Below are 56,428 nucleotides of genomic sequence, written 5' to 3' on the forward strand. Positions count from 1 at the left end.
TGCTAAGGTGTGGCATGGGCTATTTTTTAGCCTTGACCGTTTGGAATTTACTCCTGAAGGGGTGAAAATTGGCGATGAGGAAGCTCGCTCCCTGCGCAATTGGATTATCAACCGCACCGCTACCCTGATTCAAGAGGAACTCCCCGGCATTGAGCACATTACCTATGTCCTGCAGGATGCGCCACCGCCCCTTTGGTGCTACTTAGAAGCCAGCCTTGCCTACTTGAGTCCCCTGAGCCGTCTCGTGCTAGTGACCACCCAAACCTTTCACTGGAGCCTTGAGCGCGTGCGCGCCTATTTAGAAGTTCAAGGGGAAACCTACAGCCTTGAGGAACTCAACCAGCATTTAGAAGAGGGGCTAGTACGCATCGCGGCGTATCTGCCGCCGGATATTCGCCAAATTTACTTAATGCCCGATCTCGCTTCAGAGGAATCCCCCACCGTTCAACCCACTCTCGAAGAACTCTTTCCCAATAGCGTTGAGGAAGTGGGCACCCACCTTGAGAGTAACCCGACGGACGCTAGTATTGATAACCTACTGGCAGAGTGGGAGCGGATTCTCTCCAGCTAAGATTATTTTTCCACAGATGAATCTCACAACGATCTGGGATGCCCCCAAGACCGTCCCTTGTATGCTAGACTCAATTTGTTGAGAAAAATTTCTAACAAGGTCTGACGTTCATGGGTCTGGGTGTTATTGATTTGCCGACATTTTGCCTTGAGGGCACTGTCGAAGAAGTCTTTTATAAGAAGGGACGACCCAAAGTCGTGATTCTAAAAACCGCCACAGGAACGGTCTGGATTAAGCTAGAAAAGTCCCTGCGCTGTGAGTTAGCGCAACCCCCCAAGGTGGGCGATCGCCTGCGGTTAGAGGGAATGATCAGCGATAAGTACGATGGCTGGGTCAAGCAATACAAGGCCAGTCATTTAGAATTTTTAGCAACGGCTCAACCCTCAGCGGCAAAGCGTTCTCAGCCCTGTAAGGTGCTCATTTGTCAAAAATCCTCCTGCTGTCGGCGGGGTGCCAAGGAACTCTGGCAAGAACTAGAGGCACAACAGCTCCCCATTGCCCTGAAGGCGACGGGCTGTATGGGGGAATGCAAACGGGGACCCGCAGTGGTTGTCCTGCCCCACAAGAAACGGCTGACCCGCGCCAATGCCCAACAGATTCGCGAGCTAGTTTGCTCGACTGAGGCTTAGGGAATTCAGGACAACGGCAATCGAACTCACAGCCATACAAGCGGCAGCAATTCCGGGGGTGAGACTAAGGCCCCATAGGGGTAATCCAACACCGGCTGCAAGGGGTAAACCGACGATATTGTAGGCCACTGCCCAAAGAAGATTCTGCTGAATTTTGCGGAAGGTGGCGCGGCTAAGGCTTAGCACAGCGAGCACATCCTCTAGATGATTGCGGGTGAGGATAATATCCGCTGCTTCAATGGCCACCTCTGTACCCGTACCAAGGCTAATCCCCACCTGAGCTGCCGTTAGAGCTGGCGCATCATTCATGCCATCCCCGACCATGGCCACGGTTTTGCCTTGGGCTTGCCAACCTTCAATAAGAGCCAGCTTTTGTTGCGGCTGAAGATCGGTGTGCAGATGCGTTGGCGGTAGGCCAAGAGGTTCTAGGAGTTGCTGTGCGGCTTTGGCCGTGTCTCCCGTCAGCACATGGATCGCATAGCCTTGGGCTTGCAGGGCTTGAACGGTGCTCACTGCCTCTGAGCGCAGGCGATCGCGAAAGGTCACAACGGCAATCAACTGGCGATCGCAGGCCAAGGCCACATGGGTTTCCACTTCTAGGGAAGGGCAGTCAACCCCCTGATCACGCAGCCAACTGAGGCGACCCGCCTGATAGTAATGCCCCTCAATCCAACCGCTGATCCCCAGTCCGAGGGCAGTTTCCACCTCTGTCACCGTTGCTAGCTCTGTTGTCTGGCCGGTCGCAGCCCACGCCTTCTGAATCGCCACTGCAAGGGGATGGCGACTCTCGCGCTCTAAACTGGCTAGCAGATACAGCACCTCTTGAGAGGAGTGATCGCCATAGAGGTTGATCTCGGCCACTGCCAGTTCACCGGTCGTCAGTGTGCCCGTCTTATCAAACACAATTGTGTCCAACTGCTGACTGCGCTCAAGAACATCACCACCTCGAATAATTAAGCCTTTGGCAGCGGCGTGACTGGTGCCCACAAGCAGCGCGATCGGGGTGGCAAGGCCAAGGGCACAGGGACAGGCAATCACCAGAACACTCAAGGCTAGCTTTAAGGGCAATAGGGGTGTGCTATTGGTCATTTCTGGGAAGAAATGGGGGGCGATCGCGCTCCAAAAGAGAGCCGTTGCTGCCGCCAAGGCTAGCACCCCATAGCCAAAATAGCCGGCCACCCCATCCGCCATTTGCTGCACCGGTGCTTTGCGATTTTGTGCCTGCACCACGAGATCTAGAATCTGCCCCAAAAATGAGGCACGACCACAGCGTTCCACCCGTAGGGTAACGGCAGCACCAACATTGCAACTGCCCGCCAGAACGGATGCCCCCACCCCCTTGGCCACCGGTAGAGATTCCCCTGTGAGCATGGATTCATCCACCAGGGTTTCCCCGGTCACAATCGTGCCATCGGCAGGAAAGGGTTCTCCAGCATCTACCCACAGCCAGTCCCCGACTTGGATACGACTGACGGGAATGGGCCAGCGATCGCTAGCGGTCAAACTGGGTTGCCATAGCGCCTGTTGTGGCTGAAGCGCAAGGAGGGATCGCAAGTCCCGTTGTGCCTGTTGACGTACCCGTTGCTCCAGCGATCGCCCCAGCAAAATAAAGCCAAGGATCATCACCGGTTCATCAAAGAAACACGCCCAGCCCAAGGCCGGCCAGAGCCACGCCACCGTACTCGTGAGGTAAGCCCCCAAGGCGCCAAGAGCCACCAGCGTATTCATATTCGGGCGACGTTGGAACAGGCCCATCATTCCTTCCCGCAGAATCTCCCACCCCGGTAGGACAAGGGCAATGGTTGCTAGCCCCCAATGCCAGATCATTGCCTCTAACATGGGCCAGTGCCCCGGCAGCAGATCAATCCCGTGGCCGACACTGGAGAGAACAAGGAGCACAAGGGCGATCGCCAACCTTGGCAAAGAGGTTTCCTCAGAGGCCGTGGGCAGTTCCAAAAGGGCATTGGCTTCTGCGAGGGTGGCTTGAAAGCGACCTTGGTTTAGGCTCTCGACAATGGCGCTGGGGGTCGTCTCAGCGGGGGAATAGGTGACAACGGCGGTTCCCGTGACCAGATTGACTGCCGCAGCATCTACGCCCGGCTGCTCTTTTAACTGATTTTCCAGCGATCGCACGCAGCCAGCACAACGCAAGCCGCTCACCCGCAGGATGGCTACCTCAGGGGCGTGAGAATCAACACTTGAACTTAGGGACACGTCGCACCCTCTCCAAAAAGGACTACGTTCAATCTCCTAACTGCGTCCCCACCGCCTATTGTGGCACGTTGGCTTTGCGATGTCAGGGAAAGGGCGAGCTATCCTAAAGAAGTGAGGTTTTCACGAGAAATACAGAGAATGGTGACTGCCAAGGAGACGGGCGATCGCTATTTCACACCAGAAGAATACTTCGCGTGGGAAGAGCAGCAGTTAGAAAAGCATGAGTTGATTGATGGTTACGTGTATGCGATGGCGGGTGGTACAAGAAACCACAGCGATATTGCTGGTAACTTTTTGTTAATTATTAAATCCCACTTACGGGGTAAAGGCTGCAAAACCTATACTTCTGATTGTCGCGTGAATATTTTTGAGACATCGAATTTTACCTATCCCGATCTGAGTGTCACCTGTGACGATCGCGATCGCCAGAGTCCCTTTTTCATCACTTATCCCTGTCTCATTGTGGAAGTGCTCTCACCCGCCACCGAAGCCTACGATCGCGGCAAAAAGTTTGATCTCTACCGTCGTAACCCCAACCTCGTGGATTATGTGCTCGCTAGCTCAGAGGAAATGGCGATCGACATTTACCAGAAAAATGAAGTGGGGGATTGGTTGCTGCGCTGCTACCGCGCGGGCGATCGCGTTGAGTTGAGGAGCATTGACCTCAAAGTGCCTATTGAACAGTTTTATGAAGACGTTGACCTCTCTGCCCCCGCCATAGATACCACTGCTCCGTGAAACAGCAAGCGGCTCTCCCTATGAACGCCGAGGCTATCGAAAAAGCAAAATTGGGTATTCTTTGAGAGGAGAGTAAATTCAAGGGGTACCAGACATGTTGCCGTTAACGGTGAGTCGCCTCTGGACAATTAGCCGTAATGTTTTCAATGAAACCCTGCGGGAGCGGGTTCTTTACGTCACTGCTGTTTTTGCCATTGGCCTAGCCTTAGCGGTTGTGATTTTGGGACAGGTGTCAGCAGGCACCCAAGACAAAATTAGCCTTGATGTGGGAATGGCCGGAATTTCTCTCTTTGGCTTGCTGATTGCGGCCTTTGTCGGGGGTGGTCTGCTCAATAAAGAGATAGAAAAGCGCACGATCTTAGTGATGTTGGCGAAACCCATCAGTCGCGCGGAATTTATTATTGGCAAACATTTGGGCCTATCGGCGGTTCTGCTGGTACTGGTGGCACTGATGACGCTGATTCTGTTTATTCTGATGAGCTTGAATCAGTTTGCCTATCCCGCTGGCCCTTTGATGGTGACCTCTTTCTATATTGCGCTGCAACTCGCCCTCTTGACGGCAGCCGCTTTGCTCTTTGGCAGTTTCACCAGTTCATTGATTGCCACGCTGTTAACGGTGGCACTGTACTTTATGGGGCACTTTAGCCAAAACTTGGTGATCCTCAGCCAAAAGATGGAGAGTGATGCCGTACGGCAACTGATGCAGTTTCTCTATCTGATCTTTCCCGATTTATCCCGCTTGGATTTTAAGAATACAGCGGTCTATGGCATGCTGCCCTCTGTACCGGAACTCGTGGCCAATGCCTTCTATGGCGTGATTTATACGGTAGCACTGCTGGCGATCGCCACTTGGATTTTCTCTCGTCGCAATTTTTAGCAAAAACTCGCAGCCAACTGTGCAATTGTTCCCCCAATGGGCTATGATAAAGCTCTGGGAATTTTTGCCCGTGTAGCTCAGTGGTAGAGCACACCCTTGGTAAGGGTGAGGCCACGAGTTCAATCCTCGTCACGGGCTTTGTTTGGCAAATCTCAGGGCATTTTCCATCTCTGGTGGGGTAGTTTATCGCTGTCGCAACCAGTACATGATCGCCAGCACAACGGCCAAAAGAACCACAATCCGACGGAACAGCAGCGGGTTAACCGCACGGGCAAATTTACCCCCCAAAAGTCCGCCAACAATGGTAGCGATCGCCATCCCCAAAGCAGCAGGCCACACCACCTCCCCAGACACAACAAAAAACGCCGCTGCGGCGACATTGATCCCAAAAGCCAACATTTGCTTCAAGCCATTGAGGCGCGTCAAGCTTTCCCCGAGAACAATGCCCAGCACGGCGAGTAGAATCACACTCACCCCCGCGCCAAAATAGCCGCCATAGACCGCCGCTAGAAACACAAGAGGAATGGCTCCCACTTCAGATACGGCTGGCGTACTGATCCGCTGCAGCAACCAAGCCCGCACCTGCTCCTGAACCCCCAAGAGGACGGCGGCCAAAAGCAGCAAATAGGGAATCAAGGCATTAAAGAGTGCCTCGTTGGTGTGCAACAGTAACATTGCCCCTGTGATGCCCCCGGCCACCGCACTGGGAAAGAGCCAACCAAGGCGCCGTTGCTGACCCTTCAGATCCTGCCGTTGCGCCACTGTCGCCCCCAAGTAACCGGGTACCAAAGCCACCGTGCTCGTGAGATTGGCAACCACTGGCGGCAAGCCGATCGCCACCAAGGCAGGAAAACTAATCAGTGTTCCCCCACCGGCAATGGCATTGACAAAGCCCGCCGCCAGACCTGCAACGGTCAGCAGTCCGATCCCGCTGATCATGCCCTTGACTAGCTAGAGCCTAAGCAAGGTAGCGTTGGATGGTCTCGCGGTACTGACTCTTGGGTTTCATCCCCACGATCACTTCTAGGAGTTCTTTGTTTTTGAAGAGTTGAATCGTGGGTGTACTGGTAACCCCTGCTTGCTCGGCGATCGCGCTATCTTCAGTAATGTCAATTTCAATCAGCTGCACCTTGCCGTCAAACTCCTCGACCAGTCGATCCAAAATCGGCTTGAGGGTGTGGCACGGGCCACAGGTGGGCGAGACATATTTCACCAGCAGCAGGCGATCGCTCTCGTGAAAGAGTTTGCGCAAGGCATAGCTACCCCGATGCTTAATGGCATTGGGATCAAACGCCTGTTCTGGAGATGTCGTAGGCTTCGCCGTTTCTGCGGGTTTGGTCTCGGTTTCCGTTTGGTGGAACTCCTGAATTAGCCCCCGCGCAGAGAGCCAGCGTTCGGCATCAAGGGCAGCCATACAACCACTGCCTGCCGCTGTTACTGCTTGGCGGTATTCATGGTCTTGAACATCCCCTGCGGCAAAGACCCCTTCCACATTCGTTTGTGTCCCGTGGTGGGTGACGATATAGCCCACACTATCCAATTCCAGAAAATCTTTGAAGAGTTGGGTGTTGGGGGTATGACCAATGGCGTAGAATAGGCCGCGCACCGGCAGGACGGATTCTTCCCCTGTGGCTTTATTGATAATCCGCAGACCCGTCATTAAATTGCCATCGCCAAGGATTTCCCGTGCTTCAGTTTGCCAGTGAACCGTAATTTTAGGATTGGCAAACACGCGATCCTGCATCGCCTTACTAGCGCGCATTTTGTCACTACGCACAAGAAGATGGACGTGGGAGCCATATTTAGTGAGATAGACTGCTTCCTCCGCCGCACTATCACCGCCGCCAATCACCGCCAACTCGACATCCTTGAAAATTGGCGTTGCCCCATCACAAATGGCACAGGCGGACACCCCCTTGGTCCAATACTGCTCTTCGCCGGGGAGATGGAGTCGTTTGGCCGTGGCACCCGTACAGATAATGACGCTGTGGGCATAGACCTGCCGCTCTGCTGAGCTAATGAGAAAGGGGCGTTGACTAAAATCCACCTGAATCACATCTTCAGTGACCATTTCTGTACCCCAGCGCTCTGCTTGCGCCTTCATCCGTGCCATCAGTTGCGGCCCTTGAATGCCTTCCGGAAAGCCGGGAAAGTTTTCCACTTCGGTGGTGGTCATGAGTTGTCCCCCCGGCAGCCCCCCAATTTGATAGCCTTCAAACATAAAGGGCTTGAGGTTGGCGCGAGCGGCATAGATGGCTGCTGTGTAGCCCGCAGGGCCAGAACCAATAATGACAAGGTTTTCAATCCGTGGCGGTGTCATGGCTAAAACAAACTCGAAACGACTATGAGTTATTTGATTTTAGCTTGATTTTCCGTGGCAAACAAGGGAAGCATCTTTGGGCATAATGAAACGGTTAGGCACGCTCCTTGGCTGTGTACATCAAGCAGTTGGAACTCACGAATTTTAAATCCTTTGGCGGCACAACCGTGATTCCGCTGCTGCCGGGGTTTACGGTCATTTCAGGCCCCAATGGTTCAGGGAAGTCGAACCTCTTGGATGCGTTGCTCTTTGCCCTTGGCCTTGCAGGGTCTAAGGGGATGCGGGCAGAACGATTGCCAGATTTGGTGAACCATAGCCAAACGCGGCGTGGCCATAGTGTGGTCGAAACGCGAGTCACGGTGACCTTTGCACTGGATGCTGAAACGGAATGGCGCGTGACGCGGCGACTGCGGGTAACCAAGCAGGGCACCTATACCTCGACCTACGCGGTGAATGATCAACCCTGCACGCTGAATGAACTGCACGACCAGTTGCAGGCGTTTTGTATCTATCCCCAAGGGTATAACGTGGTCTTGCAGGGGGATGTCACCAGTATCATTTCTATGAATGCCAAGGCACGGCGGGAAATTATTGACGAATTGGCGGGGGTGGCGGATTTTGACCGCAAGATTGCCCAAGCTCGCGAAAAATTAGATACAGTCAAGGAGCGCGAAGAACGCTTTCGCATTGTTGAGCAGGAATTGATTCAACAGCGCGATCGCCTGCAACGGGATCGCCTGCAAGCGGAAAAATATCAAGCCCTACGGCTAGAACTGCAAGAGCGAGAGCAATGGCTGCTGGTGCGCCAATGGCAAGCCCACGAACAGCAAAAAGGGCAACTACAAACACAGATTCAGACGCTACAAAAAGAACAAGCCCAACGCCAAGCCCAACTGCAACAAAAGGCACGGGAGATGGCAGCGGCAGCCGTTACCCTAGAACAACTCAATCAACAGGTGAAAGCCCTCGGCGAAGAAACGTACCTCCGCCTGCAAGCAGCGTTGGCGGATCTCCACGCCCAAGAGCGGCAGTGTCAACGCCAGCAAACAGCCTACCAACAGCAGCAGGCACAGTTGGCAGAACAACTCCAGCAACGGCAAGCCCAGTACCACAGTCAACGGTTGCAGCAACAGCAACTTACTCAAGAGTTAGAACAGCAACAGGGCGATCGCCCCCCCTTAGTGACAGCCGTTGCCACCAGCCAAGCCACCCTCGACGCCCTACGGCAGCAAGCTCAGGAGTTGAATACGGCAGCCCAAGCTTGGTTTCAGGAGCACAGTCAGCGACGGCAGCGGATTGATGCCCTGATCCACGAACTGGAACCGAGTCGCAGTGAACTCTCTCGCCTTCAGGAGCGATCGCAACAATTGCGGCAACGGCAGGGGGAATTGCACCAAGCGGCCACCAGCTTAGAAGCTCAACAATTGGAATTGCAAGACGCGCTCACAAAAGCTGCAGCAGCAGTCCAACAAGAGGAGCAGCAACTACAAAACCTCGCCCAACAACTGGCCACAGCGCAGCAACAATTGAGCTTAACAGAAGAAACCTATCAACGCCTTGAGCGAGAACAGCGCCAAAAGCAGCGAGAACTGGATCAACTGGAAGCACGGCAACAGGCGGTTCAGGAAAGCCAAGGGAGTTTTGCGGCGCGGCTCATTTTAAGTGCTGATCTCCCCGGCGTGTTTGGGCTGGTGGCACAGCTCGGTCAAGTGGAACCCCGCTATCAACTGGCCTTGGAAATTGCGGCCGGGGCACGCCTAGGCAATATCGTTGTGGCGGATGACAGTGTGGCGGCAGCAGCGATCGCCATCCTGAAGCGGGAACGGGCCGGTAGAGCGACATTTTTGCCCCTGAACAAGATGGCACGTCCCAAGACCCTACCCCTTATCTCCTTGGCAGGCTGTATTGACTATGCCTTGAATCTTGTGACCTTTGAGCCGCAATATGCCCCCATTTTTGCCTACGTGTTTGGCAGTACGCTGGTCTTTGAGAGCCTTGAGGCGGCGCGACCCTACCTAGGGCAATATCGGATGGTCACCCTAGAGGGAGACTTGCTAGAACCCTCAGGGGCAATGACCGGGGGTAGCTATAGTCGCACAAATACCCTCCGTTTTGGTCAGGGGGCCACCCCCCAAGAATCGGCAGAAGTCCAACAGGTGCGCGATCGCCTTGGGGAACTGGAACGCCTGTTAGATCGCCTCATTCAAGAGCGCACGCAAAAACAGGGGAGAGTGAATGAGCTGAGCCAAGCCCTGAGTGACGCCCGCCAAAGCCATCGCGATCGCCAGCGGCAATGGGAGCAACTTCAGCAGCAACAGCAGCACCTCAACCGCCAGCAAGCAGACTTAGCGCGCCAACAGCAGCACCTTAGCCAAGAGTTAACCGCCGCAGAGACTGAACTCGCGCACCTAGAGGCTCGTCTTCCTGAACTCGAAGCAGAACTCGCCGCCGAACGCCTTGCCCTCAATGCCCTTGAAGCCAATCCCAGCCATCAGCAGTGGCAGCAGCTTCAGGAACAGCTTCAGGCACAGGAAAAAATTCACGCCGACCATGTGGCCGCCCTGCAAGCGGTGGATCAAGCCTTGGGCGATCGCCACCGTCAACTCGAGCAACTAGCACGAGACCTAAAACAAACAGAACAGGAGATTCAGCGACTGCACCAAGCCCAACAGGAGACGCTTTGTCAGCAGCAAGCCCTCGATCAGACGCTTGGGGACTTAGCGACGCAAACTCAAAGCACGCAAACTGCCCTGAGGGAATTGGACGCCCGCCTTGGCCACCTCAAGGGCGATCGCGATCGCCAAGACTACCAACTACGACAGCAGCAAAAGGACTACCAACAACTGGAATGGCAATACCAAAAAGCCAGCGACACCCTCACCACGCTGCAAGCCCAACTTCAGGAATTCAGCACCATCGAGGCACCCCCTTTACCCCAGCCATGGCCGGAAGTGCCCGCCAATCTCTCCCTCAGCGACATTCAACAGCAGTGCCAAGCCCTCGAAAAACGGCTGCGTGCCATGGAACCCGTCAATATGTTGGCGATTCAGGAATTTGAGGAGACACAAGGGCGGCTTAATGAGCTACAGGAGAAGCTCGCCGTTCTAGAAGCGGAGCGCACGGAGATCCTACTGCGGATTGAGAACTTCACCACCCTGCGTCAGCAGTCCTTCCGTGAAGCTTTTGATGCCGTCAATGCCAACTTCCAAACCATTTTTGCCACCCTCTCCGAGGGTGATGGCTATCTGCAACTGGAAAGTCCTGAGGATCCCTTTGCCGGGGGTCTGAATCTGGTGGCACATCCCAAGGGGAAACCCGTACAACGCTTGGCCTCAATGTCGGGGGGAGAAAAATCCCTCACGGCCCTCAGTTTTATCTTTGCCCTACAACGCTATCGCCCTTCCCCCTTCTATGCCTTTGATGAGGTGGATATGTTTCTCGATGGTGCCAATGTTGAGCGCCTTGCCAAAATGATTCAGCAGCAGAGCCAAGAGGCGCAGTTTATTGTTGTCAGTCTGCGGCGACCAATGATTGAAGCGGCTCAGCGCACGATTGGCGTCACCCAAGCGCGGGGTCAACATACCCAAGTGATTGGCCTCGATTTGACCGCTCACCATTGATGTCTAACGGTGGCTGAAAAATAATTCCTAGATTTTCGATAGTTGATCGGCGTGGATCGTAGAGGAACAGTAGAATCCATTTAACTGTCAAAACCTCCGAGTTCTGCTGAGGAGTGTCCCTATGAAATACTGGCAAAAATTTGGCCTGAGCTTATTGACGGTGGCCTGTTTGGGAACAATTGCCCCTCGGCCTGCCCAAGCCAGCATGTTTACACAAACGGAAGTGGATCAAAGCCGCTATGTCGTGATGGCCGTGCCCCTTGCCCGCGGTGGCTATCGCCTCTTAGTGGTGGAGCAAATTAAGGATACTCGTCCCTGCTGGAGTGAGTCGGGCAGCAACCCCGTGGTGATTGACCCACTGTTGACGACGTTTGACTTTACGGGCATTTGTGGGCGGGCTACGGATAGCAATGGCTACTCGATTCGGGTGGCGCAACAGGATTTAGGGTTGCAGTATGGTCTGCGCATTGAACAGGGGGATGGCGAGTTACTCCTTGTTGGCAGCAGCAATCGCGGTGGCCCACGTATGGTCATTGGCCGCACCCACGGTATGCAGGAAGGGCAATTTCTCAAGTTTCATCTGGAACCCACTTGGCGGCTAACGCGGCGCACCTATGAGGGGCAAGTGCTGGGTCATGTGTATTTCACCAATGACTCTTGGGAAGCAGCAACCGGGAGTATCCCTGCCCCTGCAACGCCCATCGGCACGGAAACCAACATTGATCCCATACCCACTCCCCAAAGCTAGGTTTACCGCTGCTTCATTGCCCGCTCCATCTCCCGTTTATCTTGGCGCTGCTTGAGGTCTTGGCGTTTGTCGTGGAGCTTCTTACCACGGGCTAGCCCTAGGGAAACCTTGACCCGCCCATTTTTTAGGTAAAGCTTCAGGGGCACAAGGGTTAGCCCCTTTTGTTCCACCTTGCCCACTAGCTTACGGATTTCCTGCTTGTGGAGAAGGAGCTTGCGATCGCGCAGGGGGTCATGGTTGTAGGATTGGTTAGTGCTCTCATGGGGCGAAATGTGCACATTCATCAACCAAACTTCACCATTGCGGATGCGGGCAAAGCCATCCCGTAAATTCACCTTGCCAGCCCGAATGGATTTGACCTCAGTGCCAAGTAACACGAGACCACATTCATAGGTTTCCAGAATTTCGTATTGGAAGCGCGCTTGGCGATTTTCACTCAGGACTTTAACGCTATCACCCATTTGAGACTCACAAGGGTATTGCCAATATACCGTAGTTTAGGGGTAGGCGGAGTTTTCATCTTATCACTGCCCTCCCACCCCCCTGCTCAATGGTTATGACGCTATGCCCAAGCCGCAGCAGTTAGCGTTTTTGCAAGGCCTGCCTTTGATTGCAGTGGTGCGTGCTGCTCATCCTACTGCAGCGATCGCCCACGCTCAAGTCTGTATTCAAGCGGGCTTCACCTGCCTAGAGGTGACTTGGACAACCCCCGATGCTGCTGGCGTCTTGCAACAACTCCGTCAAAACGCTCCCCACTGCACCATTGGCGCTGCGAGCCTGCAAAACCCAGAAATGGTTAAAGGAGCGATCGCTGCTGGCGCACAATTTTTAGTGACCCCCCATACAGCCCTAGAGGTGGTGCCCCTCGCAAAGGCGGCCAATTGTCCTCTGATTTTGGGGGCATTAACGCCAACGGAAATTCTCCACGCTTGGCAAGCCGGGGCAACGGCAGTGAAGGTTTTTCCAGTGATGGCCGTAGGCGGGGCGAGCTATTTACGCGCCTTGCGACCCTTGTTTGGCGAGATTCCCCTCATTCCCTGTGGCGGTATTGGTTGGGGGGATGTGGTACCCCTCTGGAAAGCAGGGGCGATCGCCATCGCTATGGGCAGTCAACTGGGTACGGATGTCACAATGCTCAAGCAGCAGGTGAACCAGGCTCGTCAGGCGTATCAGGCACTGACGCAGGGGTAAGGGTGCGCACCCGCTCAGCATGGAATCGTTTGCGGCGCCAGCGTTTGCCCAAATCGAGGCCAATGGTTTTGTGGAAATCATCCTGCACCTTTGCCGTGAGGCGGTAGGACACTTGGCGGACAATTTGAGCCAAGACGCGATTGCCTGTCCCTTGAATCAGGCCATGGGGCAAACGGTAGATAAACCGCGGAAAGTACATTTCCACCCGCAAATCCAGTTCCCAATTGACCCGCGTGTAATCAATGACATTCAGCGCCAACAGGTCGCTATCCGTCTCAGGGGTGGCTCGCATCGGTACCAAGGCCATGGCCGCTTGAAAATTCACCTCATAGTTCAAAAACGGCTGTTCGGGCACAGGAATTGTTTCAATGCGATAGACCCCCTGCTCTTGGGGCAGTAGGTGCAGTCCAATTTTGGGTTCCACTTCATAGCCATGGGAACCATAGCGGCCAATGGTGAGAATGTAGCCATGCTTGCCCACAGGTTCTGTTTTCATGGGATGGGCGCAGCGGTGAAACCATTCTTGGTGATTGTTCAAATAGGTCTCGTAGCGTTGAACGGGCGCATAGACTTCCATCCAGCCTTGGAATTGGTTGTGAAAAATAAAGGGGGGTAGCTTTGTCCCCTCTTGGGCATCGGTCATAGTATTAGATCAGCATTAGAGCAGCATTTGGTGATTTTGATCCTGACATACGGCTGGGGGCGATCGATCGCTACTGCGGGGAACCTTGGAAATATTGTCCCTGTCCAATGGTTGGTTTACATTTCGTTACATTACTATTCAGTTGCTTGAGGCTCCAGCGATGCCCCCTGTCCCTCCTTGGCTCGCCATTGAACAGTTGGACAAGCCGTGGATTTTTTGGCCATTGTGCTTGATGGTGCTTCTCAGCAGTATTGTTTTGCGCTGGGGGAAAGTGCAGCAGCAGTGGGCGCGGGCTGTGGTTGTTGGCAGTTTAATGGCCGTGATGCTGCATTATCTGCTGTGGCGATCGCTGGCCACCCTCAATCTGCGCACACCCCTAGAAGCCGCCCTCAGTCTTCTCCTATTGGCCATCGAAGTTTTCATGATGGCGGGCTATGGCCTGCAACTGTACCTCCTTTTGCACATTAAAAACCGTCGCCCTGAGGCGGATGCTGCCGCCCTAGCCGTTAAAAGTGGCCGCTATCAGCCTTGGGTCGATATCTTCATTCCCACCTACAACGAACCGCTGACAATTTTGCGGCGCACGATTGTTGGCTGCCAAGCCCTAGAGTATCCCTACAAACGCATCTATGTCCTTGACGATACCCGTCGCCCTGCCCTACGGGAATTGGCCTGTGAACTGGGCTGTGAGTACCTCAGCCGTCCAGACAATCGCCATGCCAAAGCAGGCAACCTGAACCATGCCCTTACGCAGACCAAGGGTGAACTGATTGCGGTCTTTGATGCTGACTTTGTTCCCACTCGAAATTTTCTCACCCGCACTGTGGGCTTTTTTCAGACCCCTGATATCGGCCTTGTCCAAACCTACCAGAGCTTTTACAATCCCGATCCCATTGCCCGTAACCTTGGCCTCGAGGATCACCTACCCCAAGAGGTGGAAATCTTCTCCCGTCATTATCAAGTCCTGCGGGATGGCATTGAAACAGCGCTGTGCTACGGCAGTTCCTTTTTGGTGCGGCGATCGGCCCTCGATGCCATTGGCGGCTTTGTTACTGAATCCCTCAGCGAGGACTACTACACAGGAATTCAATTGGCGGCAGCAGGTCATCGGTTGATTTACCTGAATGAAAGTCTCAGTGCGGGCTTGTGTGCAGAGGACATGACGGCGCATATTCGTCAACGTCAACGCTGGGCACGGGGCACCCTCCAAGGATTATTCATTGTGGCAAGTCCACTGCGGGTACCCAATCTCACTGGGCTTCAGCGCCTTGCCCACCTAGAGGGGATCACGCAATGGTTTCACAGTCCCATGCGTTTGCTGTTGCTGCTGTTGCCCTTGATTGCCGCCTTTTGGGGTGTCGTCCCCCTTGAAACCACCCTGCGGCAGTGGCTCTACTATTTTGTGCCCTACTACTGGCTGCTGTTGAGTACATTCCGCTGGCTCAATGGTCAAAGTCGCTCTGCCTTGGTATCTGATATTTATGCGGTTCTTCAATGTGTGCCGTTGACATTGACAGTGATTGACACGTTGTTGCGTCCCTTTGGTCGCGGCTTTTGGGTGACTCCCAAGGAGAGTTATCGCGATCGCTACCATTTTCAGTGGCACCTAGCGGCACCGCTCCTCGTGCTTTTTCTTCTCTCTGTGGCGGCTGCTGTATTAAATTGGCAGGCATTACACACCAAGGGGCTACTATTGGCTTGGGTCTGGAACCTCTACAATCTGGTAATTCTCGCCCTTGCCCTCTACAGCCTCATCGAACGCCCCCGCCCCGATCCCTATGATTGGCTCAATGTCCAGCAAACCGTTGAACTCCATCTCGCTTGGGATCAAACCACTGCCCTGTGGGGCACGACAATTCGCCTTTCTGAAGGGGGGGCGATCGTGCATCTGCATCAACCCCTCCCCCCCTCCGCAATGGGTGTACCCCTCACCTGTCGGCTTTTGGAGGCAGGCATTGACCTCAGCGGCCAAGTTGTTGATATGCCCAATCCAACGACCCTAGAGATTTACTTTGACCCCCTGACCTTGGCTCAATACCGCCAATTGGTCACCTTACTTTTTTGTGAACCCAACCGTTGGCAATGGCAAAAAGCCCCCAGTGAATTACAAACCCTGTGGCTGCTTCTGCACACTCTCATCTCGCCTCCCCTGAGTCGTCACTGGATGCGGATCACCCGCCCTAGTCAGGCAAAAGCGTGGCATCGAGCCTATAGCTATGCCAATGAAAAATGATTTTTGCCAGCTCTTTGTAACATTAAGCTTATAGGTCTTAAACGAGGGGACTATCCATCCAAAAGCCGTCCACAAATTGCCTAGTTGCTCCATCGCAACGAGTCCACCATTACTCGCTGGCTCAATGTCTATCGTCCAGTGTTGAATTCTGCATTGGCAGTCACTGTCTCTCCTCTGAAAAAAAAACACTTGAATGGTGCATTGGCTAAGATATAGCTTGGCTAGAGCGACAACACTTTCTTGGAACACTAAAGATGCACCGACACCTCCTCCGAATCTGTATTGCTCTGGTGTTGGTGCTGTCTCTTCAGTCCATTGCTCAAAGTGCCTTACCCGCTGGTGCAGGGGAATTTCTCACAGGTCGCGAGGCCACTTGGCAACGGGAATATGAAGTTTATTTTCAAAATCAATTTACTAGTCGGCGACTCAATCCCTCTGCCATTCAGCGCATTCTCAGGCAAATGTCCAAGCGTACGGGTTGGCACACAGCTCTTTTGCACTTGGCACCAACGGCCAACGAGATTAAGCTCTTAGTTACCTCTCTACAGGGAGAGCCACTGTTGCTGACTGTGCCAGCAGTGTCGCAAGCTGATCTGATGGCATCGTTCATCTGGCTACCCATGCCTTGTTTCGCCCCGGTCAAGCCCAAGAGTCCTTTATTCAACTGTGGGGCAGTGAAACAGTCACGCTGCAAAACCTCCCCCAACTTAATCTAGAGCAACCCCCTCTCGAACTGCTGGTTTTGAGTGCCTGTCAAACCGCTCTGGGAGACGATCGCGCGGAGTTAGGCTTTGCGGGTCTTGCCCTTCAATCGGGTGCCAAAAGTGCCGTCGCTAGCCTCTGGCAAGTGAGTGATGCGGGTACCCTAGAACTCATGGAACACTTCTATAGCCATCTGCACCACACTGCTAGTAAAGTTGCTGCTCTGCAAAAGGCTCAATTACACCTTCTGAGATATTCAAGATTCCAAGCACCTTATTTTTGGGCAGGCTTTACACTCGTGGGCGCTCCTTGGTAAAGCAATTTTCTGGCCATCGTTTTAAGATTTGTTAGAAGAAAATTTATTTTTGCAAGCAACATCTGAGAAAATTGCATTGAGAGATACAGGATTAAGCACAGATGGATTGGCAAGTGGCTTGGAAAAACGGCATTCGCTATCTTTTGCTGGCACTACTCGCTAGTACGTTGTGGGTCACCCCCGTCTGGGCAACCAGCGCGATCGATATCCCTTTGCCGGAAACAGCGGCCGGGGTCGTTGATGAAGGTAATGTGCTTAGTGTCGTCACCCAAGGCAGTGTCGGGCGATCGCTCCAAGACCTCTCCGAGGCAGCGGGCATCAATGTTCATGTAGTTACACTGCACCGCCTCGACTATGGTGAAACCCCCCAGAGCTTTGTGGATGACCTCTTTAACCAGTGGTTTCCCGATCCTGAGTCCCAAGCCAATCAGGTGATCATTGCCCTCGATACCGTTACCAATGGCACAGCGATTCACTATGGCGAGGCCGTGGCCGAACGCTTGAATCCTGAAACTGCCGAAAGTATTGTCCAAGAAACGATGCGGGTGCCCCTACGGGATGGCAACTACAATCAATCAGTCCTTGACACCGTCGATCGCCTTGCGAAAGTCCTCAAAGGCGAACCGGATCCAGGCCCGCCCGTAGTACGCGAAGTGGTTGTCGAGAAAACCTACAAGAGCAAAGAGGAAACCGACGATCGCTCCGCCACAATTATCGTCGTTGCCTTGCTAATCGCCGCTACAGTGATCCCAATGGTGACATACTTTATGTATCAAGGATCATCGTAGCCAAGCTCCCCTTCCATTTATGAAAATCTATACCTACCACACACCAGAGCGTGTACCAGCCGACTGGCAACCCGACTGTGCCATTGCTGTTGATGTCCTGCGGGCAACCACTACGATCGCCACTGCTCTTGCGGCTGGGGCAGAAGCCGTTCAAGTCTTTAGTGATCTAGCAGAGCTAGAACAAGTGAGTCAGCAGTGGCCGGCAGCCAAGCGGATTCGCGTTGGTGAACGGGGTGGGAAAAAAGTTGCTGGCTTTGACATGGGCAACTCTCCTGCTGAATGCTTGCCAGAGCGGGTAAAAGGATGTCGCCTCTTTATGAGCACCACCAATGGCACCCGTTCCCTTGAGCGAATTCAAGCCAGTCCCCTCGTTCTTGCCGCCGCCCTTGTCAACCGTGCTGCCGTTGCCGAGTTTGTCCAAAAACATCAACCGGAAACCATCTGGATTGTTGGTTCGGGCTGGGAAGGTAGCTATTCCCTCGAAGATACCGTCTGTGCTGGCGCGCTGATTCATCACCTCTGGGGTCAGCAGGATGCCCCCCTCGAAGCCCTTGCGGGTAATGACGAAACTATTGCTGCCACTGCTTTGTACCGCTACTACCAAGATGATCTATTGACCCTCTTTCACCATTCCAGCCACGGGCAGCGCCTGCTCAACCTTGGCAATGAAGCCGATCTCAAATATTGTGCCCAAGTGGATATTCTGGCCATTGTGCCGTGGCAGGTTTCCCCCAAGCTCTTGACTAAGGCCTAGGGCACCACATCCCCACCCAGAGCAAAAAGCCCAACCAGACATTTTCATTGAAGTAACGACCATAGGTCTGAATGGGGAGCGTTGTGGTTTGGGTGTCACGGCGTTCGTGGGTATAAATTTGTAGAGATTGCCGCAGCCAAAAGTAGGTGGTCACGGCCAAGGCCAGCCAAAATCGCCAAGTGAGTCCCGCACTCCAGCCAACAATGATCAGGAACACCACCGTCAGCCCATAAAATAGCGCGATCGCCAAGGGCGCATAGGCACCGAAAAATAAGGCACTGGAATTTACTCCCAGTCGGCGATCGTCGGGGCGATCGGGCATGGCATACACCGTATCAAAGGCCAATGTCCACATCACCACTGCCGCCCACAACCACGCGGTGGTCAAGGTTAAGCGTCCCTGTACCGCTGCCCAAGGAATGAGGACAGCAAACCCCCAAGCCACTGCCAAAACGAGTTGCGGAATGGGAAAGACTCGCTTCGCCAAGGGATAGAGCAGAATCACCGGCACTGCGGCCACCGCCAGCCAATACCCCAAGGGAGTGAGGTAAAACGTCAATCCCCAAGCACAGAGGAAGGCAATCACCATCAAGCCCAAGGCCACACTGAGGGAAAGGCGGCGACTGGCTAGGGGGCGGTTTTGAGTCCGCTGCACATGGGGGTCAATATTGCGGTCCCAGCAGTCATTGACAATGCAGCCCGCCGCACTGGTGGCGATCGCCCCCACCGTGATAATCAGCAGCAACTGCAACGACGGCAAGCCCTCACTCGCCAAAGTTAAGGACCACAGCGCCGGAATGAGGAGAATCAAACGACCCGCAGGCTTATGCCACCGCAACAGTTGGGCAATGGCCACCCAAGTTGGCACTGAGGTTCTCGAAACTTGAGAATTCACCACACCGCTCCCACCGTGAATGCCACTACACTTAAAAATCTTAACTTTTCAGGCGATTTTGGGACGTTGCCGCCCCATTTGCCCTAGGTTTCTAGTTAGCCCGTTTGCACTCTGTCGATTTCCCCCTTTATGGCCAGAAAACCCTTTCACTTTTTCCGTAGTGCTGCCCCGCCAGACCCCACACCCCCCGCCGAGGAAGAAGATAACTATCTCGAAGATTACTTCTTTGATGAACCCGGCGCCATGCCCGGTACCCTCAGTATTGAGGCCGATGCGCCACCGCCGACAATTATTCTCATTGACTATCAGCCGGATCAGGCCAGCCGTCGCGTTTTAGAAACGCCGGAAGAATGTGGCCCCTACCTCAGCAGTCCCTCCGTCAGTTGGATAGATGTTCAAGGGATTGGCGATGAAGACGTGATGCGGCGACTTGGCCAAGTTTTTCACCTGCACCCCATTGTCCTTGAAGATATTGTCAATGTCCCCCAGCGCCCCAAAGTTGAGGATCATGACGATTACCTTGTGCTGATTACCCGCATGGTCACCCCCAAGGAAAATGAACACGGCTTTTATACTGAACAAGTGAGCTTTGTCTTGGGGCCGCATTTCTTGCTCACAGTACAAGAAGAACCCGAACGGGATTGTTTTGACATGGTTCGGCAGCGGATTCGCACCAGTCGCGGCATCATTCGTCGCTATGGCCCCGATTATTTAGCCTATGCCCTTTTGGATGCCATTATTGATGGCTTTTACCCGGTTCTAGAAGACTACGGCGAGCGCATTGAGGAATTAGAAGATGCCGTAGTTACCCGTCCTAGTCGCGCCATTCTCGAAGAAGTCCACCAAGTGCGCCGCGAATTACTGGCGCTGCGCCGTGCCATTTGGCCACAACGGGATGCCATCAATGCCATGATTCGCGATCCCAGCCCCCTTCTCTCCGAGGAAGTGCGCATCTACCTACGAGATTGCTATGACCATGCCATTCAAGTGCTAGATATGGTGGAAACCTACCGTGAACTGGCGGCCAGTTTGATGGATGTGTATCTTTCTTCCGTTGGCAATAAAATGAACGAAATTATGAAAATTCTGACGATCATTTCGACCATTTTCATACCGCTGACCTTTATTGTCGGTATCTATGGCATGAACTTTGATCCCGATACCTCCCCTTGGAATATGCCTGAACTGGAGTGGTATTGGGGCTATCCAGCCTGCTGGGCGGTCATGCTTACCGTGGCGGGCAGTTTATTTTTCTTTTTCTGGCGCAAGGGCTGGTTCCAAAGCAGCACCAGTATAGGCTCCCTAGATACTGAACGCTAGTTCCCCATCGACTTTAGAAACTTGCCCCTTGTCCCTTGCGTCAAATTGGCTTAGGGTGGGAAAGCAAAGGGAGTACTTCATATGTAAAAATACTCACTTGTTACGTGCATAAGTTTTGGTGTGAGTTAGGTACTACAGGGCGATCGCCCCTCTCTCCACACGTGAAGAATGGGATTGGGAGAGTTAACCGACTGCAATCAAGCATGAATTAGGAGACTGTATGAAAAGATTGGCACACTTGGGTGTTTTGGCAGGGTTAGTGAGTAGCCTATGGCTAGCACCCGCCATCAGCCGCTATGACATTGCCACTGCCTTGCCCGAAGAACAAGTGTTGCGCATCCTCAACAATGTGCCCATTTTTATGATCACCAATGATAAGGGGGAACCGCTGACCTTTGAGATGCCCAATCCCCAAGATCAAAGCAAGAAAATTCAAGTTTTTACCTTCTTTGTCAATCAGCAGGATGCCCAAACTGCCCTGAACACCATTAAAACCCAGCAACCGGATGTGGGTCGCGTGGCGCGGGTCTCGGCAGCCGCTCTCAGTGGGGCGGTGAAAATTGCCCTCGAAAGCCAAAAAAATCCTGCCATTGGTGTGGACATTATCCCCTCCAGACCACAACTGGAAGCAGCGGTGAATCTGCTCAAACAAAGTGGCGATCTAGTGGAACGCGATGGCAAAATTCTCACCAAGGATGGTAGGCCGTTCATGGGCGGTACCCCCCTCTTTTTCCTAGCAGATAGCAAAACAGGCAACCCCATTGCCATTGAAGCCCAAATGCGCGAAAACGGCCAGACCCGCACCCAGCGGTTTATTCCCTTTTACTTTGATAAAACCCAACTCCAACGGGAAGTGGATCAAGCCCGCCAGCAGCGTCCTGAACTGGCCAAGGATACCGGGATTCGCGTCGTCATGCTGGATAATTTGGTGGCAACCATGTTGAGCACCAACGATCCTGTGGCGGGTCAAATTCAACTGGTACAAACCCCTGAGGCGATTCAGTTTGCCGTGCAACAGAGCGGTGGCAATAATGCCCAGCGACCCAATCAAGCGAATCAACCCGCGTCTCCCCAGCGCCCAAATCAACAGGGGGGCGGTCAAGGCACAAACCGCAACCGCTAAGACACACCCATGCCCTGGCGACACCTGCTAACGGCAATTCTGCTCCTTGGCTTCCTGTGGGGATGTGCCCTGCCTCAAGTGCGAGCAGAGGAGCGCCTGTTTCTGAATGTCGGGGTGGAATTTCGTGGCGAAGTGCAATTAGCCGTTGGCAGCCAGTGGCAGAATACCGAGGTGGGGGGGCTGTCGGGTTTGATCTACGATCCGCGTCAACAGCAGTTCTATGCCATTAGTGACGATCGCCAGCAACCTCGGTTTTACACCCTCGAAATCACTCCCGAAACCATTACCCCCAAGGACGTAACCTTTCTCCAGCAGCCTAATGGTGAGGTGTATCCGCCCAACACTGCCGACACTGAGGGGATTGCGCTGACGCCTGAGGGGCACCTTGTAATTAGCAGTGAAGGGGTAACGGCCACGGCTAGCCCCCCTTGGATCAAAGAGTTTGAGCGCGCGAATGGACGAACCATTGCAGCTCTCCCTATGCCCAAGTACTATCTCCCCAATGGTCAGCAGGGCATTCGCAATAATCTCGGTTTTGAGGCACTGACGCTTTCGCCGGCGGGCGATCGCCTGTTTGTCGGCGTTGAATCAGCCCTTGCCCAAGATGTCCGCCCCAATATTCCCATTTACTGCCGCCTGCTCCATTACCTGCGGGGGGATGTTGCCCCTGTGTTGGTGGCGGAGCATCTCTATCCCTTGGAACCCTCAGAGGCCGTGTTTAATGGCCTCGTGGAGCTACTTGCCCTTGACAATGGTGGCCATTTTCTGAGCTTGGAGCGCACCTATAGTCCGGGAGCAGGGCATGGCATCAAGCTCTTTGAAGTATCCTTGGCAGGGGCGACAGATACCCTTGGCATGGCCACGTTACCGGTTGATCTGCGCACTCTCCGCCCTGTGCAGAAACGGCTGATTTTGGATTTCAAGACGCTGGGGATTCCCTTGACCAATTTGGAGGGGATGAGCTTGGGTCCCCCCTTGGCCGATGGGGCGCGATCGCTCTACATCATTGGCGACAACAACTTTGATGGCAAGACACCGACCCAAGTCCTGATTTTTGCCTTAACCTTCCAGCGCTAGGCCTCAACGGTCAAGAGTCCCAGTTGTGCTAACAGGCGATCGCCCTCCACATGCTCCTGCATCATTTGTTCGACGCATTTGACTTTAGCGATTTCATGGAGGCGCACCTGACCAAAGGCACGATCCACAATTTCCACGGCTGTTAGGGTGTCTAAGTCCACCGAGAGAATGGGAATTTCCAACTCTTCGGCACGGGCAAGAATCGCAGGGGAAGGCGGCAAATGCCCCGTGAGGATCAGACAGTGGGTGGAGGTCTCCAAGGCCGCCCATTGAATATCGGTGCGATCGCCCCCGGTAATCACCGCCATATTGTTCGCTTTACGGAAATACTTCAAGGCAGCACTGACGTTCATTGCCCCAATGGTGAGTTCTTCTACCAGCAAATCCAAGCGATCCGGACGGCACAAAACTTCGGCATTTAACTGGCGTACCAATTCCTTGACACTGACACTGCGCAGCAACTGACTGCGGGGCAACATACCAAAAACTGGAATTTGGTGTGCCTCGAGATATTGGCGAATGGCAGGCAAGGGTTGGGCTTCAGGTTGGGGAATATCGTTGATGATCACCCCCAATAGGCGATCGCCCAATTCCGACTTGGCGAGGAGGAGCGATTCCACCACCAAGGGGGACTCGTAGCGCACCACCAGTAAAATGGGTGCATCCAACACCGCTGCCATCTGAGCTAACCCCAAATCAAACAGCCGCCCCTCGGCTAATGTGGCTGGCCCTTCGAGGAGCACCAAGTCTTCACTATTGATAGTGTGATAGGCTGCTAGGGCTTGGCGATAATCCTGCTGATCTGTGCCCATGAGCCGTGCCTTGATGGCTTCTGGCGTCAGCGTGAGCAATGTCGGCCGCACATTCTCTAGGTTGAGGGTTTGCTGTAAAAAACTGACATCGGCTTCAGTGTCTTCACTCTCGGTAGCGGGTTGGTAGGTGCCCAAGGGCTTACCATAGGCAATGCGCAGATGGCGATCGCGACAGAGCTTGGCCAAGCCTAAAACCGTTGCCGACTTACCGCTATAGGGCACAATGGAACCAATTAATAAATGCTTTGCCACCGTTTAGTTACTCCTCCCACAACCCCAACCCTGAACACGCTATCCTTAGTCAAGCCGTAACAGCTTACGATAAAACGCTTTTGAAAAATCGGCAATACGATGTTTTTTATAGTTAATAATTACATCAATGAGATGATCCACCAGTTCAAACGTGGTGATGGACATTTCGTACTGTAGATCAGGCGAATTATCAAAGGTCACCGTACAACGGGATAAATCCGCCGGCAAATTGGCGATTGTCCATGTGGCAATAAAATCAACATTGTTACCGCCTTCAATCCCCCGTTGTCCCTCCAACTTCCCCAAACGGTAGAGGGCGATGCCCAAGGGCAGCAGCGGACGTTTCTCAGCACGCATATAGGGGGCAAAGATATTGACTTCCCGGGGGTTGGCAGGCTGAAGCTGATCGAGGGCGGTCATGCAAGAATCCTTGTGTATTCAGTCTCACCGAGTGCTGAGGTCTATTCTACAGGTAGAGCAGGTAGCACGGGAGTCTTCGCTCTAGTAGCGCATTTTGGTTTGGTAACATATAGTTAACATAACTAACGAGCACTGCCTATGGTTTTTGATCCCGGAAACGCTAATTTCTACCAGTCTTCTACGGATGATGGGCAGCCCAATCTGCTCCTGAAGTACCTACAAAGCCAATCGCCAGAAGTTTTAACCCGTATTGCCCGTTCCGTCAGTCCAGAAATTCGCCAAATTATCAGCCAGAATGTCCAAGGTCTCGTGGGCGGCCTTCCCTCCGAGGATTTTAATGTCCAAATTGCCACCGATCGCGACAACCTTGCGGGGTTATTGGCCTCAGCCATGATGACGGGGTATTTTCTGCGCCAGATAGAACAGCGCATGGAACTGGAAATGAGCCTCGGCGATCTACCTATGCCCTAGGTTCTACCCACATACTTATTGTGAGTCTTGCTTGTGTCCGATCCTTGGCAACAGTTTAAGGCACTGCCTTGGCGATCGCTGGTGCCCACAGGTCTTCTTGTTGCCCTGCTTGCAGCGCTGTTTGATACGGGGCTTTACTATATTGCCGGTGCCGTCGCATCTGTCGGCGAGGCGTTGATCATCCTACTTCAGCCTCCTTTGGGTCTGTTAGTCCGCCTTGGTCTGAGCATTGGCCTTGGAATGGTGGCAGTGATCTCTTTGGAGGTGTGGTTTAACCCAGCGCCGATCTATAGCGGCACCCTCTGGGCGTTATTTCTGTGTGTCCTAATGGCCAGTGTGTTCTTGAGCTTTTTTAGCGGCACCTTGGGACTGCGCCCCCTATTTTTTCCACTCACAGAGGTGTTCCTGATTGGCACAGCCGTGGGGATTTTTTGGCAAGGTCGTCGCTACTGGCGGTATTAATTCGCTTCCTCAAGACGAGACGCGGGGAGCTTCGGAACGACGGCACTAATCTCAGGATTGAAGGTGGCATCAAAGGCATCGGCTCCCTGAAACAAATACCACACGGCCTCAATCACACAGGCAATGCGAGCAATGCTACCCAGAGAACCGTAGGGCACCGTCGAAAAGAGTAGCCCCAGCATGAGGTAAACGCCACCCCACAGGGGTTGGCGCAAATAAAACTTATGGAGTCCGGGGAGAAAGATGCCGGCCAAGGCTAAGAGAATGGCGATCGCGCGATTACGGTAGCCCATTATTGCTCACTGTGAATGACTCTAAATGCGATATTCAGTTAATCTTTAGCAAAACGCAACCTTGAGGAGTCTGGATTGCCACAACCACTATCTGTTGCTGTCTTTATTTGCCTAGAATGGCAACCCAATGCCGGGGGACACGTCAAATGTTGGGAACGTTTTGCGGAAGCTGCCAGCCACTACCCAGACCGCGTTGACCTGACCATTTACTTCCTTGGTGCCAAACAGCAAACCCTAGAGGTAGCAGCCAATGTTCGCTACCAATTGCTACCGCCCCAGTTCAGCACGCACTCACTGGAAATTATGCGCCAAGGGGCAGGCGTGACCGATGTAGCTCCCTTGCATTGGGGATTGCGCCGTTATTTACCCCAACATCAGGTGTTTCACATTACGGATACTTTTAGCTTTGCTCAAACGGTGCGCCGCTTTTGTCGCCAGTACCATCGTCCTCTCCTCAGTTCGATTCACACGGATTTGCCCTTATTGACCCGCACCTATTCGCGGGAAATTATTTGGCGCATGAGTGGCCGCAGTTGGGGGCGAGAATTTTGGCGGTGGCTATGGCTGGAGAAATTACAAGTGGATCAGTGGTTTGGTTACCGAGCCGAACGTAAATTAGCGGGCTTTATGCGTGCTAGCGATCGCGTCTTGGTCTCGCGGCAGCAGGATGCCGATTGGCTGCTCACGTTTTTGCCCCCTGAGCGGGTGGCGTGGTTTCAGCGGGGCATCGATCGCGATCGCTTTCATCCGCGATTTCGCAATCCCCAATGGCTACGGGAGGAGTATCACCTGCCAGAGGTGCCGATCGCGCTTTTTGTCGGTCGGGTAGATGCCAGTAAAAATGTGCTCCTGTTGGCGCAGGCAGCTCAAGTGTTAACCAATCAAGGAAAGGCATTCCATGTGTTGATTGTTGGCGAAGGGGCACAGGCTACCCTTGTCAAAGACCTTTTGGGCGATCGCGTCACCCTCACAGGCAAGGTACCCCAAGAAAAATTAGGGGCAATTTATGCCAGCAGTGATCTATTTGTCTTTCCCTCAGAGTCGGAAACAGGGCCCAATGTAGTGGTGGAAGCACGGGCGGCAGGATTACCCGTCGTCATTTCTGGGTTTGATGGCGGGCGCAAATATGTCCAAACCTCAGGGGAGGATGGGGTGGTGGTTTACAGTCGCGACCCCCAAGATTGGGCAGCCGCCATTACCCCGCTGTTAGATGATGCCCCCTATCGCCAGCGGATGGGAACACAGGCACACCAGATCACCCAAGCAACGTGCCCCACGTGGCAGGACGCCTTTGAGCAGAGCATTTTGTGCCAATGGGAAGCGGTTGCCCAAGCCTACGGCTGGCCTCAAAAAGCCTGATCCTCTAGGAGAGCCTCTAAAATCAAGGCCATATGGGTCCAGTGGGTTCCCCCCTGACAAAAGACAATATAGGGTGGACGCAAAGGGCCATCGGCAGACAGTTCCGACGTGCTGCCGTCAATAAACGTGCCCCCAGCCATCACTAGATCATCGGCATAGCCGGGCATGGGCGCAGGTACAGGATCAAGATAGGAACCCACCGGGGAGTAACGTTGCAACGTACGGCAAAAGGCAATCAGCTTTTCAGGACTGCCCAATTGGATCGCTTGAATGACATCGCGGCGGGGGGCAAGGGGGGCGGGGTTGACGGGATAACCCAATTGGTCAAAGACATAGGCCAAGAGATGGGCGCACTTGAGGGCTTCGCCGACCATTTGCGGTGCTAAGAACAGCCCTTGAAAGAGCAGACGATGTTGATCAAATGTGGCACCCCCTTCGTGGCCAATCCCCGGTGCCGTAAGGCGATAACTGGCTTGCTCAATGAGATCAGCGCGTCCTGCTAAGTAGCCCCCCGCGGTGGCGATCGTGCCGCCGGGATTTTTAATCAGAGAACCCGCAATCAAATCGGCGCCAACATGGGGCGGTTCTTGGGTCTCGACAAATTCGCCGTAGCAATTATCCACAAAACAAACCACATTGGGATTTTGCCCCTTGATCAGTTGGATCATTTTGCCAATGTCCTCAAGGCTGAGGCTCGGCCGCCATGTATAGCCACAGGAGCGTTGAATGAGCACCATGCGGGTTTGAGGTTGAACACAGGTGGCGATCGCCCCCCAATCCGGTTCGCCCGTACTCAGGAGGGGAATCTGGCGATAGTGAATCCCAAAGTCCTTGAGGGAACCTTGGCCGCGACCCCGCAGGCCAATCACCTCTTCTAGGGTGTCGTAGGGGGCACCCGCAAGGGAAATCAGTTCATCCCCAGGGCGGAGCACACCAAATAGCGCCGTGGCGATCGCGTGGGTACCAGAAACAAATTGCACCCGCACCAAGGCCGCCTCAGCCCCCATCACCTGCGCAAAAACGCGATCCAGCACCTCACGCCCTAGGTCGCCATGACCATAGCCCGTCATGCTACTGAAGTGATGCACCCCCAGCCGCTGCTGCCGAAACGCCCCTAGAACCCGATCCAAATTTTCCTTAACGCGGCCATCAATTTCGTTAAACGTTGGGGCAAGTGCCTCTTGGGCAGTAGTTAAGAGTAGATTCGTCACGCGCAAAGAAGAAATCAGCTATTCATGTAAAAGAATATGCAAGGGAATCACGACTAACTATGAATCCTCACTGAAAAACTCATTATCTTCTAGATTAACATCCAAGCCATCAACCAGATCATCAAGTTTGGGTTTGAAATCAAAATTGTATAAAAAGTCAATATCTAGTGATTCAAGCAAAGCACGAATATAGATTCTCAATGAGACGTAACCTAGAGATTCAATAAAACTAGGGATATCTAATTTAGGGATCCATTCATAGCATGAAGCATGAATATTGACCAAGAAGTGCATTATTTGCTCTAGCTGTCTTGATTCTACTGGAAGGAGCTTAGGACATTGATTTTCATCTAATGCCTGCTCAAAAAAGTTAATCATTTTTCTTTCATCAGTCTCATCAAACTTTTCTCTTGCTAAATTAGGTATTAAAGTCTTATCAAAGACTTTAATTTGAGATGAAGTCTCTTTCTTTAACTCAGTGTTGATCCAACGAGTTTGGAGGGGATCGGCTGCTGCACAAACGCAGTAGATAGGGAATAAATTGTCATTTGACCAGTTTAAAAGCCAATTTAAATTTCTGTAAGCATTCAACCTAGCCACCTTACCTAAACGTGCAATAAGCTCAACTTCGTCAATTAGGATAACCCAACCTTTATAACCACACCAAGTTAATACATCGGACATTAGCTCACAGTAAGCACGACTATGATTTGCAATTTTAAAAACAGGTAATTTTGGAAAATCTTGGCCTCTTTTTTTATGAACTCTTTTAATCTCAGATATTGGTAATCGGCATCCAATCAAATCACCATACAGCAACTCACTTTCTTCTTCATTAGCGTAAAAATAATTTTCAAGAACAATCAGTGGTAATTCATGGGTGTATCTATTTTGGGCATGAATATAAATATCATTTAAATCATCTGCTCTTTTAGTATTCAACTTATGCTGAATACCAAACAGTTTAGAATCTGGAGTTCTGATAGATGAGGCCAGCTTTGCATACAAACGCAACATATGCTGACCAGATAATTCACGACTAAGAGTAACTCTACTAACGGCAAAACCCATCTCCAGAGCTTTATATTCAATATTGGTTAATTCGTGGGTTTTTCCTTGACCGTAGCCACCCCATATAAATCTACCCTTTTGTTTATTACCTACAGCCAGCTGTTCTAAATCTCGAATAATTTTTGTTGTTAGATCAGGTCTTAAATCAGGAAGTTCACGTATTGAGACTCTGGTAGGAATACCAGCACGAAGAGACTCAATAATAGCAATTGCCGTGTTTTTATCTAAATTAGTAACCATATATCACTCAAAATCCTGTATCTCCATAAATCAATTTTTATTTATAATTCACGCTTTTTTTGATCCTTTACTGCCTTTACTACTGCCTCTATTACCACTTGTTGAAGTTGAGAAAAGTTCTTTAGATAGTTGCTAGGAAAATCAAGTTGATCATCCCTTAATGAAGCTTGTTGTAAGAGGCTATAAGTTTTTTGATTAATCTCAGGAAGATACTTGCTTTGTAATTCCTTTAGATGTTTATTAATGTCAAGCAAATCAGAAAAAGGATTAAATCTATCGCATTCCTTGAATCCATTTTGTAAACGTATCCAAAGAGCATCATAAGAACGAAAACCACGCTCATGATTTGTAACAAGATCAGAGTTGCCAGCAAAAATGAATAAGCAATATTCTAATACTTCAGTATCATCAATAAGCTGTCGAATAATTTCATAAACATCCGAAATAGCATTTTTAGTATAACTATATCTGTGAGTTTCAGGATTTTTCTCAGTTAGAACTTCAAGATCATCCACACTAATAACTAAACCTTTATTACCTGCAAGTCTTATTAGTTGAACAAGAGAGTTAATCCAGTCTCGAGCATTAAACTTTCTAATTTCTTCAAAAAGAAGTAAGGACTTAAATTCTTTTTTTTCTTCTTTAGTAATGTCATTGGTTGCAGAAAGCCACTTCTTTGCTTTTTCTATAGCATCCTGCTGATTAGCAATCATCCTATTGTATACAACTTGATAAACAAATGACTGAAATGATGGGGTAAAATCATATTTTTTAATTATTTTGGAAATTGCTTTTTTGATTTCACTAGTTGCAATTTGCGTATTGGGATATTGATCTCTAATCCTAGGAATGAACACTTCTGAACCATCATATTGATCATCAATAGAAAATTCCTGAGAAACTGTGCAGCAAATTCCTCTTACAACAAGCTCCAAGTCAATTTTTTTAAGTATTGATTGATAGAAGTCAACTAAGTTGTTTGGCCGGAAGTTCTTAGCAGATAAATAAACAGTTACATAGCCAGATGACTTTGCATCAAGCATAATCGAACGAATCAAATGGGTTTTCCCTGTTCCTTTATCCCCAACTAAAATTTTGACTTTACTGCCACCATTTGCAATAAAATAATCAAGTTGATATTTCTTAAAAAAATCAAGCCATATTTCTCGACCAACGGTCATTTTTTGAAGCAACTCTTCAGATTCAGGTGGTTGTCCATTACTTAGTAATTCAATATCATTGCGATTAATATTCACCTTGCCAAAACTCCAAATAATCAATCTAGTTATGCTCTATATTCTGACTTCTTGTGAATTGCTAAGATACCAAAAGACCTAGTATTATTTGGTGATTGAAATCTATAATTATTTTTTGAATCTCTATGAGAAGAAAATATAAAAATATAATCCTTATATTCTATGCTATTTTTTCTCAAAAGCTTTGATAGGTCGACCAAAAACATTGATTCAGTATATTTCTCTTTTGCTATTGACTTGATTGTCCATAGATTATAAATCTCTCTGATTAAAATGTTTCTACCCCATCTTACTTTCTGATCATTATTAAACCCAACGATGTATTGATAAGCGGTAAGTAGTTCTTGACAAATTTCATCTTCATCGAATCGCCTTGACCAAATGGCATTGTATTTTTCACTAACCCATCGTACTATGCTTTCTGGATTTAAGTTGTAGTTTTTCTCTCGTATTTTATCGCCTACGATTTTTGCCTGCTTCTTTTTTATATTAAAGATTAGTCTGTAGGGAAAAATTTCGTATACAGGGAAGCGACCCAAAAATCCAATATTATGTTCTCCGAACAGTCTTTCTATAATAGCTGCATACTCTGGGCTTATAAATAATTCTTCTTTCTGCTTTACATTGTTTTCTAGTTCTTCTAGGTGATCTTTTATCTTTGAAAAGCTACTGCATATAGTTTCATGACAAGAATTAAAATCATGTATATTCCATTCTTTAGCTAGATTGACTAATTCTTCGTAACGCTTTTGAAGAACTTTAATATCTCTTTTAATATCTAGTTTAGATTCTAACATTCTTCCTTGATAACAGCAAGATCCGATTCCTTACCAATCATTATAGCACAAAAATCTTGTACTTAATCAAATTTAATATGGTATTCTCCATAAAAATTCTTCAATAAATATTATTGAATATTACTGATTATTTCTTTTGCTATCACTTTCAAAATTGTGAGTCTTGGCAGGATAAATGCGTCCTCGCCACTGCTTAGGGCGTTGCCAAGAGGAGAGGGTAATTCGCAGGGCGGCGAGGGGATCCGCAAGGGGAGACAGCCAAAAGAGCCAGTGCCCTTGACCCGTCTGCCAATCATAGACAGGGGCGATCGCCAGTGTCATGCCGCAGCGGATCAGCACCAGCAAGCCATTGAGCAGTGTCGCCATCTCTAAAGGAAGGCTGGGAGTAGTCATTGCCAGTGCCATCAAGCCCAAAATCAACAGGGGCAACGGTAATCCCTGTACTGCCCAGAGGAAATAGGCATCGCCCCAGAGCTGGGCGGCGGGGGTGGCATCCTTGAGATCCAGCGATCGCCCCCATTCTCGCCATGTCTCCGCCATGCCCTCATACATCCGCACCTTGAGCACCTTGGAGCCATCGCGAAAGGCCACCCGTGCTCCCCTAGCTGCTGCCGCCCGCACTAACGTTACATCATCACAAAAGGAGGAAGCGGCAACTTGGTAGCCGCCCATTGCCTCGAGGCGCGATCGCCGAATGAGTAGGCACTGACCATTGGCCAGAATCCGCTCCGGCTGAGTTTCCACAGCGCGCGCTGCGCCAAAGCGGTAGATCAGCGTCAAGAGCAACGCCGGTTGCAGCCACCATTCACCGCCGGTCTTGAGGATAAAGCGAGGCGAGAGAGAAATCAGATCCAGTTGCTCCTGCTCTGCTGTCGCCAAAAGACTAGCTACAAGGCCGGGTTGCGGTTGGGTATCCGCATCAATGCCCAAAATCCACTCACTATCGGGATGGGCACGACAAAAGCCCGTATGTAAAGCCCAAGGCCGCCCCACCCACCCCGGCGGTAAGGGGGGATCAAACTCCAGTCGCAGACGCGGATCGCGGTGTTGTGCCGCGTGCACGATTTCAGCCGTGCCATCTTGGGAATGACTATCAACAATCAGAATTTCCCGCACCTCATAGCCTTGACGCATTAAGCCCTCTAAACAGGGTTGCAACCGCTGTGCCTCATTGAGGGTGGGGACAACAATTGAGACTTTGGCTAAGTTCTCTGGGCGGGAGGGCTGGGGGGTTAAGGGAGTCGGTCGTCGCCAACCTGATCCTAAACGGGCGATTAAAACAGCCGCCCAAGGTGCCTGTGCCAGGATCGCGGCGCTGGCGATCGCTGCTATGCCAACTGCAACGGTACTCAATTTTCTTCTGCCTCGTCCTCTGCTGGCGAATTTTCGGGGGGCGGAACATCCTCTGGAGACAGTTTCAGCCGTTTAATCGGTAAATTGGCAATCAAAGCCGTTGTCCGCTGATCCGACTCTAGGGAAACCGCTAGCCCCTCCGTTTCTAGCTCCACATAGCGGGAGACCACCTCTAAAATATCGCGCCGCAGATTGTCCAAAATTTGCGGTGTCAGGGCCGTGCGATCGTGGGCAAGAACTAACTTTAAACGCTCCTTGGCAGTGGTGCGACTGGGGGGAGTACGGGTAAACAGCCGCTCTAAAAGTTCACTGATCATCCCTTTGCCCCAAACAAGCGTCGAATGCGACCAAAGAGTCCACCGCTTGCCGCCTCTAAATCGAGAAACTCAACCTTTTCCCCCTCCAAGCGACGGGCAATATTCATAAAGGCCTGCCCCGCTAGGGACAGCGACTCTGCCAAGACCAAGGGTTCCCCTTTGTTGGTGGAAACAATCACCTTCTCATCCTCGGGGACAATGCCAATCAGGGGAATCGAGAGAATTTCTTGGACATCTTCGACGGACATCATATCGTTGGCAGCCACCATTGCTGGGCGTAAGCGATTCAAAATGAGATGGCTATTGCGAATGCGGTAGGCCTCCAGCAGGCCAATCACGCGATCGGCATCCCGTACAGCGGCAATTTCTGGCGTGGTCACCACCAAGGCTTCCTGCGCAGGGGCAATGGCATTGCGAAATCCCGCCTCGATCCCCGCTGGACAATCAATGAGCACGTAATCATAGTGCTTGCTCAGGGCTGAGGCCAACTGTCGCATCTGTTCTGGGGTAATGGCATCCTTATTGCGGCTTTGGGCTGCGGGCAGCAACACCAGCCTATTCAGGCGTTTATCGCGCACAAGGGCTTGATCCAAGCGACACTGCCCGGTCAGCACATCAATGGCGGTGTAAACCACGCGATTTTCCAAGCCGAGTAGTAGGTCAAGGTTGCGCAAGCCAAAGTCGGCGTCAATGAGCACCACCGATCGCCCCAATTTGGCCAAAGCCACACCAATATTGGCACTGGCGGTTGTTTTCCCCACGCCCCCTTTGCCCGAGGTAATGACAATCGTGCGCCCCATTGAACTCCCTAGGAATTGGCTTACTAGAATAGATTATCTCAAGGTGCCTCGGATACGGCGAAGGCTCGCCCCCAAGTATCGGCGGGGGCAATCTGAATCCCTTGGTCTGTGGCGTAGGCCACCTCTGGATAAGGCGGGTTTGGCGGCTCTGGGGTACGTGCCAACAGATCAGCAATCCGTAACTGTGTGGCTGCCATTTCAAGGGTCATAATCCGTGCCCCCCGATTGCCCTTGGCACCGGCGTGGGCGATACCGCGTAATCGCCCCCAGACGATAATATCGCCGGCAGCAATGATACTGGCTCCTGCATTGACATCGCCAACAATCACCACAGTGGCGTCATGGTGAATTTCCATGCCTGATCGCAGGGTTGTTTTCAAGTAAAGGGGGTTGGCCATGGGGTCTGAGTCCCCCTCAGTCTCTTTTGCAATTAAGGGTGGCAGTTCCCCCTGCTGGACACTGTAGCCAAGGGTAGCGGCAGCGATCGCCGTCTGGCGGCGTTCGGTAATAATCTTGTCCAGTCGCAACTGATGCTCGCTGAGAGCCTCGGCCAACTGTTGAAGCTGTGACTGATCTAAAAGCCGCTGTCCGCAGGCACAATCTACGGGTAAGGTCTCTGACCAGAGGTGTTCTTGACCGACAAGGTAAAGTTGCAACTGCGGCCACAGGTCAATCCAGTCTAAATCGGCCGGCAACGTGAGTCGGTAGCGCCCTCCACAGTGTTCTAAAGCAAGGCCGCTGACAATGGGTGTGCTTTGCTCCACCTCAAGAGTTACCGCAGGGCTTTCAGCAGGTTCCTCTACGGGGGTTGACTCAGACTCACTCATGGTTTTTCCACTCGCAGTCGCTGTGTAATCAGAACCATGCCCGTATCGCGAATTAAGGCCACAGAGACCCAGCGATTACCGGCTTCTTGAGGCGCACGTCCCACCTTAAAAATCCCGCCCGCAGAGAGGAGTTCCAATTTGACGGGGCTAGGATTGGCGTAGGTTTGGGCGTTGATGGGCTGATCGCTGGCGGCGCCGAGGAGAATGGCATTGCCAATGGGTTCTTGCACAATCGCATCAAGGCTAAATTCTTCACCCGCACGCACGGCTTGGGGGAGGGAGAATTGCACCGTAGGCGGTGTCGCACCAATCGTGATCGTAGTTTTTTCGCTGGTAATGTCTTGGCGGATGATTTTGCCGTTGCGGATGACTTGGGTGGCTTGCAGGTTGCCACGAATGTTTTGCGGGCGATCGCTCGTGCCGCCGGCTCCTTCAATGGTTGTACTAATCTCTAGAATCCACTCATTTCCCTGCTGTTGCCAACGGTTCACCGTCGTGCGGTAGCGGATGTCACGGTAGGGTTGCCAAAACGTCGGCAGTTGTTTGCGCAAAATTTCAAGGGTGAGGCCGTCCCCTGTTTTGAACTCAGGGTCATAAAAGGCTAGCACTGCCTCTAGATTCTTTTGACTGGCTGCTGTATCCAACCCGTTAAGGAGGGATTGCAACGATTCTGGCAGAGCAGCCGGAGTGGCTTGCGCGAGGGGAGCCGCCCAAGTCTGCTCCTGTATCCCCCCACAGATCACTGCCAAGCCAAGAACTGAAACCAAAAAAGAGCGACGCATCATTCACTGCCTTTGCGACTCGTTTGCCATTAAGGTCTATTCATCAAAATTGGCGGAGTTATCTTGCTCGTCAGTGGGAGGACGATCCAAGGGTTGATAGGGCACATACTCACTGCCATCCGTTGTGCCTTCCGGACGGGGGCGGGGGGGTCGCCGTCGCACAGGGCGATCGCTCACTTCCGCAGTTTCCGTAATCGGCGGCGGCGGTCGGCGGGTTGGCCGGCGGGTTGTCGGTGTTGGTGGACGATAGGGTTCATCGACAATCTCATCTGCCGGTGGTGGGGTCGGTCGCGGACGCCTTGAAGGGGGACGCCGAACACTGGGGCGGCTAGGGGGTGGGCTACTGCGGCGCGAGGGTAAACGTCCGACCGGGGGGGCATCCTCTACATCCTCGTCTTCATAGCGCGATCGCGACACCTCACGACTGCCCCGAATTCGCCGCAGGGGTGGGTAATCCTCCTCCTCTTCCTCTTCATCCTCGTAGGGTTCGAGTTCCTCCAGCTCCGCTCGATAGGTGTAGCTACGGCTCACGGGTCGCTCTTCATCCACAATCGGGGTATTTCGCCGCGCCTGCTCGGTGGCCACCCGTCGTAGCCGAATACTCTCGTAGGCAAAAAAGGCAGCGGTGCCTGTTAGTAGAAACTGGCCAAACAGCAGAATTGGATCGAGGCGCCACCCTTGGAAAAAGAGAATCCCACCGCACAGAAGAGCCACTGCGGCGAAGAAAATATCGTGATCTCGCGCTAACTCTGGCTGAATCGAGCGCAGAAAATAGAGGAGCGCCCCCGCAACCGCTAGGCCAATGCCCAAAATACCAGCAGGCCCAAGCCCGACATTAACAATTTGACCAAGGAGGGGGGAAAAGGAAAGATACGTCATTTAACCGGTTGATTGAAGGGGCAAAATAAAACACAGAGTCACAGCGCTATGGCCATGACTCTATTTTAGCGATGATTGCAAAGCCCACCAGCTGCTTGGCTGCCTATGAAGAACGCTGCACTTTATCAATTTGACTAATGGTGATCAAAGCAGCGAAGGTTAAACCCAGCACCACCGCGCCGGACAATAGCCCAATAAAGAAACCTTTAAGAGAAGGGGTAATGGTCAACAGTAGAGGGTACGCAGAATGAATCATGGCTGTTGCTTGCAGGTCAAAGTGAACACTAGGATTTTAACAAAATCTGGCTTCGCTGCTATTAGACCCAGTGTCGCCAAGCTCGGAGTCGCGTCAGTAGCCGCTGCTGAAGGCGTTCCCAAAACGCAAAGGAAAGGACGCCTCGGGGTTGCTCTCGTGGGACTAAGCCGATATTTGCCCCGACCGGTCTGAGCGATCGCCCCATGGCCATCGCCGCTTCGCGAGCCTCTTCTCTAGGAGGAATAAACGTGAGGGTGGGAGCGGGTAGCCAACGCGCCAGTTCGCAATAGCGATCGCGGGGATGATTTTTTACTTGTCCCTGCACCACCAACGTCGTCGATTCGCCACCATCCACCGCCGTTGCATCAGTGACGCCCTGCTCCAGTAAAAACGCCTGAAGCTGCCCAAAGGAGACCCCCGGCGAACCACCATTGCCCCGCCCATCGCTGACGACGAAAATATATTCATTGCCCCGTCTGCCGAGAATCGCCTTAGGAGAAGTGCGATCGCTGTCATCCACAGGTAGCTTCCTGCCGCCCTCTAAAAGCTGCTGCGAGCCACTCACCACATGAAACGGCTGCGCAGGTAAGCTGCCTCGGTAAAACTCCATCCCCCCTTGAGCCGGGAAATGCACAATCGCTAAATAGCCCCCCTCATAGGGACGCACCACCTGACCATTCACGATGTAGGCTCCGAGAACCCCCGCTGGAATCGTGCCTCGACCGCTTAAGCAGGTCTGCCGTAGTGCCCCATAGTCAATACCCTCAGGCTTTAATTCCCCCATAACCCATTTCTGATAGTCCTGAAAGGAACGCAGGGAATTCGCATTTAACCAGCGGAAGAAATTCGTATTCATCGCTGCCACAGCTCCCGTCCGCCGCGCAAAAGCCGCTGTCGTTTCTAAATAGGTATCTTGGCCATTGGGGGCAGGTTCTGTCATGACCACCCGATAATCCGCCATCGGCGCAGCCACCATATATACCTGCGTTTGATCCACTCTATGGGTCGAGTACTGAAGAGTGGCTAATGAGAGGCCAACCCAAGGCAACACACTCAGCATCTATTTTCCTCCAGCACAGCCTTCAGTTTCGGTGGGCTATCTCTAACCTAGGACGCAAAAACAGATGATTCTGTCCCCAAGCTGCTTTAAGGATAGTGAATAAATCAACATAAATCTTTAGGTTCTTTTAACCCACATCCTTGGGGAATCTGCCTAGGATCAGGGTGGGATTTTCTGGACGCTTTGGCACCATGGAACAAATACCCGCTTCAATTTGGACACTCACCGCTGGCATTGTTGTTACCCTGATTAGCTTCTGGGTTGGTCATCACCATGGCCTCCTGCCGGAACAGGCCTCTGAGCAGGCTCCCTTGGTGGATAACTTCTTTGACATTATGCTCACAATTGGTACCGCTCTCTTTTTGGTGGTACAGGGTGCGATCATCCTCTTTGTGATTCGCTATCGCCGCCGTGCCGGTGAGGAAGGGGATGGCCTACCCATAGAGGGCAACTTACCCCTAGAGGCCTTCTGGACGGCCATTCCTGCCCTGATTGTGATTTTCCTTGGTATCTACAGCGTGGATATTTTCCAGCGCATGGGGGGACTGAATCCGGGGGATCATGCTCTGCACTCCATGCACACCCCTAAACCAGCAGTGGCGGTTGTTGCCGAAGCCCCCTCAAAAACCACCAGCGATGCAACTGCCCTTTTAGCAGCAGCGCCAACCCCTGAAATTGGCATTGGTGCCAGCCCCGATGTTCAAGGCAAAGCCCCAGACGTAGTGGTGGATGTGGCGGGTATGCAGTATGCATGGATTTTCACCTACCCCGACAGTGGCATTGTCTCCGGCGAATTGCATATCCCAGTGGGCAAGGATGTCCAATTGAACCTCTCCGCACGGGATGTGATCCATTCCTTTTGGGTGCCGCAGTTTCGCTTGAAGCAGGATGCGATTCCGGGTGTGCCCACTGAACTGCGCTTTAAGGCTACCAAGGTCGGGACATACCCCGTCGTCTGTGCTGAACTCTGTGGTGGCTACCACGGTGCCATGCGCACGCAGGTGATCGTGCATACTCCAGAGGATTTTGAAGCGTGGCGTAGTCAAAACCAAGCGATCGCAACGACTCCCGTGATCCCCTCCCTGAGCGATCGCCATGTCGAGGAGATGGGCGTCACCCCCCAATTAGTGGCGCAAGTAGAAGCAATGACCCACCACCATTCTCCGTCAAAGCTTTAGTTTTCTTCCTACTGTTGCATTCTTGAGAGAGTTATGGCGCAAGCACAACTGCCGCTAGATACCCCCTTGTCGCTCCCTGAGCATCCCAAGGCGTGGAAGTGGTACGACTATTTCACCTTTAATGTTGATCACAAGGTAATTGGCATTCAATATTTGGTCACCGCCTTTATCTTTTACTTGATTGGCGGACTGATGGCGGTGGCCATGCGCACGGAGCTGGCAACGGCAGATTCAGATTTTCTCAATCCCAATCTCTACAATGCTTTCATGACCAACCACGGCACCATTATGATTTTCTTTTGGGTGGTGCCAGCGGCCATTGGTGGCTTTGGCAATTACTTGGTGCCCCTGATGATTGGGGCGCGGGACATGGCCTTTCCCCGCTTGAATGCCTTAGCCTTTTGGCTGAACCCGCCGGCGGGGGCATTACTCTTGGCCAGTTTCCTGTTTGGCGGTGCCCAAGCGGGTTGGACCTCCTATCCGCCCTTGAGTACGATCACGGCCACTACTGCCCAGAGTATGTGGATTCTGGCGATCGTCCTTGTGGGTACCTCCTCGATCATGGGATCGGTGAATTTCATCGTCACCATCTGGAAGATGAAAGTGCCTAGTATGCGCTGGGATCAATTGCCCCTCTTTTGCTGGGCCATGCTAGCCACCTCTCTGCTGGCTCTAGTGTCAACGCCCGTGCTGGCGGTAGGGCTGATTTTGCTGCTGTTTGATATTAACTTTGGCACCTCGTTTTACAAACCCGATGCCGGTGGGAACGTTGTCATTTACCAGCACCTTTTCTGGTTTTACTCTCACCCGGCGGTGTACCTGATGATTTTGCCGATCTTTGGCATTATGTCTGAGGTGATTCCGGTTCATGCCCGTAAGCCCATCTTTGGCTATCAGGCGATCGCCTACTCCAGTTTGGCCATCTGCTGCGTGGGTCTCTTTGTCTGGGTACACCATATGTTCACCAGCGGTACGCCCCCTTGGATGCGGATGTTCTTCACGATTTCGACACTGATTGTGGCGGTGCCGACAGGAGTAAAAATCTTTAGTTGGGTCGCCACCCTCTGGGGGGGCAAGATTCGCCTCAACAGTGCCATGCTCTTTGCCATTGGCCTACTGTCGATGTTTGTCCTTGGTGGCCTCAGTGGTGTGACCTTGGGGACTGCCCCCGTGGATATTCACGTCCACGACACCTACTATGTGGTGGCACATTTCCACTATGTCCTCTTTGGGGGCTCCGTGTTTGGTCTCTATGCGGGGATTTACCACTGGTTCCCCAAAATGACAGGACGGCTCCTCGATGAGCGCTTAGGGATTCTCCACTTTGTGCTGACCTTTATTGGCACGAACTTGACCTTTTTGCCGATGCATGAGTTGGGTCTTAAAGGGATGCCCCGCCGCGTGGCCATGTACGATCCCCAGTTTGAGCCAATTAATCTCATCTGTACGATTGGTGCCTTTGTCCTAGCTTTCTCAATTATTCCTTTCCTGATTAACATCATTTGGAGCTGGAATAAGGGCAAAATTGCCGGCGATAACCCTTGGGGCGGTCTCAGCTTAGAGTGGACGACCAGTTCACCGCCGCTGATTGAAAACTGGGAAGTGCTGCCTGTGGTCACCAAAGGTCCCTACGACTACGGCATTGAGCAGCGCAAGGAAAGCACCGATGAGGATGAGGACGAGGAAGAGTAGGACGCTTTAGGAGCAAGCCATGCAAGGTACTGTTGACTCTCAAGCGACGGCCATAGCCGTTGATCATGCCCATGAGCACCCTGATTTTCGGGTTTTAGGGTTGCTGGTCTTTTTAATTTCTGAATCCCTAATGTTTGGTGGCCTCTTTGCGGCCTATTTACTTCTGCGGGGCATGAATGAGCAATGGCCGCCCGAAGGCACTGAGGTGGAACTGCTTGTGCCCACCATCAACACCATCATCCTTATTTCCAGTAGCTTTGTCATCCACTACGGCGATGTTGCCATCAAAAAGGATGACGTTCGCGGCATGCGCCAATGGTACTGGATCACGGCGGCCATGGGGGCAGTGTTCTTGGGCGGTCAAGTTTATGAGTACCTCACCCTCGGCTACGGCCTGCGCACCAATGTCTTTGCCAACTGCTTTTATGTGATGACGGGCTTCCATGGCCTCCATGTCTTTGTGGGGATTTTGCTGATTTTGGGGGTGATCTGGCGATCGCGCCGTCCCGGCCATTACAGTGCCCACAAGCACACGGGGGTCACCATGGCAGAGATCTACTGGCACTTTGTGGATGTGATCTGGATTATCCTCTTCACCCTGCTGTATATCCTGACTCGCTTTTAGGGGCAGGTCTTGAATTGGGGCGATCGCGGATCAAAGTTGCACTGATAGACCACAGGTGCTTGCCAACTCAAGGGAATTTCCAAGAGGTCACGGGTACCCGTAATTCCCTGCAAGAGAAAAAGAACAAGGGCAAGGGAATTCAAGCCAATGTGAATCCGCCGCCACCTGAGCGATCGATCTTGGTAAATCTCCCCCACAATGGCCACAGAAAAAATCATCAGCATCACCGCCGCCAAGCCAAAGTAAAAGTGGGAAACCCACCACTCGTCATCACGGCGAAAGACCCCCGGTTGAAAAGCTAGAATGGTCACCCCCATCCCTGAGAGGGTGGCAAAAACAGCACGCCATAGCTTCGATTGAGCACGATACAGCAGCGCCGTTGCTGCAATGGTGACAACAAACATCAGTGCCACGAGGACAACAGAGAGCGGTTGCAGTGTCTGATTCTCCGCCTGCATCAAGAAGCCCTGAAATCCAAACACCACTGAATAGGCCAAGGCCACCAATGTGATGCCAACCACGCCGGCTGCTAAAAGATTGCCCAATTTGACATGCAGGGTGCCCACTGTGGGTGGGATGGTGGTGTCTTTGAGACGACGCTGCCGCGTTTGCAGAGCAAAGAATGTGGTGATGCCAATGACCGGAAAGACAAATGTGCAGGCCAAGATGGGATGCAACAGCAAAATGATGTCTTTGAGGTTGAGAAACATACTGGCTAAGAACGATAAGGCCAGTTTTAGGGTAACGAATCTAGGGGCGGGGCAAATCAAAGAACAGCACTTTTGTCAGTAAGCCAACTGTGGCCACCAACAAGGTCACTAGGAATCCCCAAAGCCGGGCATCTGTGCCCGCTTGTCGCTTAGAAATATCCTGCAAGGTGGACTCTACCGTATCAATCCGCTGCCCTAACTGTACTTCTATGGAATTGATACGCTGCTCCAGTTTGGCCTCCACAGCCTTCATCTGTTGCTCCAGCTTAGCTTCGACAGCATTGATACGCTGCTCCAGTTTGGCTTCGACAGCATTGATGCGCTGCTCTAGTTTGGCTTCGACGGCGTTGATGCGCTGCTCTAGCTTAGCCTCCACAGCATTGATACGCTGTTCAAGTTTGGCCTCGACAGTATCAATTTTGTCCTCAAGCCTTTGGAATTTCTCGTTACTCGTGGCGATGTGAATATCCAGCTTTTTATCCATGGCTTGGATGGCAGCCTGCATTGACTGCATATCGGCCTGCATCCCTTGGATAGCATCTAAAACTTGGCTCAATTCGGAACGGGTAACGGGTTCAGTCATGATGCTGATGCTTGATTAACGGACGTGGAGGGATTCGAACCCCCGACCCTCAGAACCGGAATCTGATGCTCTATCCACTGAGCCACACGTCCAGCCTTCTCATCATAGCATTAACCAAGGTAGGCTTGCTGAACCCGTGGATCATTCAGGAGATCTGCTGCACGACCGCTGAGGGTCACTTGACCCGCTTCAAGCACATAACCGCGATCGCCCAATTGTAAGGCTAGGTGCGCATTTTGCTCGACCAGTAGCATTGTCATCCCCTGTTGCCGCAGTTGTGCCAAGATGGCAAAAATTTCCCGTACTAAATTGGGCGCTAAGCCTAAACTGGGTTCATCAAGGAGCAGTAAGCGAGGACGACTCATCAGGGCACGAGCGATCGCCAGCATTTGTTGCTCACCGCCACTAAGGGTTCCCGCCAGTTGGTATTGCCGCTCCCGTAGTCTAGGAAAGCGCTTGAGTTGTTCTTCGAGGTCTTGTGCAATCTGCGCCTCATCTCGACGACAGTAGGCACCGAGAAGAAGATTGTCGCGTACGGTTTGGCGGGCGAGAACCTGACGCCCCTCTGGACAATGGGCAATGCCCAGCCTCACTAATTCATGGGGCGATCGCCCTGCAATCGATTGACCGGCAAAGCGAATGGTACCTTCACTGGGAACGAGTTTAGAGATGGCACGCAGCAGGGTGGTTTTGCCAGCACCATTGGCACCCACAAGGGTAATGCACTCGCCGGCTGCAATGGCCAGACTCACCTCGCGCAGAGCGCAAATGCCACCGTAGTGGACACTCAGGGACTCAATTTCCAAGATGCGCGCTTGAGAAGTCATCCCCTAGGCCGTGGTCTGTGATTCCTCCGTATTGGGGGAGCTACCCCGCGCCTCTTCCCATTCAGCAATAGCGGCATTTTCGGTTTGGGCAGCAGCACTGGTGACGAGGGCGCTAATTTCCCGAGGAGAGAACCCTTCTTCCAGTAGCTCCATATAGATAGGATGGAGGTTGCGTTGCAGTTCTTTGAAGATGGCGCGGGCGCGATCGGTATAGCGAAAGTTTTGGTCAAATAAGCTGGCCATCTGAGAAATCCAAGAGCACTGCCACTATCCTAAATCCTATCGGCACACCCATTGCCAGTGGTGGCGCGGACTTTTGTTTTCTTTCCCTTGGGCAATGATGGCAAGTCAATTTGTTATTCATTTTTCGATTGAACTTGACTTGAAGGTGCTGGTGTTGTTAAAGGATGTGTTCCTGTAGATACACCTCAGCCTTGTCCGTAGTCAGCGGTGGGGCAAAAAGATAGCCTTGGCCAGAGGGACAGCGCAGCGATCGCAACAGTTGCAGTTGAGTTGTGTTTTCAATGCCCTCGGCAATGCAATCGAGGTGGAGGTTGCGCGCCAGCACCAAAATCGTGTGAACGACCTCTAGATCTTCTTGGCTGCGATCCATTTGGGAAATGAAGGAGCGGTCAATTTTAATGCCATCGAGAGGCAGATTGCGTAAATAGCTCAGGGAGGAATACCCAGTGCCAAAGTCATCAATGTTAATGCGCACCCCCATCGCCTTCAGCTCGGCAAGAATTTCGCGGGCAGAATCCAAGTGCTGCATCAAGGTACTTTCAGTAATTTCTATCTTTAGAAAGTGCCCTGCTAAATGGTAATGCTCAAGGGTTTGTTGAATCTCAGCTACAAGGGTGGGCAACGAAAATTGGTTGGCGGACAGATTGATACTCATCGTAAAGCCCACGGACTGAAGCTTGGGATAACGCTGTTGCCACTGCTGCAACTGTTCACAGGCATTGTGCAAGACCCAGCGGGAGAGTTCAAAAATCAGCCCCGTTTCTTCAGCGACGGGAATAAAAACTTTGGGGGAAATCAGCGTATCCCCCTTTTGCCAGCGCAGGAGTGCCTCAAAACCTTTGAGAGATTGGCTCCGGAGCTTGACGATGGGCTGATAGTGGAGGACAAAGTCCCCCCGTTCAATCGCTTGCCGCAGTTCCACTTCTAAGTACAGGCGATCGCGCACCTGTTGCAGCATCACAGGATCAAAGACATCAATGCGATTGTGTCCCTTGGTTTTAGCGTGGTACATGGCCATGTCAGCATCCCGCAGCAGTTCCTCACTACTGGTGTAATGGGGGTTACCCATCACAAGACCGATACTCACCGTGCTGTACAGGGTGTAGTGATCGATTTCAAAGGGATGGTTGAGGCGATCCTGCAGTTGGTGGGCAATGGCTTGGGCATGTTCTATCCCCTCAATATCATTGAGCAAGACCGCAAATTCATCTCCCCCTAGGCGTGCCACTACGTCCTGAGGACTCACACAACGCGTCAGCCGCTGAGCAAAGGCTTGGAGGAATAAATCCCCTGTGCCATGTCCCAGACTGTCATTCAGGGTCTTGAAGCGATCAATATCCAAACAGAAAACAGCATAGTGGTAGTGGGGGTGGTCGGCTGCATAGCTGAGGGTAAGGCGCAACTGCTCCTCAAAGAACCAGCGGTTGGGTAAATGGGTGAGGCGGTCATGGCGGGCTTGGTAGAGGAGTTGGGCTTCGATTGCTTTGCGCTCTTGAATTTCCGCTTGCGCCTTTTGATAGAGTTCTGCTTGCAGGATGGCGATCGCCAACTGGGTCGAAATTTGCTTAATCAGTTCAATTTCACTGTCTTGCCAGTTGCGGGGATGGGCGCATTGATGACAGATGAGCAACCCCCACAGCCGCCCTTCGACAATAATCGGTACCACTAGATTAGCCTTAACCTGATAGTGCGCCAGCAAATCGCGATAGCAGGAGGTAACAGGCGCTGTGTCTAAATCATTTACCACATGGATGCGACCGCGCTTGTAGGCTTCAATGTATCGCTCTGTAAAGCAGGAATCCCCCACCACGTCCCCAAGAGCCGACAACCAAGGGGGAACGACGGCTTCAACATCCATAATGCCCCGCCAATCCTCGAGGAAACGATAAACGAGCACGCGATCGCAGCCCAAGAGTTCTCGCACATCCTTGACGGCAGCTTCGAGAATCGTGGCCAGATCAAGGGATTGGTGAATGTGCTGGGTAATTTGTACCAGCAGGCGATCGTACTGGGCTTGGCGCAGAAGTTGTTGTTCCACCTGATGGCGATCGATGGCATGGCGGAAACTGCGCGCCAGCAAGTTGGGACTAAGTTCCTGAAAGCTCAAGTAATCCTGAGCACCACTGTGGAGGATCTGCGTGGCCAGATCCGGACGATCGCTGGGATCAATCACAACTAAGGGTAAGTGTGGATAGCGTTGCTGGAGTGTTTGCACTGCTTTAAGAACGTGATCCCCTTGAGCAATGAGGACAAGGAGATTGGGCTTGGCCTGAGCAACCACCCCGGGGGTTAAATGAGAATACGGACAGGTGTGAACTTGATAGCAAATGTAATCAATCTCGGCGAGATGGGGATATAAAATTTCACCCGATTGGGGGATGTTTTCGATCAGTAATATGTTGATGGATGGCAATAAGCATTTTTTTTGAGGATATTTTTGCGCAGAGTCTTCTGCGACGACTTCAACGGTCGCTAGTGGTTCTAAAGGGCAGTCATCAACAGCGGACAAAACAAGGAGTTTCTCAATCATTGCTAAGTCATCATTCAACACATTAAAATCACAAACTATACAAAAACTTATCAAGGAATATTATTTGTTGCTTCTTCCTAAGTCCATCATACAGCCCTTTTCTAAACTATTGGAGCAGCGATGGCGCTTCATCCCCTCAAAGAGCGGTTTTGAGGCTTTTCTGACCGTGATCCCGTCACTGTGAAAAGGGGTGGGGATCGCTGTGAGATCGTGATAGAGAACACGTTTAGACTGCTATCAAAATTGCTAGGTTAGGAGCAGCATTCCCCAAAGGCAGGGGGTTGATCATTGTGCTGCAAAAACAACTTCAAAGCTGGCTGCGGGTTTCTTTATCGACATTGACGCTGGCGATCGCCCTTGTAGTTTCCCCATCCCCGGGTCTCGCCCAGCGGGATTTGATCCCCATTGACGGTTCCGATGAGGATATTCAGCTTCTCTTTGATCTGGTTTATTATCCGCGCCGCGATCCTGCCCGTTTTCGGCTGCAAAACAGTGCTGAGGTGGAAGCCTATCAGTTGATTCGCACCATTTTGCGTACGGGCACGACCCTCTACATCCGGCAGCGCCAAGATGATAATTACGGCTCCTATAGTTTTAGTCGCGATCGCTTGATCTTGCGTCCCCGCGCCCTTGCCCATTGGCCAATTTTTATCGAAACGCTGCGCCACGAGGGCTGGCACGTCGTTCAAGCCTGCTTTGCCGCCAAACGAGATTTGGATTCCTTGGTGCCCGTGGGCATTCGCGTCAGCCCCGGTATCGTCGCGGATCTCTACCGCAAGAGTGGCTATAACCCCGAAGACATTCCAATTGAGGCCGAGGCCTTTGCTGCTGAGCGGGTACCCAATATGACATTGCAGGGGCTACAGCGCGAGTGTGCCGACTGGATCAACCGCCCCAGCAAGAATTAGAGAGAAGAACGGGTCGATGCACCGCAATGCCGACAATAGGGTAAGTGGCGATAGGTGGGCTGCTGACAATTGGGACAGGGCATCCACTGCAAATAACCACAGTGGGGACAGTGTTGATCGAGATCCCGCAGTCGTTTGCCGCAACGGACACAGCGGAGTTTTTGGACTCGCCCTGCCGCCTGTCGCTGTGGATTGAGGAAAAGAGCTTGCGCCACTTTAATCATGCCAAACCCCACCGCTGGAATCAGCAGGATATAGAGGTAGCTGACCAAAAAAAGCAGACCGCCAAAGAGAGCAAGAATGACATTAGCCAGCCACTCAAAGAGGGCTCCCACCTGCAATAGTTCAAAAATCTTCAGCACCAAAGGAATCAAGAGGATCACCAGTAGGTGCCAACTCATGAGGGCAAGCAGGCCATGGCGGTGGCGATCGGCAAAACGATGCACCAGCAGGGCGATCGCAATCAGCGGTAATAGAAAGAGGGCTTGTAAAACAAATTGGAGACTGGGATACCAAAACTGAGAGCGCTGATATTGGTTCTCAAGCTGGGCAAAGGTGGCGTCCTCGGCTAAAAATTTCAAGAAGGCTTGGCTATCGGCTTCTTGGAGAATCGCCTGTTCAAGGGCCGCCATCTCATTTTTGAGAGCGGCAATTTGGCGGTTGTTGGCCTCAAGGGTGGCTTTGGCCTTGGCAGCTTCCACCAAGTTGATCGATTGATCCGGGGGTTGCCCCGCAAGCTGCTCTAATAGTGTCGAGTCATACTCTTCACGAATGCGGGCATTGGTGGCCTCGAGGGTTTGAATTTGTGCCTGTTTCTGCTGTCGTTGCTGGAGTCGCTCCCGATGGGTAGGGCGGTTGACGGCATCTTGATACTCTGCATAGGTGAAGCAAATGGCGGAGATGGTTCCCAGTTTGCCCTTGCTGCTTTGTTGTAGGCGCTCCACAGCGGTCTGGGGCGGGGGGGCAAGGCTAATCTGCTGCTCTAGAAAACGAATGTCGCGCTCCCTAGCGGTGTCTTGGCGATAGGCTTGCCAAGGGGCATAACAGGGCTGGGCTTGACTGGGACTCAAAGGCCAATTGCTAATTTCGCTAAGGCCACTAAAGACATTAATGAGGATAAAAATATCCACCAAGATAATGACAATGAGACTGACCCAATTCAGGGGTTCGTCATTGACAAGGCGCGATCGCCGCCAAAATCCCCGCCAGAGTCGCCTCAACCCGCTTGTGATATTCATGGCAGCGTAAACCCAAAGGCAAGTTTTACCCGCTCTAGGGTTGCATTGGCCACGCGGGCGGCCTGTTCTTGGCCTTTTTTGAGCAAATCCTTGAGATAGCGGGGGTCTGCCATAATCTCTTGGTATCGCTGCTGAATCGGTTCTAGGGTAGCAATCACCGCATCGGTGAGGAGGGGCTTAAACTGTCCCCAGCCCATATCGGCACATTCTGCTGCCACTGCCTCTTTGGTTTTTCCCGTGAGTACTTGATAGAGACTCAGCAGGTTATTGGCTTCGGGGCGATCGGGATCGTCAAAGGTCAAGCCACGAATCGGGTCAGTTTTGCAGCGCTTGATCTTCTTGCGAACCTCATCCGGCGAGTCCAAAAGGTTAATGCGACTCAGTTCCGAGGGATCCGACTTCGACATTTTCTTGGTGCCGTCGGTGAGACTCATCACCCGTGCTCCCGCCTTGGCAATCAAGGGTTCCGGTAGCTTGAGAATTGGCGGCTGATTGCGGGCAAAGAGGTAGTTCACACGAGCGGCAATATCGCGGGTCAGTTCCAAGTGTTGCTTTTGATCTTCCCCCACAGGAACTAGATCGGCATCGTAGAGCAAAATATCCGCGGCCATGAGCACAGGATAGTCCAGTAGTCCTGCCGCCACGTTTTCCCCCTGCTTGACGGCTTTTTCCTTGAATTGAATCATGTCCTCCAGCCAGTTGAGGGGGGTAATGCAGTTCAGTAACCAAGTGAGTTCGGCATGGGCGCTGACGTGGGATTGGACAAAGATGGTGGCGTGGGCTGGGTCAATGCCACAGGCCAAGTACAGAGCAGCAACAGTATAGGTATTAGCCGCCAGTTCTGCGGGATTGTGGGGGACGGTAATGGCATGTAAATCCACCACACAAAAGTAGTTCTCATAGTCCGCTTGCCCCGCCACCCAGTTGCGAATGGCTCCGAGATAATTCCCCAAGTGCAAGCTACCTGTGGGCTGGACTCCCGAAAGCACCCGTTTTTTGGTCACCCCAACCTCCTCTAATTGTGTTCCTACTATGCTACAGCCCTTTTCCTATGGATGGAACACGGCTTAAACGATGAAAGCCCCTATCCCATGGCAGGGTCATCTGGGCTTGCCCAATGCCCGCAGGGATCTGGGTGATGATATTGCTAACTTGGCGCTGAGTCCTGCTGGGTCGCTTTAGTGCGTGCTTCTAACTCTTCAAGGCGGCTTTTTAGAGTTTGATTTTCCTTTTGTAACTCGTTGAGGGTGGTCTCAAGGGTCTTGAGGCGGTCATCGCTGCCAAGGGCTTTCTGAACTTTGGCGATTCCTTCATCAACTGATCGTTTGATACGGCCGTCGGTGGTGCGATCGCCCAGCTGCTGCAGCAGGCCTAAAACTTGGGGATGGTCAACTTGACTCAGGGCTTGGACAACGGCCATCTGGGTAAAGAAAAAGGTCTCGTGGCTGAGTTGCTCTAGCCGTTCCAGAATTTGTTGCAGTTGGGGATGGTGGCGATCGCCAATGGTGCCAAGGGTACGAATGGCGGCCAAGCGTAGGGGTTGCGGGACATCAATAGCGGTGTAGTCAAGAACCAAATTCACCGCCTCTGGAGACTCCTTGAGTTGCCCCAAGCCAGCGATCGCCCCACAGCGTACCACCTCATTCCAGCCTTGTCGTTTTTCCAAAGCCTTCCGCAGTCGTTTCAGCACTTTTTCGAGCTTGGGTTTCGGTTGCGGTTTGGCAGCGGCAATCACACCAATTCCCTTCAGGGCGGCAGCTTCAACGCTATAGCTGGGGTCGCCGTGCTTGGCAATGGGCTTGAGAAGTTCGTAGGCTTTGGCGGACTTAAACCCAGCAATGGCCTCCACTGCGGCGGCACGAACATGGGGGTGATCATCGGCTAGTGCCAGCTTGAGCGCCTCTAAGCTTTGATCCAGTTGAATCGTGCCCAGCACTTTGGCAATTTCACGCCGCACTCCCCAAAAGGGTTCCCGTTGCAGCGCCGCCGCCAAGGTTTGCACAACTTCTAGGTTTCCTTTTTTGCCTAGGGCAATGGCAGCTTGAACCCGCCCCAAAACATCGGGGTCGTACTGCAGTTGGGCTTTGAGTTCAGGGAGGGGGTACTCTAGGGTAACGGTTTTGAGGGTATGGTTGCCGGCATCAAAACTCACAAAGGTGGGCTGCTGCGGTAGGGGTAGATAGAAGGTGTGCTCTGGCTCATGAATGCGCAGGGGAATGATTTTGACCGTCACCTGCCCCTGATCATCCACCGTACCGATGCCAACAGGGATGCGCAGATCAAAGAGGTTGCGCTCTAGGGGCGTGACCCCATCGGTCACCTGCTGCTGCTTGACGGTAAGAACGGCTAATTGATCGGCTACCTCCCAGCGATAGCTCACATGGAAGTCGGGATGTCCCCCACGAAAAACGTATTGGTCAAAGAGGGGAAGTAGGTTGCGCCCAGTGGCCATTTCAATCGCCCGCAGCAGATCCACCGTTTCCACAGCTTGGTGGGCGTAGGTGCGGACAAAGGTTTGAATGGCTTTCCAGAATAACTCTTCTCCGAGTTCCTGGCGGATCATGTGATAGACACAGGCGCCTTTTTCGTAGAGGTGGCGATCGTAGAGTTCAATGGCTTCGCGATAGACATGGGTGACAATGGGGCGGCGGTAGCGATCGCTATCCTCACTGAGGTAGTTGCGCAATTCCCCAAGGCGATAATAGGCGGCAAAATCAGCGCCATATTCCTCCTCAAACCAGAGCACCTCGGCATAGGAGGCCATGCCCTCCTTGATCCAAGCGTGAGACCAGTGCTTGATCACCACCAGATCGCCAAACCACTGGTGTGCCAACTCATGGGCCACTAAACTTTCACTGCGAAAATCTTCAGCGGCGGCTCGCTCATCCAACAAACAGCGGTCTGTCAATAGGGTTGTCGAGGTATTTTCCATGCCGCCAAAGATAAAATCGGCCACACAGACTTGGGCATATTTGGGGTAGGGATAGGGATAGCCGTAGATGCGGCTGAAAAAGTCCATCATCTTTGGCGTTTTGCCCAAGGTGCGGCGGGCATCAGCAGCGCGATCTTTAGCAACGTAGTAGGTGACGGGCTTCCCCTGCCACTGGTCATCAAAAACCGCAAAATCCCCCACCGCTAGGGTCATCAGATAAGTGGGATGGACCTGGGGTTGATACCAGTGAAAGATTTGCCACTCTCCCTCGCTGTAGCAGGCACGCAATTCCCCATTGGAAATGGCCTGTAAGGGTTGGCGCACCCGCGCTCGTACCTCTGACGTCGCCAGCTGCCCAGGAGAATCAAAGCAGGGAAACCAATAGCGGGAGTCCTCATCTTCCCCTTGAGTCCAAGCTTGGGGGGGATCAGTGGCAACAAAGTACAATCCCCGCTGGGGTTTCTGCAGACGGTAGTCAATAGTGATCACCAGCACCTGATCTGGGTGAATCCTCAAGCTCGCATCAAGAGAAATATCCAGAAATTCACCATCGTAGTGGAAGGCTTGGGGTTGGTGCTGCACAGTCACACTCTGGATCTGTTGCCCCACGGCATTGAGGCGCAGCTGGCGCACTTGGGAGTGCAATGGTCGTAGATGGATATGACACTGTCCCCAGCATGCCTGGGTCTCTAAATCTAGGGTCAAGTCCAAGCAGATATGTTCCACCTGCCCCACTCGATCGGGACTGTAGTGGGGACGCGCACCGCTGAGGACAAAGGATTTGGCTGGAGTGACATCAAGAGTCATAGGTCATGTTGAGCCGCACTTGCTCTTAGTCTAAGGGGCATCAATCGAGGAGTTCAACCACCTTATAGCGACTGGTATGACCCTTAATCAGCTGAATACGGGACTTGGGTACCTGAAAATAGGCCGCCAAGACAGCAATGAGTTCCTCATTGGCTCTGCCCTCAGTAGCTGGGGCACGCACCGCCACCACTAGCTGGCCATCAGAATTCACGGAAACAGAAGACGTTCTTGCATTGGGTTTGACCACCAGATGGTATTTTTTCATGCCCTCCTAGCCTGAAGCATGGGCACAGATGTGCTGCCCAATTTGCTTGTCAATTTTCATAATGTGATTCACTAACCAGTCTGCTAACTTACCATGGATCCGGGTGGCGATCGCCGCATCCGCTTGGCTGTCGCGGTACTGCTGCTGCAGCTCTTCAATCATCTCGATGAACTGTTTATGGGCGCAGCGGTTAACTTCTGCTAGGGGGCACTGGTATTTTTCAGCACAGCCTTCTTCATTCCCGAAGTGCCACTCTGCATAATACTTCATGAAAGCAATTAGCTGTTTAATCGCAGCGCTTCCCCGACCCTGTTCAATGGCATCCGCCAGATCATTGACAGCACAGACGAGTTCCTTGTGCTGTATATCAATCATGGGCACGCCGGTCTGCAGCTGCTCTGTCCACGCGAAGCGTTGCATTGTTTTTTATCCCCCTAGACCGATTGCGGGTGGGTTTTTGTTTTCAGAAACGTAAAGATTCCCTCTAGAAAGGAGGAGCTAATTTCTGTTGTTTCAATGAGTTCTGGTTCCCTAGGGCTGGCGGCGGGAGCAGCAATGCCAGCAATTTCCTCGGCAATCCCCACCACTATTAGGCGAAAACAAATTTTTTGCACGTCTAGTATGGGTAAGTTCAACGCTTCACTGATTTCTTGGAGGGTTTTGGTACCGTTAGCGTACTCCCACACTTGCCACTCATGATGATTGAGGCGGTAGGGGGGCTGTCCTTCAATCGTGCTGGCAATGGTTGAACTCGGCAAGGGTAGCTTGTCCATTAGGGCTGTCCAATCCCGCAGCAGTCGTAGACCCGCCAAGGAAATTTCCATGGGTGAGGCACTCAGTCCCGTCATTTCGCCAAAAGGCAGTGGATGGTTGGCATCGAACTTAAACCAGCCCTCATTGAGACTAAAGAGGTGAGGAATCGGTGTCAGTACCTGTTGCTTGAACAATAGCCGCAGCTGTTCTGGCTCAAGGGCACCTTGGGTTTTCAAGCACAGTCCAAGGGATCCGGTTAGGGAACAAAAGGGTAAGAGGCGTTGAATGGTAGTTGGGCGCAGCCAGCCCCGCTGCTCAATGAGCCGTTGCAATCCTTGGTGATCCAAGGTCGTTGTTGCGGCTACAATTTGACCCAAGCGAAAGAAGATATAGTACTCCTGCATTTGGGGAATCAGCGGCATCATCCCCGCCATTTCCACGGGCTTAATGGAAAGGCAACCCGTTTTTTGCCCCTGCTCCAGAAAACGGAAAATTTCCCCCAGTGAAAACTCTGATAGATAACCGGTGATTTTCATAGATTCCCCCTAATAAGTTGAGTGATTCTGCGTTCAGTTACGTGGCTAGAGCACTGCGGTTTAATTGCGAGGATTGGGCACTGGCATAGGCTTGAATGAGTGCCATCATGGCAGCGGCAACGGAAGACTGATCCAAAGCATTCACAGGCACCATGGGTGGGCGACGGTGGGGACTCAAGTAGCCAAGGGCGATCGCGATCTCTTCAGCAGGCCACGCATTGGGATTATCGGCATGGCTCAGACCCACTAGCATTGGAATCTTTGTGCGATGGCGCATGAAGGCCAAAATCCGCCGTGCCGCTCGAAAATCTTGGGGACGGTGAGAACTGACCAGTAGGATAAACGCATGGGCTTTGCGAATAAGAATATCCCACATAAAGTCAAAGCGTTCTTGACCAGGCGTGCCATACAGATGCAGGGCAACATTAGGACCAAACTGCAGCCGCCCAAAATCCATCGCTACCGTTGTCTTTTCCTTGAAAGCAGCAATTTCATCCGTTGCCTTGCGATCGGTATCCACCACCTCAATTTCGCTGATGGTACGGATGAAGGTGGATTTGCCTGCGCCCACTGGTCCTGTGATGACAATGCGCATAATTTCCATGGGTTGGCACCTCAATTACGGCAAAACACAGAGGAATCAGGCTGGTCTAAACATTCACGGCTTGCCCCATACCCATAAGTTGGGTTTGCAATTCAGCCAGAACATTTTTAATTTCAAGGTTGATAATGCCCAATTTGGCAGAGGCATCCGCCAGCACAAGGAAAACCGCATCTTCGGTGCAACTGGTGAGAATGCCATACCCACTGGCACCCTCTACAAGGATGCGCTCGATTTTGCCCCGGCTTAGCTCTCGTCCAATACGTTCCCCCAACGACAGCATGGCCGCTGACATCGCTGCCACCCGTTCATCATCCATTCCCCCCGGCAAGGTTGCCGCCAGCGTCAGACCATCGGGAGACACAAGGGCGGCTCCTTGGACATTACTGGCATTGGCAACAAAGTTTTGCAGTGTAGCTTCAAGTTTTGCGGCATTAATTGGCATAATCTAATCCTCGTAAAGATATGGGAACTTTTTGAACAATGACTGCTAGGTGACCTACATGGCAGCAGCCCCTGTGGCAATTAGTCGTTGAAACAGTGCTTGGGTCCAACCGGTTTCCTTAAGAACCGCTTGGGAAGACACCTCGAAGTAGGCCTGTTCAATAAAGGCAAGATCAATCATGCAAATTTTGCCTAGGGCATCACTGAGGGCCTCGGATTTGTTGGCTTCCCTTAACTTATGTCGCACGGCGTTGACAACAATTGCCATCGCGGGTACCACATGCTGTGGCCCAATGCCAATGCGCACGTGAACCAGACCAATTTTCCAGCGTCGCTCAGCGTAGGCCTTGCCCCAACCATCCATCCCTGTGAACATTTCATGGAACCAGTCGATGAAGGTTTGATGGAGGCGATGAATGCGTCCTTCTGTGGCGTTGAGAATGGCATTCATCTCTTCATCCCGCCCTAGGTAGTCATAAAAAATGTCGGCCATTTGGGGGGCAATTTCCTTTCCCCACGGTGCTGCCTCTGCCAACAGGGATTTGTCTGCATCGGTCAACTGGACTCGCCGTACCATCGTTGCCATAAAATTGACTGGCTCAATTGTCATCTCTTTCGCCTCGAAACACTGAATAACTTTAATTACTAGATCAGGTGAATTGACTGGGCGTCCGTGATTCAGTGATTAGAATCAAGTCAGGCACTTACTCCTGCAAGCTAACAAACAATATTCGGAAAAGCTGAAAATTTTAGAAACAATTAAAGATTCCCCCTTAAAAATCCAAGCACTGCTGGTACAGACCCCTGCATTAGATGCTTGAAAAGCGCTTCCTCACTCCACGACATGCAACCTCAACTCAGATTTAGCCAATTTCACAGGGACTCAACACAGAAATACAAAGTTGCTCCTCATTTTAAAAAGTGTGAAGTTAGCTTACTTATCACTCTGCGTTGCAGAAACAGGCTGCGGTTAATGCAGAGTATTCCCCTGACTTTCTAATGAAAAGTATAGATTTCTCTGTAGTTCCTTGACTGTATTTCTCGACACACTACACAAAATAATAATGATTAGATACATTTTTTAATTATTCTTTAGTTTTTTAATTCGCTTTGTGTGGAAATGAAAGTAACTTTTACAAAATATCCCCAATGCCTTGATCCCATGGCACGGAGTATGCCACCCTTGCATTGTTATCCATCTAGGATGCTTTGAGTCATCGTAGGTATTTATCTTGAGCAAGGGAGGATAGTTGTATGTCCGATCGCTTGACCTACCAAGGCGAAATGGAAACGAAGCTGCAACAACTCGGTGCCCAGCTTGACCAACTCAAGGCAAAGGCGGATCAAGCGGGTGAAGATGTCAAGGCAGATATTGAAGCTAAAATTGAAGCCCTCAAGGCCAAACGCGATGAGATTACTCAGCAATTGGCTGCCCTCAAAGAAGCGGGCGATGATGCTTGGGAGTCCCTCAAAGCAGGGTTCCAGAGTGCGTGGGATGAGTTGAGCAAGGCCTTTGAGGAAGCAGCCAGTAAGTTTAAGGGTGAATAACTGTTTTCTTAGCTCCAGCCCTCAATGGTGACATCGACGCGATCGCCCTCGTGGGATAGGGGCGCAATGTTAAGGTAATACAACGGCTGATCGGCAGAAAGATTCCGCAGCCAATGGAGACATTGGGCATCCACATGGACATAGGAGCCGGTTTCCACGGGGGTACGGATCAAGGCGGTTGCTGCCACAGAACTCGCAGGAGGCGTCATCGGGCAGGTAATGAGTTCACCAACTCCCGACACAATCAGAAAGATGTCATCGCCTCGATGGTGATAGTGGGGATAATTGGCTTGTCCGGGTTCAATGCGATAAAGGCTAGAGGCTAATTCCG

58 protein-coding genes and 2 tRNA genes (2 of these 60 only partly in view) are annotated in these 56,428 nt (G+C 52.1%); 23 read left to right on the forward strand and 37 right to left on the reverse strand.

Features of this window, described 5'->3' with window-relative positions:
- Positions 1-571: the 3' portion of a hypothetical protein gene (locus RHJ80_RS06640; protein WP_310800618.1), read on the forward strand. 215 nt of this gene lie to the left of the window's left edge; only the last 571 of its 786 coding nucleotides appear in the window; its start codon lies beyond the left edge, outside the window; the stop codon is at positions 569-571.
- A gap of 110 nt (positions 572-681) precedes the next feature.
- The gene (locus tag RHJ80_RS06645) at positions 682-1,200 is read left to right on the forward strand and encodes a hypothetical protein (protein WP_310800619.1); all 519 of its coding nucleotides are present in this window, start codon (positions 682-684) and stop codon (positions 1,198-1,200) included.
- On the opposite strand, the gene RHJ80_RS06650 is transcribed toward RHJ80_RS06645, so the two are convergent.
- Positions 1,177-3,414, reverse strand: coding sequence for a heavy metal translocating P-type ATPase (locus RHJ80_RS06650; protein WP_310800620.1), 2,238 nt, complete (start codon positions 3,412-3,414; stop codon positions 1,177-1,179). The two genes, RHJ80_RS06645 and RHJ80_RS06650, sit on opposite strands and share 24 nt — an antisense overlap.
- A 138-nt stretch (positions 3,415-3,552) precedes the next feature.
- On the opposite strand from RHJ80_RS06650, the gene RHJ80_RS06655 reads away from it, so the two are divergent.
- From RHJ80_RS06655 to RHJ80_RS06665, 3 genes are all read left to right on the forward strand, one after another.
- Positions 3,553-4,152 (forward strand): Uma2 family endonuclease, encoded by a 600-nt coding sequence (locus tag RHJ80_RS06655; protein WP_310800621.1) that lies wholly within the window; start codon positions 3,553-3,555, stop codon positions 4,150-4,152.
- 94 nt (positions 4,153-4,246) lie between these two features.
- Positions 4,247-5,029 carry an ABC transporter permease gene (locus tag RHJ80_RS06660; protein WP_206199492.1) on the forward strand — a complete coding sequence of 261 codons (783 nt, stop codon included), beginning with the start codon at positions 4,247-4,249 and terminating at the stop codon, positions 5,027-5,029.
- Positions 5,030-5,095: 66 nt separating this feature from the next.
- Positions 5,096-5,167, forward strand: a tRNA-Thr gene (locus tag RHJ80_RS06665).
- Between the two features lie 45 nt (positions 5,168-5,212).
- On the opposite strand, the gene RHJ80_RS06670 is transcribed toward RHJ80_RS06665, so the two are convergent.
- Positions 5,213-5,968, reverse strand: a complete 756-nt coding sequence (locus RHJ80_RS06670; protein WP_310800622.1) for a sulfite exporter TauE/SafE family protein — start codon at positions 5,966-5,968, stop codon at positions 5,213-5,215.
- 19 nt (positions 5,969-5,987) lie between these two features.
- On the reverse strand, positions 5,988-7,349 hold the full coding sequence (gene trxB, locus RHJ80_RS06675; RefSeq protein WP_310800623.1) for a thioredoxin-disulfide reductase: 1,362 nt from the start codon (positions 7,347-7,349) through the stop codon (positions 5,988-5,990).
- Between the two features lie 113 nt (positions 7,350-7,462).
- On the opposite strand from trxB, the gene smc reads away from it, so the two are divergent.
- Complete coding sequence (gene smc, locus RHJ80_RS06680; protein WP_310801693.1) at positions 7,463-10,969, forward strand: chromosome segregation protein SMC; 3,507 nt, start codon at positions 7,463-7,465, stop codon at positions 10,967-10,969.
- 121 nt (positions 10,970-11,090) lie between these two features.
- Positions 11,091-11,717 (forward strand): DUF3747 domain-containing protein, encoded by a 627-nt coding sequence (locus tag RHJ80_RS06685; RefSeq protein ID WP_302676404.1) that lies wholly within the window; start codon positions 11,091-11,093, stop codon positions 11,715-11,717.
- A 2-nt stretch (positions 11,718-11,719) separates the two neighbouring features.
- Here the strand turns inward: RHJ80_RS06685 and smpB are convergent, their stop codons facing one another.
- Positions 11,720-12,178: an SsrA-binding protein SmpB gene (gene smpB, locus RHJ80_RS06690; RefSeq protein ID WP_206199497.1), complete on the reverse strand. Its 459-nt coding sequence runs from the start codon at positions 12,176-12,178 to the stop codon at positions 11,720-11,722.
- A gap of 103 nt (positions 12,179-12,281) precedes the next feature.
- Here smpB and RHJ80_RS06695 point away from each other — a divergent pair, with 103 nt between their 5' ends.
- On the forward strand, positions 12,282-12,908 hold the full coding sequence (locus tag RHJ80_RS06695) for a bifunctional 4-hydroxy-2-oxoglutarate aldolase/2-dehydro-3-deoxy-phosphogluconate aldolase (RefSeq protein WP_302677861.1): 627 nt from the start codon (positions 12,282-12,284) through the stop codon (positions 12,906-12,908).
- Here the strand turns inward: RHJ80_RS06695 and RHJ80_RS06700 are convergent.
- Positions 12,853-13,551: a DUF1997 domain-containing protein gene (locus tag RHJ80_RS06700; protein WP_310438341.1), complete on the reverse strand. Its 699-nt coding sequence runs from the start codon at positions 13,549-13,551 to the stop codon at positions 12,853-12,855. The genes RHJ80_RS06695 and RHJ80_RS06700 overlap by 56 nt on opposite strands.
- A gap of 160 nt (positions 13,552-13,711) precedes the next feature.
- Between RHJ80_RS06700 and RHJ80_RS06705 the strand changes: the two genes are divergently transcribed.
- From RHJ80_RS06705 to RHJ80_RS06720, 4 genes are all read left to right on the forward strand, one after another.
- Positions 13,712-15,784 carry a glycosyltransferase gene (locus RHJ80_RS06705; RefSeq protein WP_310800624.1) on the forward strand — a complete coding sequence of 691 codons (2,073 nt, stop codon included), beginning with the start codon at positions 13,712-13,714 and terminating at the stop codon, positions 15,782-15,784.
- 625 nt (positions 15,785-16,409) lie between these two features.
- The gene (locus tag RHJ80_RS06710) at positions 16,410-16,802 is read left to right on the forward strand and encodes a CHAT domain-containing protein (protein WP_255521427.1); all 393 of its coding nucleotides are present in this window, start codon (positions 16,410-16,412) and stop codon (positions 16,800-16,802) included.
- Positions 16,803-16,903: 101 nt separating this feature from the next.
- Positions 16,904-17,590: a photosystem II repair protein Psb32 gene (gene psb32 / locus RHJ80_RS06715; RefSeq protein ID WP_310800625.1), complete on the forward strand. Its 687-nt coding sequence runs from the start codon at positions 16,904-16,906 to the stop codon at positions 17,588-17,590.
- Positions 17,591-17,609: 19 nt separating this feature from the next.
- Positions 17,610-18,344 (forward strand): 2-phosphosulfolactate phosphatase family protein, encoded by a 735-nt coding sequence (locus RHJ80_RS06720; RefSeq protein ID WP_149818073.1) that lies wholly within the window; start codon positions 17,610-17,612, stop codon positions 18,342-18,344.
- On the opposite strand, the gene RHJ80_RS06725 is transcribed toward RHJ80_RS06720, so the two are convergent.
- A complete protein-coding gene (locus tag RHJ80_RS06725) occupies positions 18,334-19,212 on the reverse strand; it encodes a 4-hydroxybenzoate solanesyltransferase (protein ID WP_286668923.1) in 879 nt (292 codons plus the stop codon). The two genes, RHJ80_RS06720 and RHJ80_RS06725, sit on opposite strands and share 11 nt — an antisense overlap.
- A 156-nt stretch (positions 19,213-19,368) precedes the next feature.
- Here RHJ80_RS06725 and corA point away from each other — a divergent pair, with 156 nt between their 5' ends.
- From corA to RHJ80_RS06740, 3 genes are all read left to right on the forward strand, one after another.
- Entirely contained in the window at positions 19,369-20,559 is a 1,191-nt protein-coding gene (gene corA / locus RHJ80_RS06730; RefSeq protein ID WP_206199502.1) for a magnesium/cobalt transporter CorA, read from the forward strand.
- 220 nt (positions 20,560-20,779) lie between these two features.
- Positions 20,780-21,682, forward strand: a complete 903-nt coding sequence (locus RHJ80_RS06735; protein ID WP_206199503.1) for a Tic22 family protein — start codon at positions 20,780-20,782, stop codon at positions 21,680-21,682.
- Positions 21,683-21,691: 9 nt separating this feature from the next.
- Complete coding sequence (locus RHJ80_RS06740; RefSeq protein WP_206199504.1) at positions 21,692-22,759, forward strand: esterase-like activity of phytase family protein; 1,068 nt, start codon at positions 21,692-21,694, stop codon at positions 22,757-22,759.
- Here the strand turns inward: RHJ80_RS06740 and RHJ80_RS06745 are convergent.
- Together RHJ80_RS06745 and ebsA are read right to left on the reverse strand one after the other, a co-directional pair.
- On the reverse strand, positions 22,756-23,823 hold the full coding sequence (locus tag RHJ80_RS06745) for a phosphotransacetylase family protein (protein WP_310800627.1): 1,068 nt from the start codon (positions 23,821-23,823) through the stop codon (positions 22,756-22,758). The genes RHJ80_RS06740 and RHJ80_RS06745 overlap by 4 nt on opposite strands.
- 45 nt (positions 23,824-23,868) lie before the next feature.
- On the reverse strand, positions 23,869-24,243 hold the full coding sequence (gene ebsA / locus RHJ80_RS06750) for a type IV pilus biogenesis protein EbsA (protein ID WP_206199506.1): 375 nt from the start codon (positions 24,241-24,243) through the stop codon (positions 23,869-23,871).
- Between the two features lie 138 nt (positions 24,244-24,381).
- Between ebsA and RHJ80_RS06755 the strand changes: the two genes are divergently transcribed.
- Together RHJ80_RS06755 and RHJ80_RS06760 are read left to right on the forward strand one after the other, a co-directional pair.
- A complete protein-coding gene (locus RHJ80_RS06755) occupies positions 24,382-24,714 on the forward strand; it encodes a DUF760 domain-containing protein (protein ID WP_206199507.1) in 333 nt (110 codons plus the stop codon).
- Positions 24,715-24,747: 33 nt separating this feature from the next.
- Positions 24,748-25,176 carry a hypothetical protein gene (locus tag RHJ80_RS06760; protein WP_206199508.1) on the forward strand — a complete coding sequence of 143 codons (429 nt, stop codon included), beginning with the start codon at positions 24,748-24,750 and terminating at the stop codon, positions 25,174-25,176.
- On the opposite strand, the gene RHJ80_RS06765 is transcribed toward RHJ80_RS06760, so the two are convergent.
- Positions 25,173-25,469, reverse strand: coding sequence for a TM2 domain-containing protein (locus RHJ80_RS06765; RefSeq protein WP_225901511.1), 297 nt, complete (start codon positions 25,467-25,469; stop codon positions 25,173-25,175). The genes RHJ80_RS06760 and RHJ80_RS06765 overlap by 4 nt on opposite strands.
- A gap of 75 nt (positions 25,470-25,544) precedes the next feature.
- On the opposite strand from RHJ80_RS06765, the gene RHJ80_RS06770 reads away from it, so the two are divergent.
- Entirely contained in the window at positions 25,545-26,828 is a 1,284-nt protein-coding gene (locus RHJ80_RS06770; RefSeq protein WP_310800628.1) for a glycosyltransferase, read from the forward strand.
- Here RHJ80_RS06770 and RHJ80_RS06775 read toward each other — a convergent pair.
- From RHJ80_RS06775 to RHJ80_RS06830, 12 genes are all read right to left on the reverse strand, one after another.
- The gene (locus RHJ80_RS06775; RefSeq protein ID WP_310800060.1) at positions 26,816-28,039 is read right to left on the reverse strand and encodes a methionine gamma-lyase family protein; all 1,224 of its coding nucleotides are present in this window, start codon (positions 28,037-28,039) and stop codon (positions 26,816-26,818) included. The genes RHJ80_RS06770 and RHJ80_RS06775 overlap by 13 nt on opposite strands.
- Before the next feature lie 57 nt (positions 28,040-28,096).
- On the reverse strand, positions 28,097-29,350 hold the full coding sequence (locus tag RHJ80_RS06780) for a BREX system ATP-binding domain-containing protein (protein ID WP_310800061.1): 1,254 nt from the start codon (positions 29,348-29,350) through the stop codon (positions 28,097-28,099).
- A 41-nt stretch (positions 29,351-29,391) separates the two neighbouring features.
- Positions 29,392-30,606 (reverse strand): BREX system ATP-binding domain-containing protein, encoded by a 1,215-nt coding sequence (locus tag RHJ80_RS06785; protein ID WP_310800062.1) that lies wholly within the window; start codon positions 30,604-30,606, stop codon positions 29,392-29,394.
- A gap of 29 nt (positions 30,607-30,635) precedes the next feature.
- The gene (locus tag RHJ80_RS06790) at positions 30,636-31,403 is read right to left on the reverse strand and encodes a hypothetical protein (protein ID WP_310800063.1); all 768 of its coding nucleotides are present in this window, start codon (positions 31,401-31,403) and stop codon (positions 30,636-30,638) included.
- A gap of 120 nt (positions 31,404-31,523) precedes the next feature.
- A complete protein-coding gene (gene cruG, locus RHJ80_RS06795) occupies positions 31,524-32,756 on the reverse strand; it encodes a 2'-O-glycosyltransferase CruG (RefSeq protein ID WP_310800064.1) in 1,233 nt (410 codons plus the stop codon).
- Complete coding sequence (gene minE, locus RHJ80_RS06800) at positions 32,753-33,073, reverse strand: cell division topological specificity factor MinE (protein ID WP_206199511.1); 321 nt, start codon at positions 33,071-33,073, stop codon at positions 32,753-32,755. The genes cruG and minE overlap by 4 nt, the downstream gene beginning before the upstream one ends.
- Entirely contained in the window at positions 33,070-33,873 is an 804-nt protein-coding gene (minD, locus tag RHJ80_RS06805) for a septum site-determining protein MinD (protein WP_206199512.1), read from the reverse strand. Before minD ends, minE begins: the two co-directional genes overlap by 4 nt.
- A gap of 38 nt (positions 33,874-33,911) precedes the next feature.
- Positions 33,912-34,700, reverse strand: a complete 789-nt coding sequence (gene minC / locus RHJ80_RS06810; protein ID WP_206199513.1) for a septum site-determining protein MinC — start codon at positions 34,698-34,700, stop codon at positions 33,912-33,914.
- Complete coding sequence (locus tag RHJ80_RS06815) at positions 34,697-35,485, reverse strand: nuclear transport factor 2 family protein (RefSeq protein WP_225901512.1); 789 nt, start codon at positions 35,483-35,485, stop codon at positions 34,697-34,699. The genes minC and RHJ80_RS06815 overlap by 4 nt, the downstream gene beginning before the upstream one ends.
- Before the next feature lie 33 nt (positions 35,486-35,518).
- Positions 35,519-36,361 (reverse strand): Ycf66 family protein, encoded by an 843-nt coding sequence (locus RHJ80_RS06820; protein WP_302677870.1) that lies wholly within the window; start codon positions 36,359-36,361, stop codon positions 35,519-35,521.
- A gap of 103 nt (positions 36,362-36,464) precedes the next feature.
- A complete protein-coding gene (locus RHJ80_RS06825; protein WP_149818106.1) occupies positions 36,465-36,617 on the reverse strand; it encodes a photosystem II reaction center X protein in 153 nt (50 codons plus the stop codon).
- Between the two features lie 61 nt (positions 36,618-36,678).
- Positions 36,679-37,593: a phosphodiester glycosidase family protein gene (locus tag RHJ80_RS06830; RefSeq protein WP_310743573.1), complete on the reverse strand. Its 915-nt coding sequence runs from the start codon at positions 37,591-37,593 to the stop codon at positions 36,679-36,681.
- Between the two features lie 275 nt (positions 37,594-37,868).
- Between RHJ80_RS06830 and RHJ80_RS06835 the strand changes: the two genes are divergently transcribed.
- Genes RHJ80_RS06835 through RHJ80_RS06845 form a run of 3 tightly spaced genes read left to right on the forward strand, consistent with a single transcriptional unit; the run spans position 37,869 to position 41,172 of the window.
- A complete protein-coding gene (locus RHJ80_RS06835; RefSeq protein ID WP_310438328.1) occupies positions 37,869-38,855 on the forward strand; it encodes a cytochrome c oxidase subunit II in 987 nt (328 codons plus the stop codon).
- A gap of 33 nt (positions 38,856-38,888) precedes the next feature.
- On the forward strand, positions 38,889-40,547 hold the full coding sequence (ctaD, locus tag RHJ80_RS06840) for a cytochrome c oxidase subunit I (protein ID WP_206199517.1): 1,659 nt from the start codon (positions 38,889-38,891) through the stop codon (positions 40,545-40,547).
- Between the two features lie 19 nt (positions 40,548-40,566).
- Positions 40,567-41,172 carry a heme-copper oxidase subunit III gene (locus RHJ80_RS06845; protein ID WP_206199518.1) on the forward strand — a complete coding sequence of 202 codons (606 nt, stop codon included), beginning with the start codon at positions 40,567-40,569 and terminating at the stop codon, positions 41,170-41,172.
- Here RHJ80_RS06845 and RHJ80_RS06850 read toward each other — a convergent pair.
- From RHJ80_RS06850 to RHJ80_RS06875, 6 genes are all read right to left on the reverse strand, one after another.
- Positions 41,169-41,882, reverse strand: coding sequence for a DUF4079 domain-containing protein (locus RHJ80_RS06850; RefSeq protein WP_286626565.1), 714 nt, complete (start codon positions 41,880-41,882; stop codon positions 41,169-41,171). The genes RHJ80_RS06845 and RHJ80_RS06850 overlap by 4 nt on opposite strands.
- A 40-nt stretch (positions 41,883-41,922) precedes the next feature.
- Positions 41,923-42,465: a hypothetical protein gene (locus RHJ80_RS06855; RefSeq protein ID WP_310800630.1), complete on the reverse strand. Its 543-nt coding sequence runs from the start codon at positions 42,463-42,465 to the stop codon at positions 41,923-41,925.
- Positions 42,466-42,484: 19 nt separating this feature from the next.
- Positions 42,485-42,557, reverse strand: a tRNA-Arg gene (locus tag RHJ80_RS06860).
- Between the two features lie 18 nt (positions 42,558-42,575).
- Positions 42,576-43,292, reverse strand: coding sequence for an ABC transporter ATP-binding protein (locus tag RHJ80_RS06865; protein ID WP_310744384.1), 717 nt, complete (start codon positions 43,290-43,292; stop codon positions 42,576-42,578).
- Positions 43,293-43,295: 3 nt separating this feature from the next.
- Positions 43,296-43,535, reverse strand: coding sequence for a hypothetical protein (locus RHJ80_RS06870; RefSeq protein ID WP_310744385.1), 240 nt, complete (start codon positions 43,533-43,535; stop codon positions 43,296-43,298).
- 157 nt (positions 43,536-43,692) lie between these two features.
- Positions 43,693-45,948, reverse strand: coding sequence for an EAL domain-containing protein (locus RHJ80_RS06875; RefSeq protein WP_310800632.1), 2,256 nt, complete (start codon positions 45,946-45,948; stop codon positions 43,693-43,695).
- A gap of 407 nt (positions 45,949-46,355) precedes the next feature.
- Here RHJ80_RS06875 and RHJ80_RS06880 point away from each other — a divergent pair, with 407 nt between their 5' ends.
- Positions 46,356-46,973 carry a hypothetical protein gene (locus tag RHJ80_RS06880; RefSeq protein ID WP_206199524.1) on the forward strand — a complete coding sequence of 206 codons (618 nt, stop codon included), beginning with the start codon at positions 46,356-46,358 and terminating at the stop codon, positions 46,971-46,973.
- Here the strand turns inward: RHJ80_RS06880 and RHJ80_RS06885 are convergent.
- The 9 genes from RHJ80_RS06885 to RHJ80_RS06925 form a co-directional block, all read right to left on the reverse strand.
- The gene (locus tag RHJ80_RS06885) at positions 46,970-48,211 is read right to left on the reverse strand and encodes a zinc ribbon domain-containing protein (protein WP_310800633.1); all 1,242 of its coding nucleotides are present in this window, start codon (positions 48,209-48,211) and stop codon (positions 46,970-46,972) included. The two genes, RHJ80_RS06880 and RHJ80_RS06885, sit on opposite strands and share 4 nt — an antisense overlap.
- Positions 48,208-49,215 (reverse strand): tryptophan--tRNA ligase, encoded by a 1,008-nt coding sequence (gene trpS / locus RHJ80_RS06890; RefSeq protein ID WP_310742804.1) that lies wholly within the window; start codon positions 49,213-49,215, stop codon positions 48,208-48,210. Before trpS ends, RHJ80_RS06885 begins: the two co-directional genes overlap by 4 nt.
- Positions 49,216-49,358: 143 nt before the next feature.
- The gene (locus tag RHJ80_RS06895) at positions 49,359-51,950 is read right to left on the reverse strand and encodes a M1 family metallopeptidase (RefSeq protein WP_310800634.1); all 2,592 of its coding nucleotides are present in this window, start codon (positions 51,948-51,950) and stop codon (positions 49,359-49,361) included.
- 40 nt (positions 51,951-51,990) lie between these two features.
- Positions 51,991-52,215 carry a DUF167 domain-containing protein gene (locus RHJ80_RS06900; RefSeq protein ID WP_206199527.1) on the reverse strand — a complete coding sequence of 75 codons (225 nt, stop codon included), beginning with the start codon at positions 52,213-52,215 and terminating at the stop codon, positions 51,991-51,993.
- A 6-nt stretch (positions 52,216-52,221) separates the two neighbouring features.
- On the reverse strand, positions 52,222-52,635 hold the full coding sequence (locus RHJ80_RS06905; protein ID WP_206199528.1) for a hemerythrin family protein: 414 nt from the start codon (positions 52,633-52,635) through the stop codon (positions 52,222-52,224).
- A 14-nt stretch (positions 52,636-52,649) separates the two neighbouring features.
- Positions 52,650-53,504, reverse strand: a complete 855-nt coding sequence (locus RHJ80_RS06910) for a DUF4388 domain-containing protein (protein ID WP_310800070.1) — start codon at positions 53,502-53,504, stop codon at positions 52,650-52,652.
- Between the two features lie 37 nt (positions 53,505-53,541).
- Entirely contained in the window at positions 53,542-54,108 is a 567-nt protein-coding gene (locus RHJ80_RS06915; protein WP_302676372.1) for an ATP/GTP-binding protein, read from the reverse strand.
- Between the two features lie 46 nt (positions 54,109-54,154).
- A complete protein-coding gene (locus tag RHJ80_RS06920; RefSeq protein ID WP_206199531.1) occupies positions 54,155-54,550 on the reverse strand; it encodes a roadblock/LC7 domain-containing protein in 396 nt (131 codons plus the stop codon).
- 54 nt (positions 54,551-54,604) lie between these two features.
- A complete protein-coding gene (locus RHJ80_RS06925) occupies positions 54,605-55,159 on the reverse strand; it encodes a protoglobin domain-containing protein (RefSeq protein WP_310800635.1) in 555 nt (184 codons plus the stop codon).
- Between the two features lie 644 nt (positions 55,160-55,803).
- Between RHJ80_RS06925 and RHJ80_RS06930 the strand changes: the two genes are divergently transcribed.
- Entirely contained in the window at positions 55,804-56,097 is a 294-nt protein-coding gene (locus tag RHJ80_RS06930) for a hypothetical protein (RefSeq protein ID WP_206199533.1), read from the forward strand.
- An 8-nt stretch (positions 56,098-56,105) separates the two neighbouring features.
- Here the strand turns inward: RHJ80_RS06930 and RHJ80_RS06935 are convergent, their stop codons facing one another.
- Positions 56,106-56,428: the 3' portion of a cupin domain-containing protein gene (locus tag RHJ80_RS06935; protein ID WP_302676371.1), read on the reverse strand. It continues 97 nt past the right edge of the window; 323 of the gene's 420 nt are visible here — the last part of the coding sequence; the start codon falls outside the window, past its right edge — the gene reads right to left on this strand; its stop codon occupies positions 56,106-56,108.

It is taken from the genome of Thermosynechococcus sp. QS41 (genome assembly GCF_031583515.1).
Classification (GTDB): Bacteria; Cyanobacteriota; Cyanobacteriia; order Thermosynechococcales; family Thermosynechococcaceae; genus Thermosynechococcus.

Bases quoted from the DNA above. Each gene is read 5' to 3' on its own strand.
- RHJ80_RS06720 (WP_149818073.1), top strand. From the start codon at position 17,610: ATGAAAATCTATACCTACCACACACCAGAGCGTGTACCAGCCGACTGG.
- RHJ80_RS06925 (WP_310800635.1), bottom strand. From the start codon at position 55,159: ATGACAATTGAGCCAGTCAATTTTATGGCAACGATGGTACGGCGAGTC.
- RHJ80_RS06825 (WP_149818106.1), bottom strand. From the start codon at position 36,617: ATGATTCATTCTGCGTACCCTCTACTGTTGACCATTACCCCTTCTCTT.
- RHJ80_RS06765 (WP_225901511.1), bottom strand. From the start codon at position 25,469: ATGGGCTACCGTAATCGCGCGATCGCCATTCTCTTAGCCTTGGCCGGC.
- RHJ80_RS06695 (WP_302677861.1), top strand. From the start codon at position 12,282: ATGCCCAAGCCGCAGCAGTTAGCGTTTTTGCAAGGCCTGCCTTTGATT.
- RHJ80_RS06755 (WP_206199507.1), top strand. From the start codon at position 24,382: ATGGTTTTTGATCCCGGAAACGCTAATTTCTACCAGTCTTCTACGGAT.
- RHJ80_RS06780 (WP_310800061.1), bottom strand. From the start codon at position 29,350: ATGGTTACTAATTTAGATAAAAACACGGCAATTGCTATTATTGAGTCT.
- RHJ80_RS06915 (WP_302676372.1), bottom strand. From the start codon at position 54,108: ATGGAAATTATGCGCATTGTCATCACAGGACCAGTGGGCGCAGGCAAA.
- RHJ80_RS06815 (WP_225901512.1), bottom strand. From the start codon at position 35,485: ATGATGCGTCGCTCTTTTTTGGTTTCAGTTCTTGGCTTGGCAGTGATC.
- RHJ80_RS06820 (WP_302677870.1), bottom strand. From the start codon at position 36,361: ATGACGTATCTTTCCTTTTCCCCCCTCCTTGGTCAAATTGTTAATGTC.
- RHJ80_RS06845 (WP_206199518.1), top strand. From the start codon at position 40,567: ATGCAAGGTACTGTTGACTCTCAAGCGACGGCCATAGCCGTTGATCAT.
- minE (WP_206199511.1), bottom strand. From the start codon at position 33,073: ATGATCAGTGAACTTTTAGAGCGGCTGTTTACCCGTACTCCCCCCAGT.
- RHJ80_RS06885 (WP_310800633.1), bottom strand. From the start codon at position 48,211: ATGAATATCACAAGCGGGTTGAGGCGACTCTGGCGGGGATTTTGGCGG.
- RHJ80_RS06790 (WP_310800063.1), bottom strand. From the start codon at position 31,403: ATGTTAGAATCTAAACTAGATATTAAAAGAGATATTAAAGTTCTTCAA.
- RHJ80_RS06865 (WP_310744384.1), bottom strand. From the start codon at position 43,292: ATGACTTCTCAAGCGCGCATCTTGGAAATTGAGTCCCTGAGTGTCCAC.
- RHJ80_RS06735 (WP_206199503.1), top strand. From the start codon at position 20,780: ATGAAAAGATTGGCACACTTGGGTGTTTTGGCAGGGTTAGTGAGTAGC.
- RHJ80_RS06645 (WP_310800619.1), top strand. From the start codon at position 682: ATGGGTCTGGGTGTTATTGATTTGCCGACATTTTGCCTTGAGGGCACT.
- RHJ80_RS06670 (WP_310800622.1), bottom strand. From the start codon at position 5,968: ATGATCAGCGGGATCGGACTGCTGACCGTTGCAGGTCTGGCGGCGGGC.
- RHJ80_RS06705 (WP_310800624.1), top strand. From the start codon at position 13,712: ATGCCCCCTGTCCCTCCTTGGCTCGCCATTGAACAGTTGGACAAGCCG.
- trxB (WP_310800623.1), bottom strand. From the start codon at position 7,349: ATGACACCGCCACGGATTGAAAACCTTGTCATTATTGGTTCTGGCCCT.
- ctaD (WP_206199517.1), top strand. From the start codon at position 38,889: ATGGCGCAAGCACAACTGCCGCTAGATACCCCCTTGTCGCTCCCTGAG.
- RHJ80_RS06895 (WP_310800634.1), bottom strand. From the start codon at position 51,950: ATGACTCTTGATGTCACTCCAGCCAAATCCTTTGTCCTCAGCGGTGCG.
- RHJ80_RS06830 (WP_310743573.1), bottom strand. From the start codon at position 37,593: ATGGTGGCTGCGCCGATGGCGGATTATCGGGTGGTCATGACAGAACCT.
- RHJ80_RS06850 (WP_286626565.1), bottom strand. From the start codon at position 41,882: ATGTTTCTCAACCTCAAAGACATCATTTTGCTGTTGCATCCCATCTTG.
- RHJ80_RS06655 (WP_310800621.1), top strand. From the start codon at position 3,553: ATGGTGACTGCCAAGGAGACGGGCGATCGCTATTTCACACCAGAAGAA.
- RHJ80_RS06700 (WP_310438341.1), bottom strand. From the start codon at position 13,551: ATGACCGATGCCCAAGAGGGGACAAAGCTACCCCCCTTTATTTTTCAC.
- minD (WP_206199512.1), bottom strand. From the start codon at position 33,873: ATGGGGCGCACGATTGTCATTACCTCGGGCAAAGGGGGCGTGGGGAAA.
- RHJ80_RS06740 (WP_206199504.1), top strand. From the start codon at position 21,692: ATGCCCTGGCGACACCTGCTAACGGCAATTCTGCTCCTTGGCTTCCTG.
- psb32 (WP_310800625.1), top strand. From the start codon at position 16,904: ATGGATTGGCAAGTGGCTTGGAAAAACGGCATTCGCTATCTTTTGCTG.
- RHJ80_RS06660 (WP_206199492.1), top strand. From the start codon at position 4,247: ATGTTGCCGTTAACGGTGAGTCGCCTCTGGACAATTAGCCGTAATGTT.
- RHJ80_RS06910 (WP_310800070.1), bottom strand. From the start codon at position 53,504: ATGAAAATCACCGGTTATCTATCAGAGTTTTCACTGGGGGAAATTTTC.
- RHJ80_RS06905 (WP_206199528.1), bottom strand. From the start codon at position 52,635: ATGCAACGCTTCGCGTGGACAGAGCAGCTGCAGACCGGCGTGCCCATG.
- RHJ80_RS06855 (WP_310800630.1), bottom strand. From the start codon at position 42,465: ATGACTGAACCCGTTACCCGTTCCGAATTGAGCCAAGTTTTAGATGCT.
- RHJ80_RS06930 (WP_206199533.1), top strand. From the start codon at position 55,804: ATGTCCGATCGCTTGACCTACCAAGGCGAAATGGAAACGAAGCTGCAA.
- RHJ80_RS06870 (WP_310744385.1), bottom strand. From the start codon at position 43,535: ATGGCCAGCTTATTTGACCAAAACTTTCGCTATACCGATCGCGCCCGC.
- minC (WP_206199513.1), bottom strand. From the start codon at position 34,700: ATGAGTGAGTCTGAGTCAACCCCCGTAGAGGAACCTGCTGAAAGCCCT.
- ebsA (WP_206199506.1), bottom strand. From the start codon at position 24,243: ATGACCGCCCTCGATCAGCTTCAGCCTGCCAACCCCCGGGAAGTCAAT.
- smpB (WP_206199497.1), bottom strand. From the start codon at position 12,178: ATGGGTGATAGCGTTAAAGTCCTGAGTGAAAATCGCCAAGCGCGCTTC.
- RHJ80_RS06685 (WP_302676404.1), top strand. From the start codon at position 11,091: ATGAAATACTGGCAAAAATTTGGCCTGAGCTTATTGACGGTGGCCTGT.
- RHJ80_RS06920 (WP_206199531.1), bottom strand. From the start codon at position 54,550: ATGCCAATTAATGCCGCAAAACTTGAAGCTACACTGCAAAACTTTGTT.
- RHJ80_RS06835 (WP_310438328.1), top strand. From the start codon at position 37,869: ATGGAACAAATACCCGCTTCAATTTGGACACTCACCGCTGGCATTGTT.
- corA (WP_206199502.1), top strand. From the start codon at position 19,369: ATGGCCAGAAAACCCTTTCACTTTTTCCGTAGTGCTGCCCCGCCAGAC.
- RHJ80_RS06900 (WP_206199527.1), bottom strand. From the start codon at position 52,215: ATGAAAAAATACCATCTGGTGGTCAAACCCAATGCAAGAACGTCTTCT.